This window comes from Paraferrimonas haliotis (assembly GCF_002282895.1).
Taxonomy (GTDB): Bacteria; Pseudomonadota; Gammaproteobacteria; order Enterobacterales; family Shewanellaceae; genus Paraferrimonas; species Paraferrimonas haliotis.
In genome coordinates, this window is the sequence record NZ_NRRB01000005.1 from 1 (window position 1) to 57671 (window position 57671).

Annotated in this window: 60 protein-coding genes (1 of these 60 running past the window's edge); 37 read left to right on the top strand and 23 right to left on the bottom strand. The window is 46.4% G+C overall.

The genetic code is table 11. From position 1 onward, the window contains the following. Window positions 1-491: 491 nt before the first annotated feature. The 3 genes from CLC91_RS10855 to CLC91_RS10865 form a co-directional block, all read right to left on the bottom strand. The gene (locus tag CLC91_RS10855) at window positions 492-1973 is read right to left on the bottom strand and encodes a lipid-binding SYLF domain-containing protein (RefSeq protein WP_143812010.1); all 1482 of its coding nucleotides are present in this window, start codon (window positions 1971-1973) and stop codon (window positions 492-494) included. A 120-nt stretch (window positions 1974-2093) separates the two neighbouring features. After that, complete coding sequence (locus CLC91_RS10860) at window positions 2094-3125, bottom strand: HlyD family secretion protein (RefSeq protein ID WP_095498792.1); 1032 nt, start codon at window positions 3123-3125, stop codon at window positions 2094-2096. Then, entirely contained in the window at window positions 3122-3433 is a 312-nt protein-coding gene (locus CLC91_RS10865) for an Mg2+ and Co2+ transporter (RefSeq protein ID WP_095498793.1), read from the bottom strand. Before CLC91_RS10865 ends, CLC91_RS10860 begins: the two co-directional genes overlap by 4 nt. Window positions 3434-3601: 168 nt before the next feature. Here CLC91_RS10865 and CLC91_RS10870 point away from each other — a divergent pair, with 168 nt between their 5' ends. The 4 genes from CLC91_RS10870 to CLC91_RS10885 all read left to right on the top strand — a co-directional run bounded on the left by CLC91_RS10870 (window position 3602) and on the right by CLC91_RS10885 (window position 7860). Then, a complete protein-coding gene (locus CLC91_RS10870; RefSeq protein ID WP_095498794.1) occupies window positions 3602-4540 on the top strand; it encodes a LysR family transcriptional regulator in 939 nt (312 codons plus the stop codon). A gap of 90 nt (window positions 4541-4630) precedes the next feature. Then, window positions 4631-4870, top strand: a complete 240-nt coding sequence (locus CLC91_RS10875; RefSeq protein WP_095498795.1) for an OadG family protein — start codon at window positions 4631-4633, stop codon at window positions 4868-4870. A gap of 44 nt (window positions 4871-4914) precedes the next feature. Continuing rightward, the gene (gene oadA, locus CLC91_RS10880; protein WP_095498796.1) at window positions 4915-6720 is read left to right on the top strand and encodes a sodium-extruding oxaloacetate decarboxylase subunit alpha; all 1806 of its coding nucleotides are present in this window, start codon (window positions 4915-4917) and stop codon (window positions 6718-6720) included. A gap of 9 nt (window positions 6721-6729) precedes the next feature. Further along, a complete protein-coding gene (locus CLC91_RS10885; RefSeq protein WP_095498797.1) occupies window positions 6730-7860 on the top strand; it encodes a sodium ion-translocating decarboxylase subunit beta in 1131 nt (376 codons plus the stop codon). A 3-nt stretch (window positions 7861-7863) separates the two neighbouring features. On the opposite strand, the gene CLC91_RS15040 is transcribed toward CLC91_RS10885, so the two are convergent. Then, window positions 7864-8031 (bottom strand): hypothetical protein, encoded by a 168-nt coding sequence (locus CLC91_RS15040; protein ID WP_179287559.1) that lies wholly within the window; start codon window positions 8029-8031, stop codon window positions 7864-7866. A 68-nt stretch (window positions 8032-8099) separates the two neighbouring features. Beyond that, window positions 8100-9380 (bottom strand): dicarboxylate/amino acid:cation symporter, encoded by a 1281-nt coding sequence (locus CLC91_RS10890; protein WP_095498798.1) that lies wholly within the window; start codon window positions 9378-9380, stop codon window positions 8100-8102. 297 nt (window positions 9381-9677) lie between these two features. On the opposite strand from CLC91_RS10890, the gene CLC91_RS10895 reads away from it, so the two are divergent. The 9 genes from CLC91_RS10895 to thiI all read left to right on the top strand — a co-directional run bounded on the left by CLC91_RS10895 (window position 9678) and on the right by thiI (window position 20805). Beyond that, window positions 9678-10106, top strand: a complete 429-nt coding sequence (locus tag CLC91_RS10895; RefSeq protein ID WP_095498799.1) for a YqaA family protein — start codon at window positions 9678-9680, stop codon at window positions 10104-10106. A 22-nt stretch (window positions 10107-10128) separates the two neighbouring features. After that, window positions 10129-12978 (top strand): M16 family metallopeptidase, encoded by a 2850-nt coding sequence (locus CLC91_RS10900; RefSeq protein WP_095498800.1) that lies wholly within the window; start codon window positions 10129-10131, stop codon window positions 12976-12978. Window positions 12979-13125: 147 nt separating this feature from the next. Next, window positions 13126-14703: a glutamate--cysteine ligase gene (gshA, locus tag CLC91_RS10905; RefSeq protein WP_095500441.1), complete on the top strand. Its 1578-nt coding sequence runs from the start codon at window positions 13126-13128 to the stop codon at window positions 14701-14703. A gap of 43 nt (window positions 14704-14746) precedes the next feature. Next, entirely contained in the window at window positions 14747-15142 is a 396-nt protein-coding gene (locus tag CLC91_RS10910; RefSeq protein ID WP_125828489.1) for a hypothetical protein, read from the top strand. A gap of 325 nt (window positions 15143-15467) precedes the next feature. Continuing rightward, window positions 15468-16088: a transglycosylase SLT domain-containing protein gene (locus tag CLC91_RS10915; RefSeq protein ID WP_095498803.1), complete on the top strand. Its 621-nt coding sequence runs from the start codon at window positions 15468-15470 to the stop codon at window positions 16086-16088. A 53-nt stretch (window positions 16089-16141) separates the two neighbouring features. After that, window positions 16142-16375: an exodeoxyribonuclease VII small subunit gene (gene xseB / locus CLC91_RS10920; protein ID WP_095498804.1), complete on the top strand. Its 234-nt coding sequence runs from the start codon at window positions 16142-16144 to the stop codon at window positions 16373-16375. Then, window positions 16375-17274 carry a (2E,6E)-farnesyl diphosphate synthase gene (gene ispA / locus CLC91_RS10925; protein ID WP_269844430.1) on the top strand — a complete coding sequence of 300 codons (900 nt, stop codon included), beginning with the start codon at window positions 16375-16377 and terminating at the stop codon, window positions 17272-17274. Before xseB ends, ispA begins: the two co-directional genes overlap by 1 nt. An 18-nt stretch (window positions 17275-17292) precedes the next feature. Then, window positions 17293-19158 carry a 1-deoxy-D-xylulose-5-phosphate synthase gene (dxs, locus tag CLC91_RS10930; protein ID WP_095498805.1) on the top strand — a complete coding sequence of 622 codons (1866 nt, stop codon included), beginning with the start codon at window positions 17293-17295 and terminating at the stop codon, window positions 19156-19158. 186 nt (window positions 19159-19344) lie between these two features. Beyond that, on the top strand, window positions 19345-20805 hold the full coding sequence (gene thiI, locus CLC91_RS10935) for a tRNA uracil 4-sulfurtransferase ThiI (protein ID WP_095498806.1): 1461 nt from the start codon (window positions 19345-19347) through the stop codon (window positions 20803-20805). Here thiI and CLC91_RS10940 read toward each other — a convergent pair. Further along, window positions 20802-21683: a ketopantoate reductase family protein gene (locus tag CLC91_RS10940; protein WP_095498807.1), complete on the bottom strand. Its 882-nt coding sequence runs from the start codon at window positions 21681-21683 to the stop codon at window positions 20802-20804. The genes thiI and CLC91_RS10940 overlap by 4 nt on opposite strands. 4 nt (window positions 21684-21687) lie before the next feature. Then, window positions 21688-22035: a VanZ family protein gene (locus tag CLC91_RS10945; RefSeq protein WP_095498808.1), complete on the bottom strand. Its 348-nt coding sequence runs from the start codon at window positions 22033-22035 to the stop codon at window positions 21688-21690. Window positions 22036-22182: 147 nt separating this feature from the next. Between CLC91_RS10945 and CLC91_RS10950 the strand changes: the two genes are divergently transcribed. Beyond that, window positions 22183-22665 (top strand): YajQ family cyclic di-GMP-binding protein, encoded by a 483-nt coding sequence (locus CLC91_RS10950; RefSeq protein WP_095498809.1) that lies wholly within the window; start codon window positions 22183-22185, stop codon window positions 22663-22665. A gap of 50 nt (window positions 22666-22715) precedes the next feature. Here CLC91_RS10950 and CLC91_RS10955 read toward each other — a convergent pair whose 3' ends face one another. The 5 genes from CLC91_RS10955 to CLC91_RS10975 all read right to left on the bottom strand — a co-directional run bounded on the left by CLC91_RS10955 (window position 22716) and on the right by CLC91_RS10975 (window position 26943). Then, on the bottom strand, window positions 22716-24083 hold the full coding sequence (locus CLC91_RS10955; protein WP_095498810.1) for an AmpG family muropeptide MFS transporter: 1368 nt from the start codon (window positions 24081-24083) through the stop codon (window positions 22716-22718). 46 nt (window positions 24084-24129) lie between these two features. Next, window positions 24130-24468, bottom strand: coding sequence for a hypothetical protein (locus tag CLC91_RS10960; protein WP_095498811.1), 339 nt, complete (start codon window positions 24466-24468; stop codon window positions 24130-24132). A gap of 164 nt (window positions 24469-24632) precedes the next feature. After that, window positions 24633-25229, bottom strand: a complete 597-nt coding sequence (locus CLC91_RS10965; RefSeq protein ID WP_095498812.1) for a peptidylprolyl isomerase — start codon at window positions 25227-25229, stop codon at window positions 24633-24635. 10 nt (window positions 25230-25239) lie between these two features. Beyond that, the gene (locus tag CLC91_RS10970; RefSeq protein ID WP_095498813.1) at window positions 25240-25803 is read right to left on the bottom strand and encodes a YajG family lipoprotein; all 564 of its coding nucleotides are present in this window, start codon (window positions 25801-25803) and stop codon (window positions 25240-25242) included. Between the two features lie 24 nt (window positions 25804-25827). Beyond that, the gene (locus tag CLC91_RS10975; protein WP_095498814.1) at window positions 25828-26943 is read right to left on the bottom strand and encodes a methyltransferase; all 1116 of its coding nucleotides are present in this window, start codon (window positions 26941-26943) and stop codon (window positions 25828-25830) included. Between the two features lie 67 nt (window positions 26944-27010). On the opposite strand from CLC91_RS10975, the gene CLC91_RS10980 reads away from it, so the two are divergent. The 18 genes from CLC91_RS10980 (at window position 27011) to CLC91_RS11065 (ending at window position 45219) form a co-directional block, all read left to right on the top strand. Then, a complete protein-coding gene (locus tag CLC91_RS10980; protein WP_158220731.1) occupies window positions 27011-27607 on the top strand; it encodes an alpha-ketoglutarate-dependent dioxygenase AlkB family protein in 597 nt (198 codons plus the stop codon). Between the two features lie 26 nt (window positions 27608-27633). After that, on the top strand, window positions 27634-27936 hold the full coding sequence (locus tag CLC91_RS10985; protein WP_095498816.1) for a BolA family protein: 303 nt from the start codon (window positions 27634-27636) through the stop codon (window positions 27934-27936). Window positions 27937-28106: 170 nt separating this feature from the next. Beyond that, complete coding sequence (gene gnd, locus CLC91_RS10990) at window positions 28107-29576, top strand: decarboxylating NADP(+)-dependent phosphogluconate dehydrogenase (protein WP_095498817.1); 1470 nt, start codon at window positions 28107-28109, stop codon at window positions 29574-29576. A gap of 120 nt (window positions 29577-29696) precedes the next feature. Next, entirely contained in the window at window positions 29697-30197 is a 501-nt protein-coding gene (locus CLC91_RS10995) for a TRAP transporter small permease subunit (RefSeq protein WP_233132616.1), read from the top strand. Next, entirely contained in the window at window positions 30197-31558 is a 1362-nt protein-coding gene (locus CLC91_RS11000; protein ID WP_095498818.1) for a TRAP transporter large permease, read from the top strand. Before CLC91_RS10995 ends, CLC91_RS11000 begins: the two co-directional genes overlap by 1 nt. Window positions 31559-31575: 17 nt before the next feature. Beyond that, on the top strand, window positions 31576-32664 hold the full coding sequence (locus CLC91_RS11005; RefSeq protein ID WP_095498819.1) for a TRAP transporter substrate-binding protein: 1089 nt from the start codon (window positions 31576-31578) through the stop codon (window positions 32662-32664). A 72-nt stretch (window positions 32665-32736) separates the two neighbouring features. Beyond that, window positions 32737-33246, top strand: coding sequence for an S-ribosylhomocysteine lyase (luxS, locus tag CLC91_RS11010; RefSeq protein WP_095498820.1), 510 nt, complete (start codon window positions 32737-32739; stop codon window positions 33244-33246). Between the two features lie 205 nt (window positions 33247-33451). Then, window positions 33452-35626: a TonB-dependent receptor family protein gene (locus CLC91_RS11015; protein ID WP_095498821.1), complete on the top strand. Its 2175-nt coding sequence runs from the start codon at window positions 33452-33454 to the stop codon at window positions 35624-35626. A gap of 351 nt (window positions 35627-35977) precedes the next feature. Beyond that, the gene (locus tag CLC91_RS11020) at window positions 35978-37318 is read left to right on the top strand and encodes a Na(+)-translocating NADH-quinone reductase subunit A (protein ID WP_095498822.1); all 1341 of its coding nucleotides are present in this window, start codon (window positions 35978-35980) and stop codon (window positions 37316-37318) included. After that, a complete protein-coding gene (locus tag CLC91_RS11025) occupies window positions 37318-38529 on the top strand; it encodes an NADH:ubiquinone reductase (Na(+)-transporting) subunit B (RefSeq protein WP_095498823.1) in 1212 nt (403 codons plus the stop codon). The genes CLC91_RS11020 and CLC91_RS11025 overlap by 1 nt, the downstream gene beginning before the upstream one ends. Further along, complete coding sequence (locus CLC91_RS11030; RefSeq protein WP_095498824.1) at window positions 38522-39292, top strand: Na(+)-translocating NADH-quinone reductase subunit C; 771 nt, start codon at window positions 38522-38524, stop codon at window positions 39290-39292. Before CLC91_RS11025 ends, CLC91_RS11030 begins: the two co-directional genes overlap by 8 nt. Continuing rightward, entirely contained in the window at window positions 39292-39912 is a 621-nt protein-coding gene (locus CLC91_RS11035) for an NADH:ubiquinone reductase (Na(+)-transporting) subunit D (RefSeq protein WP_095498825.1), read from the top strand. Before CLC91_RS11030 ends, CLC91_RS11035 begins: the two co-directional genes overlap by 1 nt. Window positions 39913-39918: 6 nt before the next feature. Next, the gene (gene nqrE / locus CLC91_RS11040) at window positions 39919-40527 is read left to right on the top strand and encodes an NADH:ubiquinone reductase (Na(+)-transporting) subunit E (RefSeq protein WP_095498826.1); all 609 of its coding nucleotides are present in this window, start codon (window positions 39919-39921) and stop codon (window positions 40525-40527) included. 58 nt (window positions 40528-40585) lie between these two features. Next, window positions 40586-41809 carry an NADH:ubiquinone reductase (Na(+)-transporting) subunit F gene (nqrF, locus tag CLC91_RS11045; protein WP_095498827.1) on the top strand — a complete coding sequence of 408 codons (1224 nt, stop codon included), beginning with the start codon at window positions 40586-40588 and terminating at the stop codon, window positions 41807-41809. 35 nt (window positions 41810-41844) lie between these two features. Beyond that, complete coding sequence (locus CLC91_RS11050) at window positions 41845-42864, top strand: FAD:protein FMN transferase (protein ID WP_233132617.1); 1020 nt, start codon at window positions 41845-41847, stop codon at window positions 42862-42864. A 10-nt stretch (window positions 42865-42874) separates the two neighbouring features. Continuing rightward, entirely contained in the window at window positions 42875-43096 is a 222-nt protein-coding gene (nqrM, locus tag CLC91_RS11055) for a (Na+)-NQR maturation NqrM (RefSeq protein WP_095498828.1), read from the top strand. 114 nt (window positions 43097-43210) lie between these two features. Continuing rightward, complete coding sequence (dinB, locus tag CLC91_RS11060; RefSeq protein ID WP_095498829.1) at window positions 43211-44260, top strand: DNA polymerase IV; 1050 nt, start codon at window positions 43211-43213, stop codon at window positions 44258-44260. Window positions 44261-44340: 80 nt separating this feature from the next. Further along, complete coding sequence (locus CLC91_RS11065) at window positions 44341-45219, top strand: LysR family transcriptional regulator (protein ID WP_095498830.1); 879 nt, start codon at window positions 44341-44343, stop codon at window positions 45217-45219. A 46-nt stretch (window positions 45220-45265) separates the two neighbouring features. Here the strand turns inward: CLC91_RS11065 and CLC91_RS11070 are convergent, their stop codons facing one another. The 3 genes from CLC91_RS11070 to ubiU form a co-directional block, all read right to left on the bottom strand. Beyond that, window positions 45266-45838: an outer membrane beta-barrel protein gene (locus CLC91_RS11070; RefSeq protein WP_095498831.1), complete on the bottom strand. Its 573-nt coding sequence runs from the start codon at window positions 45836-45838 to the stop codon at window positions 45266-45268. A 404-nt stretch (window positions 45839-46242) separates the two neighbouring features. Further along, on the bottom strand, window positions 46243-47121 hold the full coding sequence (locus CLC91_RS11075; RefSeq protein WP_158220732.1) for a U32 family peptidase: 879 nt from the start codon (window positions 47119-47121) through the stop codon (window positions 46243-46245). A gap of 13 nt (window positions 47122-47134) precedes the next feature. Continuing rightward, the gene (gene ubiU / locus CLC91_RS11080; protein ID WP_095498833.1) at window positions 47135-48130 is read right to left on the bottom strand and encodes a ubiquinone anaerobic biosynthesis protein UbiU; all 996 of its coding nucleotides are present in this window, start codon (window positions 48128-48130) and stop codon (window positions 47135-47137) included. 142 nt (window positions 48131-48272) lie between these two features. On the opposite strand from ubiU, the gene ubiT reads away from it, so the two are divergent. Then, on the top strand, window positions 48273-48776 hold the full coding sequence (ubiT, locus tag CLC91_RS11085; protein WP_095498834.1) for a ubiquinone anaerobic biosynthesis accessory factor UbiT: 504 nt from the start codon (window positions 48273-48275) through the stop codon (window positions 48774-48776). Window positions 48777-48785: 9 nt separating this feature from the next. Here ubiT and CLC91_RS11090 read toward each other — a convergent pair whose 3' ends face one another. The 3 genes from CLC91_RS11090 to CLC91_RS11100 all read right to left on the bottom strand — a co-directional run bounded on the left by CLC91_RS11090 (window position 48786) and on the right by CLC91_RS11100 (window position 50415). Further along, the gene (locus CLC91_RS11090) at window positions 48786-49037 is read right to left on the bottom strand and encodes a YfhL family 4Fe-4S dicluster ferredoxin (protein ID WP_095498835.1); all 252 of its coding nucleotides are present in this window, start codon (window positions 49035-49037) and stop codon (window positions 48786-48788) included. Between the two features lie 99 nt (window positions 49038-49136). Further along, window positions 49137-49661 (bottom strand): hypothetical protein, encoded by a 525-nt coding sequence (locus CLC91_RS11095; protein WP_125828490.1) that lies wholly within the window; start codon window positions 49659-49661, stop codon window positions 49137-49139. Then, entirely contained in the window at window positions 49654-50415 is a 762-nt protein-coding gene (locus tag CLC91_RS11100; protein ID WP_158220733.1) for a winged helix-turn-helix domain-containing protein, read from the bottom strand. The genes CLC91_RS11095 and CLC91_RS11100 overlap by 8 nt, the downstream gene beginning before the upstream one ends. A gap of 408 nt (window positions 50416-50823) precedes the next feature. Here CLC91_RS11100 and CLC91_RS11105 point away from each other — a divergent pair, with 408 nt between their 5' ends. Further along, a complete protein-coding gene (locus CLC91_RS11105) occupies window positions 50824-51633 on the top strand; it encodes a cytochrome C (protein WP_095498838.1) in 810 nt (269 codons plus the stop codon). Between the two features lie 15 nt (window positions 51634-51648). Next, entirely contained in the window at window positions 51649-52122 is a 474-nt protein-coding gene (locus CLC91_RS11110) for a hypothetical protein (RefSeq protein WP_095498839.1), read from the top strand. Window positions 52123-52291: 169 nt separating this feature from the next. Here the strand turns inward: CLC91_RS11110 and CLC91_RS11115 are convergent, their stop codons facing one another. From CLC91_RS11115 to queF, 4 genes are all read right to left on the bottom strand, one after another. Next, window positions 52292-53125, bottom strand: coding sequence for a hypothetical protein (locus CLC91_RS11115; RefSeq protein ID WP_095498840.1), 834 nt, complete (start codon window positions 53123-53125; stop codon window positions 52292-52294). A 199-nt stretch (window positions 53126-53324) separates the two neighbouring features. Further along, window positions 53325-54677 (bottom strand): prephenate-dependent tRNA uridine(34) hydroxylase TrhP, encoded by a 1353-nt coding sequence (gene trhP / locus CLC91_RS11120; protein WP_095498841.1) that lies wholly within the window; start codon window positions 54675-54677, stop codon window positions 53325-53327. 82 nt (window positions 54678-54759) lie between these two features. Further along, the gene (locus tag CLC91_RS11125; RefSeq protein WP_095498842.1) at window positions 54760-55329 is read right to left on the bottom strand and encodes a putative periplasmic lipoprotein; all 570 of its coding nucleotides are present in this window, start codon (window positions 55327-55329) and stop codon (window positions 54760-54762) included. A gap of 92 nt (window positions 55330-55421) precedes the next feature. Then, window positions 55422-56279: an NADPH-dependent 7-cyano-7-deazaguanine reductase QueF gene (gene queF / locus CLC91_RS11130; RefSeq protein WP_095498843.1), complete on the bottom strand. Its 858-nt coding sequence runs from the start codon at window positions 56277-56279 to the stop codon at window positions 55422-55424. Between the two features lie 62 nt (window positions 56280-56341). Here queF and syd point away from each other — a divergent pair, with 62 nt between their 5' ends. Next, a complete protein-coding gene (gene syd, locus CLC91_RS11135) occupies window positions 56342-56986 on the top strand; it encodes a SecY-interacting protein (RefSeq protein WP_095498844.1) in 645 nt (214 codons plus the stop codon). Here syd and CLC91_RS11140 read toward each other — a convergent pair. Then, window positions 56973-57293 (bottom strand): hypothetical protein, encoded by a 321-nt coding sequence (locus CLC91_RS11140; protein ID WP_095498845.1) that lies wholly within the window; start codon window positions 57291-57293, stop codon window positions 56973-56975. The two genes, syd and CLC91_RS11140, sit on opposite strands and share 14 nt — an antisense overlap. A gap of 183 nt (window positions 57294-57476) precedes the next feature. On the opposite strand from CLC91_RS11140, the gene CLC91_RS11145 reads away from it, so the two are divergent. Further along, a protein-coding gene (locus CLC91_RS11145) for a DUF3192 domain-containing protein (protein WP_095498846.1) crosses the window boundary here: on the top strand, window positions 57477-57671 show its 5' portion. The gene runs 171 nt beyond the window's last position; 195 of the gene's 366 nt are visible here — the first part of the coding sequence; the start codon lies at window positions 57477-57479; the stop codon falls past the right edge of the window.

The window sequence follows — 57671 nt, forward strand, 5'->3', positions numbered from 1 at the left end:
GCTGAAGGCGCTCCCCTGCTAAGGGAGTATAGGGTTTGTAGCCCTATCGAGGGTTCGAATCCCTCCTTCACCGCCATACAAATAAACCGTCCGTTAGGGCGGTTTTTTTGTATCGGTGATGGGATGAGAGCCCGAGAAGAGGGTCGACAAAAGGGCAGGAAAGCCCTTTTGAATCGCCGCAGGCGCCCGCAGGGGCAGCGACAGGACGTCGCTGAATCATCCCTCCTTCACCGCCATACAAATAAACCGTCCGTTAGGGCGGTTTTTTTGTATCGGTGATGGGATGAGAGCCCGAGAAGAGGGTCGACAAAAGGGCAGGAAAGCCCTTTTGAATCGCCGCAGGCGCCCGCAGGGGCAGCGACAGGACGTCGCTGAATCATCCCTCCTTCACCGCCATACAAATAAACCGTCCGTTAGGGCGGTTTTTTTGTATCGGTGATGGGATGAGAGCCCGAGAAGAGGGTCGACAAAAGGGCAGGAAAGCCCTTTAGTTAAAATCGATAATTAAGTGACGAGATAAATTGTTGTTTATCACTGCTCTTATAGCCGATTTCAGCGGATATCGACCACACTTTGTTGAAGTTATAATTCGCCCCTACTAGCATCATCCACTTATCGATATTTTCTTGTCGTATTTTATAGTCGATGTACTCGTTAGGCTCACCAACGGGTAAATAGTGTTTACCGATTAAAGTTAAGTCGCTGTCTAAGTAGCTGGCGCCAATATAGCCATCGATGCTGTGGCCGCGACTCCAGCTAAATTGCTTGCCAATACGAGCGGACGCATTTAAGACCAATTCTTGGGCATTAGCTTTGTCCATTTCTATGTAACTGAAAGATACTGGGACGGCGATAAAGAAGTCATTCCAACCTGCGGCTAATACGGTACCTAATGTGTAGTTATAACCATCAAGATCAACGTCAAGTGGTACATGAACCGATCCGTCTTTCAAAAAATCGTAAAGTTTTTGGCAAAGCGGTTGTGGTGGGAAGGGTTTGCACTCGAGTCCAATTTGATCAATTAAGTCATTACCATCGAGCTCAAATTCAATGTGAGCCGTACCTGATACTTTACCTACGCTGGCAAAAAGATTCATGAACGGAAATAGCCAGGCATCGACTTTTAGTTGCGGTGACCTCGAGTGGGACGAATTATTATCAAAGGTAACAAACATCATTGGAATGCGCCCACGGTCCCAAAAACTAAAGCCGGCTTCTAACTCGGTTATGGTCATCGTTTGTTTGGTCTCTGCATAGATCAAGCTAACGCCATAAGGGTTTGGCAGGTCATAGCCCTTATCAACAACATCTTGGGCGAAAAATGGCAATGCTCGGTGCCATTGCAGCGCTTCTCGCTCATTATCTTTGTTGACTTTATTGGCAACCCTCGCTTCCCCGACGGCGGTTTGTGTTAATTCTTTATTTATCGATAACGTTCGAAATTGATAGGTGCCAACGACCGCTTGGTCATCAACGTGATAAACATAGGTTTTATAAGGCCAGTCTCCGGTAATCTGGTAACTGCCCTCGCCAACTTCATCGTTATCTAGGCCATGGGTTTCGTTGGTAAAGCCTGCCTTATAGCCACCGTCAAGAAATTCCTGCAATTCCTGCTCGTTAGCAAACAATGTCAAGGCTTGGTAGTGGCCATAAGCAAGCCCAGCGCCTAAATCAAAGCGGTTAATGTTTACGTAGGTTGTGGTGTGGGTTTGATTATTATAGATAACGCCTATGCCTTTTCCTGCGCCAACGATTGGGGCTTTAAAGCGTGACATAAAGGTCGCTAAATAAGCGTAGGATTGAGCGGTTTGCTGTTGGATGTCGGGAACGTGTTGGGATAGGGATTGCTTGAGCTGGGTTACGTCGGCTGTGATATTTTGCCGAGCTTGGCTAGCCTCCTGTGGGGATAAGGTGCTGCTGCAACCGCTTACCATCATCGCGCTGATTACTATCCATATAAACCAAGTGCGCATAATTCCTCAATGCATCTCTATTGCTGCCTGTTTTACCCATGATGTTAATCAAAAGTTAGTTTCGCTGCAATGACAAAGAGGGGAAGATTGGCGCTGAAGCAGCGCCAATGTATTGATGGATTACAGAGCGTTGAGATAAGATTTAGCCGATGCCAGTCGAACCGTTGCTGCACCAATGATGTCGAGAAAACCCAAAGCGCTGTATGGTTTATCTGCGCTTATCCATGCGGAACCGGTTGCTCCGATTGGCAGCATGGCCATGGTCTGTTCGTCCAGTTCAAGGATAACTGTGCGTCCTAAACTTGGAGCACCTCGCTGAACGTGAGTCGAAACCGCTTGCTCTGTTGGGATTATGCTTCCTTGAGACTCACCGGTGGCATCGACAATAGAATGCACACGAGCTCTAAACACTTCACCAGGATACGCGTCTAGATAGAATTCCGAAAATTGCCCTTTATTGAGATTGCGGTATGCCTGATCGGGCATGCGCACTTCAACAAACTTAGCGTCGGTTTTCCAAAGGTGCAGTGAGCCTACTCTGGAACCATCAGCTATATAGATATGGGTTACCATGCCGTCGAAGGGCGCGGTTACGGTTAATCTATCCAATTCGAATTGCTGAGTTTGCTCTTTCGCCAAGAGACCATCGTATTTCGCTTTAAGTACTTCCAACTCAGCTTTAAAGATCTCAACGTCGTCTTGAGAGGCTTCGAGGTCTTGGATGCTGACGTGATCATCTAAGTTGGCGTTGCGTTTGTAATCACGCTTAGCTTGCGCAATTTCAACCTTTTTGGCTTCTATGCTTTTTTGAACTTCATTTTGAGCGGCTTTTATTTCAGCAATAGCACCGCTCACCTGGTCGTCTTTTAGGGTATAAAGCACATCTCCTTTCTTAACGACTTGGTTATGATCAACATACACGGTGTCGATGTGTTGACCAAAGGTCGGAGATAACACAGCATGGGGCGCTTTAACCGTGGTCGAGCCGGTGAGGTCAACCGGAGAATACAGACGATGCGCTGCAAATAACGAATACGCCAAAAATATCCCAATGCCCACCGTGGTGACATAGTTTTTTGGTGTCTTGGCTAACACACCAAAACGAAACAGTAACCAGCAAATAAGCACATAGGGCAGCATTATCTCTTTCATGCTTGCGCTCCTTTAATCCATTGTTGAATTTTGTCCCAGTCGGTCACTATGATGAGCACCGCGATAATCCATAAGGGTTTAACAAAAAGCCCCATGATACAGAGCCAAAAAACTAAGCTTGCCTGGCTCATGCCGCGCTCTTTAGCCAGCTTCTTAGGAATACTGTGCACCTGCCATAACTTAGCAATGCACCATATAACGATGCCGAGTGTGACTAGGATGACGAACCACATAAAACCGACGGAATCCAATAGCGGATACACCGAAGGTAATTGTTCAAACTCTAATGACGAAGGATGAATTTTCATGATGCTTAATACCGTCCTTTCGAAACGTGAAGGTTTAATTACCTACAACAGGTAACTTGTTGCCGCTGATAATACGGCAGCTATTGATATTAGTTAAATGAAGTTAGTAGATATTAGAAATTAATTTTATTAATATCATGATGAGTTAACTGAATAGATGAGCGACTCATGGCCCACCCAAATTTCGATTACAATTTATTGAAAGTACTCAGAGTGCTCATTGAAACCAAGAACACTCGCGCTGCGGCGGAGTTGCTGCATATCAGTCAGTCCGCAGTCAGTCATTCGTTAAAGCGTTTACGGGATGCGTTCGATGATCCCTTGTTTACTCGCCAACGTCATGGACTGATCCCTACCCAACGTTGCCTTGAAATATCACAGCAGCTGCCGCAACTTAAGTTGGTTCTCGATGGCTTGTTTAATCAACACGATAGATTTGATCCCAGAACCCTCACCACAGAAGTTAAAATCGGAATTACGTCGGCCTTATCACATGCCGTGGGTACCCCCTTGTTTAACCGCTTATTGATGCAGGCACCTAATGCCAGTTTTGAGCTAATGGATTGGAGTTGGCAGACAGAAAAAGCTTTGCTGACGGGTGAGTTACACGCGGCCATTGGCTTTGGGCCGTTAATGCTATCTAAGAGCGTGCGCCAGCACCAATTGCCTGAAAAGCCTTATTTAATCTGTGTAAGAGACAACCACCCTTTATTAGCGAAAGAGCAGGTTACCTTAAGGGACATCGCTCAATATCCATTGATTGGATTGCGCAGTCCAGATTGGCGCGCGAGTTTTCAAACGGCTGAAGATTTAATACTTCGTGAAGGGCTTGAACCGCAAGTGCTACTTAAATCAGACAGTATGTTGACCTGCTTTAGTGCATTGCGACAGTCCGATGGCTTTTTCCCCATCGTTTCTTTGAGCACACTACCGGATGGCATAAAAACCATAAACCTCAGCCCCGGTATGCCCTCAGATAACAAGCTTTTGTACTTGTTTTATTCCAACGAACTAACCGGAAGTGAGTACCACCAATGGCTTTTGTTTGAAATCATTGAATTTTTCAACGAAGACGAGGCGAACATTAAAATTGGTAATACCAATTGACAAATTCTTGGCATTTGTTTGCATCTTTGTTAACTTGTTGGCTAAAAATTGGGCGAGAACTCGACTAACAAGCCCCCACAAGGAGTTATTGTGAATGACATCTCAGAGCTATTAGCACAAGCGGGATCCTTGATGCTTTTAGGAATGGGCCTAGTGTTCATCTTTCTAAGCCTATTAATTGGCACGATAACGGTCATCGCTTGGAAGTTTGCACCGCAAAAACAACCCACTATTGAATCATCAGTATGCGTAAACCGTGAATTACAGCCTGGCGCTGATACCGTTGCGGCTATTACTGTTGCCATCGCGCATTACCGAAATCGCACTTAACCCAATCGCTTTTAAGAAAAACAAGAACAATGGAGTTGTTGTAAATGAATAAGCCATTAGCATTAACTGAGCTGGCCTTGCGCGACGCGCATCAGTCTTTACTCGCTACTCGATTACGAATCGAAGACATGTTACCCATTGCACCTACCATCGATAAAGTGGGATTTTGGTCTGCTGAGAGCTGGGGTGGCGCTACGTTTGACGCCTGTATTCGCTATTTAGGAGAAGATCCCTGGGAGCGCATTCGTGAACTGAAAAAAGCCATGCCTAACACGCCTCAACAAATGTTATTAAGAGGCCAGAATTTATTGGGTTATCGTCACTATGCTGATGACTTGGTTCATAAATTTGTCGAGCGAGCGTTTGACAATGGCGTTGAGGTATTTCGAGTCTTTGATGCCATGAATGACGTTCGCAATCTGCAACAGGCGCTTGCAGCGGTTAAAGAGGTTGGTGGTCATGCACAAGGCACCATTTCCTACACCACATCACCGGTTCACAATTTAGACGCTTGGCTAGACATGGGCAAGCGCTTGCAAGACTTAGGTTGTGACTCTATTTGTATTAAAGACATGGCAGGCCTATTAAAGCCGTTTGACGCGTATGAACTCATCAGCCAGTTAAAAGCGCAAACGGGATTAACTTTGGCGCTGCACTGCCACGCTACCACAGGCTTAAGCGGTCCTACCTATCAAAAAGCGATTGAGGCGGGTGTCGATGTCTTGGACGGGGCCATCAGCTCAATGAGTCAAACCTATGGTCACTCCGCCACTGAAACCATGGTCGCGATTGTGGAAGGTACCGAGCGAGATACTGGCTACGACATGGCCTTGTTGGAAGAAATTGCCGCCTATTTTCGCAAAGTTCGACAAAAATACGCCCAATTTGAAGGTGGGTTGAAGGGGATCGACGCACGAATATTAACCGCTCAGGTACCCGGTGGAATGCTCACCAATATGGAAAATCAACTGCGAGAGCAAGGGGCAGCCGACAAACTGGACGCCGTGTTGGCTGAAATACCCAGTGTGCGAAAGGATTTGGGCTATATCCCATTGGTGACACCGACTTCTCAGATTGTGGGCACTCAAGCGGTGTTAAACGTATTAACGGGTGAACGTTATAAGTCGGTCACCAAAGAAACGGAAGGTGTATTAAAAGGTGAGTATGGCGCTACCCCAGCGCCGGTAGATGCCGCTTTGCAACAGCGAGTTCTAAAAGGTGAACAAGCCATTAGCTATCGACCTGCTGACCGATTATCGCCGGAATTTGAATCGTTAACCGCCGAGCTCACTGAAAAAGCAAGCGCTCAAGGCATACGACTATCGGATAATCCAGAAGACGATACTTTGACCTACGCACTGTTTCCACAAATCGGGTTAAAGTTCTTAGCCAATCGCGATAATCCAGAGGCGTTCGAGCCCGCTCCGGTCAACAGCACACCAGCTTCCAATGTCAATCAAGCGGCCACAACACAAGGCCCTGAAACCTATGATGTGGTGGTTAATGGTCAAACATATTCGGTGAGTGTTGGACCCGAGGGAAGCTTAGCGGACATTCAACCCATAGTGGCACCGACTGTGAATGCGCCTGTAGCAACCGCCCCTGCACAAACCGCGACTCCGGCCGCTGCTCAAAATGCGACCACCATGGCCGCGCCTTTGGCAGGAAACATTTTTAAGGTGTTGGTTAAGGCTGGACAACAGGTCGAGCAGGGTGATTTGGTCATCATTATGGAAGCCATGAAAATGGAGACTGAGATTCGCGCTGAGCGTTCTGGAGAGGTGGCTCAAGTCATCACTAAAGAAGGTGATGCGGTTAAAGTGGGCGATGCCCTGTTAAACATTGGATAGGTGACAGGCATGGAAGGATTAGCGGCTTTTTGGGCCGAAACGGGTATTGCGCATTTTGAGCTAGGGCAAATTTTCATGATAGCCATTGGCTGTGGTTTGCTTTTCTTAGCCATTGTTAAAGGCTTTGAACCCTTATTACTGTTGCCCATGGGCTTTGGTGCGATTTTAGCCAATATACCTAATGCCGGCTTTACCGATCCCGGAGGCGTGCTGTATTACATCTATCATGTGGGGGTTGAAACTGGGGTATTTCCGCTGCTGATATTTATGGGTGTTGGTGCCATGACCGACTTTGGTGCGCTCATTGCCAATCCAAGAATGTTGTTGTTAGGAGCGGCGGCTCAATTTGGTATCTTCGCGACCTTGCTTGGTGCCATTGGCTTGAACTTGGTTCCTGGTTTCGAGTTCAGTCTGCAAGATGCTGCAGCCATTGCCATCATTGGCGGTGCTGACGGCCCAACCGCCATCTTTTTGGCATCGCGGCTGAGTCCTGACTTACTTGGGGCCATAGCGGTTGCAGCATATAGCTACATGGCGTTGGTGCCCATCATACAACCCCCAATTATGAAGGCGCTTACCAATGAAAAAGAACGCCAAATTAAAATGGAGCAACTGCGAGAAGTCTCGAAAACTGAAAAGATCTTGTTTCCGTTAGCCGTGTTGTTGGCCACCATTTTGTTTTTACCAGCAGCAACTCCATTGGTTGGCATGTTCTGTTTGGGTAACCTAATGCGAGAATCTGGTGTGGTGGAGCGCCTGTCGCAAACCGCTCAAAACGAACTGATTAATATCGTTACCATCTTTTTAGGGCTTGGGGTAGGCTCTAAGCTGTCTGCCGATAAGTTTTTGAACATCGAAACCTTAGGTATTTTAGGTTTAGGTGCGGTTGCGTTCGCCATTGGTACCGCCTCTGGGGTATTGATGGCTAAGTTAATGAGCCGCTTAAGTGGCGGCAAAATTAATCCTTTATTAGGCGCAGCCGGGGTGTCGGCAGTGCCCATGGCGGCGCGAGTGGTTAATAAAGTTGGGCTGGAAGCCAATCCACAGAATTTCTTGTTGATGCACGCAATGGGACCCAACGTCGCTGGTGTGTTAGGCTCTGCGGTAGCAGCGGGGATCTTACTTGCTGTTCTTGGGTAAACGCTACTTCGTTAACCACAGCAGCAAGGTAAAGAAAGCGACAAAGAAGGCCGTTGCAATGGCAATGTAACGGTACCCTTTTAACCCTTGCTTTAAGTTCCAACCGTTAGCCAAAAGATACAAGGTCCAAAGTAGGGCAATGGCTAACGGAATTAAAAACAGTCTCGACACGTATCACCTCAAAAACTTAAAAGGCCCCTGCGTTGGGGCCTTTTCCAACCATTGTTTTAGCTTAACGATTATGCCTGCGGTTGTGAATGGGTTTGCTTAATATCACCCTGTCCATCTTGGTTGAGCAGGTCGCCGTTAAATACATCAACATCGACCAATCCCTCGGATTTTCCTACAACCACAGCGGTCATCATGTCACCGGTTACGTTAGTGGCAGTACGTATCATATCGATAATACGATCGATGGCGGCAATAAAGGCGATGCCTTCTAACGGCAGTCCTACTGCATTTAAGGTAACGGTGAGCATTACCATGGCTGAGCCAGGGACGCCCGCAGTGCCGATGCTGGCAACCGTGGCGGTAACCATAATAAGCAAATATTCTGTCCACGCTAAATCGATGCCATATAACTGGGCGATAAAAATTGCGGCAATGGCAGGGTAAATACCTCCGCAACCGTCCATATTCATGGTGGCGCCCAGCGGCAGTACGAAGCTTGAATATTGCTTAGATACGCCCATGCCTTCGGTTACGCACTTATTGGACATTGGCAAGGTGCCATAGCTTGAGGCCGTCGTAAACGCCACAATTTGAGCCGGAAACGCTTTCTTGAAAAACGTAATCGGATTAAGTTTTGCCACGAATTTAACCAAGCCGCCGTAGACAAACAGAATGTGAATGAGACAGGCTAAATAAATGGCGCCAATGAACTTCGCTAACGGCAGCAGTGTTTCTAAGCCATAAGCACCCACAACCCAGGCCATCAAACCAAATACGCCAATCGGGGTAAGCTTTAACACGTATCGAGTGATTTGATACATGACTTCGGCGCCAGATTGAATGAAACGCTTCATAGGTTCGCCTTTTTCACCAATGGCGTTTACTGAAAGTCCCACGAAAATAGCGAACACAATGATTTGGAGTACCTTGCCTTCAGCTAATGCGGCAATGGGATTAACCGGAATCATATCGATAATGATTTGACTGAAGCTGGGGATAATACGCTCATTTACTTGCGCGGCTTCTAATTGCATGGTGGAGCCAAGATCAAGCCAAGTGCCGAGGCTCAATCCAATGACTGACGCCACGGTTGCCGTAAACATAAACATTAATACGGTTTTAAACCCCAAGCGTTTTATGTCGCTGCCATTAGACAAATTAGTGAAGCTTACTGCGATGGCAAAAAACACCAAAGGCGCTACTAACATTTTGATGAGTGCGATAAAGCCATCACCTAATGGTTTCAGAGCGGTTGCTTGCTCGCCAAAGATTACGCCAGCGCTCACACCGAGGGCAAAACCGAGCAATACTTTTTGCCAAAATGGCAACTTCCAAATCTTTTCAAACATTAATGTCATCTTTTTATATTATCGAACCAATATGAATACCGTTAAGGCGAGCCAGTTTATCCGTCTATCTCAACCGAAACCATCTGAAAACCTTATAACATATACCGTTTTGATGGAACCTATTAATAGTATGTTAATCTTCCTGACAGCTATTGCTGTATTGTGGTTAGGTGTCGGTTAATAGGCGGAGAAAGGCTTTGATTTGTTACAGTTTGCGATGAACTCTTAATTAGGAAACATGAGGTTACAATTGAAACTTTTATTCGATGAGGTTCTTTAGCAGTGTTACGGGACTTAATGAGCGTTGAGGCATGGTTAATGTTCAGCGCGGCATTCACGGCGGCGACCATATTACCGGGTGGTTCGGAAGCGGTGTTGATTGGTTTATTGAGCCGAGTGCCGGATATGGCGCTGTTGCTGTTGCTGGTGGCCAGCCTTGGTAACACTTTAGGCTCGATGACCAGCTATTTATTGGGCCGACTTGGGCGCATGAAAATAACGCCGGAGCAATTACAACAAGCAAAATATCAACGGGGTGTTCGTTGGCTGCAACAGTATGGTGTCTGGGCGTTGTTAATGTCATGGGCTCCTGTTATTGGTGACGTACTGTGCATTTTAGCGGGTTGGCTAAAACTGCCTGTTGCACTAAGCTCCATTATGATATTAATCGGTAAAACAATTCGTTACAGCATAATTGTGGCGCTAACGCTGCATTGGTTTGGTTGATTGAAAGAGGTTTAGACCTGTTATGAAACTATGGATAGCGGCCGCCTTTATAGGCGCAGCAGTGAGCGGGTGCTCAGGCAATAACAATTCAGCGAACGCTGATGTAAGCAATTTGCCCGAGGGTATAACGTTAATTGAAAGCGTTAACAGTAACCCAGGTGGATTGGTGATTCCTTATGAAAAGTATCAGTTAGACAATGGCCTAACTGTTATTTTAGCAGCAGACAATTCCGACCCCTTGGTGCATGTAGATGTTACCTACCACGTTGGCTCGGCTCGTGAACAAGCTGGTCGCTCAGGTTTTGCTCATTTATTTGAGCACATGATGTTTCAAGGCTCAAAGCATGTGGGTGACGATCAGCACTTTAAGATCGTGACAGAAGCGGGTGGCACCATGAACGGTACCACCAATTCCGATCGCACCAACTACTTTGAAACCGTACCCAAAAACCAATTGGAAAAAATGCTGTGGCTGGAATCGGATCGAATGGGATTCTTATTACCGGCAATCACTTCAGAAAAATTCGAGGTTCAGCGAGAAACGGTCAAAAATGAGCGGGACCAGCGCATTGATAATCGCCCTTACGGAAGAATGGGAGAACGCACGGCGGCCGCATTGTATCCAGAAGGTCACCCTTATTCCTGGCCCGTCATTGGCTGGCCTGCGGATTTAGATGCCGCACAAGTTGACGATGTACGTCAGTTTTTTGCCCGTTGGTATGGTCCTAATAACGCCACGTTAACCATTGGTGGCGACTTTGAACGCGCGCAAGCGCTGGCTTGGGTCAGCAAGTATTTTGGCTCAATTCCAAGAGGGCCAGAAGTTAATGCCCAGCCCAAAACCATGGTAACGCTGGATGCTGATCGTTATATCTCAATGGAAGACAAGGTTCACTTGCCGTTATTAATGATCAATATGCCAACCGTGTACGCTCAGCATGAAGATGAGGCGGCGCTGGATTTATTAGCAGGCATTATAGGCGGCGGTAAAACCTCGCTCTTGTATAAAAACTTGGTTAAGTCGGGTGCGGCGGTGCAAGCGGCTGCGAATCACCCGTGTCGAGAGTTGGCCTGTACCTTTACTTTTTACGCCTTGGCGAATCCAGCAGTTTCACCCAAGCTCGCCGACATGGAAACGGCCATTAGAAACTCCATCAAAGAGTTTGAACAACGGGGTGTGAGCGACGATGACCTGTTAAAAGCGAAAGTGCAGTTTCGTTCCAGTACAATTTTTGGTTTGCAAAGTGTTTCGGGTAAAGTGTCTAAGCTTGCCTATAACCAAACCTTCTTTGATAACCCCAACCTCATTCAAACTGAGCTAGACCGCTACGATAGCGTTACCAAACAAGACGTGATGCGTGTATTCGAGAAATACATCAAAGATAAGCCTATGGTGCTGATGAGCGTGGTGCCCGAGGGAGCCACCAGTTTGGTGGCCAAAGCGGATAACTTCGAAATACCACAGCCGTTAGTAGCGACTGGCGCCCATGCTAAACCGGTCGCTCAAGCCGATATCAAAGATAACTTTGACCGCTCGATTATGCCTCCGGCTGGCGACAACCCTCAGTTAACCGTGCCAAGCCTGTGGAGCAGCAAGCTCGATAACGGTATCGACGTTATGGGTACCCAATCTTCTGAGACGCCGACTACTGAAATTTTGGTTTACTTTGAAGGTGGGCACCGTCTTGAAAGCCTGGAACAAGCTGGCGTTGCTAGCTTAACAGCGGCCATGCTATCCGAAGATTCGCAACAGCGCACAGCTGAAGAGCTTACTTTAGCGTTGGAGAAACTTGGCTCGTCTGTAAGTTTTTCTGCAGGAACCACTAACAGCACGTTGCGGGTATCCAGTTTAACTGAAAATCTCGATGCAACCCTTGCCATTGTGCAAGAGCGCTTGTACCAACCTAGGTTTGCGAAAGACGACTTTGCTCGCTTGCAGCAACAAACACTGCAAGGGTTGCAACACAATCAAACCGATCCAAATTGGATGGCAAGAACCGCCGAGGCGCGCATTTTCTATGGTGACAATAACATCATGGGCATACCGTCCTCAGGCACCATGGACACCGTGAGCAAAATGACGGTTAAGCAGGTGCAGCAGTTTTATGCGGAACAGTATCAAGCGGCTAAAGCTAAAGTGGTGATTGTTTCTGATCTTTCCCAAGCAGCTATTGCGCCGAAACTTAAGTTTTTAAATGACTGGCAGGGCGGAGAGCCGGTTCAACTAACCCCAATGACCTTGCCTAAACTGGCGGGTGGTACCCTCTATTTAGTCGATAAACCGGGTGCGACTCAGTCGGTTGTCAGCCTATTCAAACGAGCCATGCCCTTTGATGCAACCGGAGAGTATTTTAAAGCGCGCTTAATGAACTATCCATTAGGCGGCGCCTTTAACAGTCGTATCAATATGAACTTGCGTGAGGATAAGGGCTACACCTACGGCGCGCGTTCTGGGTTTGCAGGTAACCAAGAGGTAGGCAAATTCTCTGCAGGCGCATCGGTAAGAACGGAGACCACTGCTGCGTCTATCACCGAGTTTGTCAATGAAATCCGTGGATTTTATGATGCTGGCATTCAACCGGATGAGTTATCCTTTATGCGCTCATCCATAGCGCAAGGGCAGGCTTTACGATATGAAACCGCTTATCAAAAAGCCGGCTTTATCCGCCAAATTCAAAAGTATCAACTGCCGTTAGATTATATTGATCAGCAAGCCAACATTATTGCCAATATATCCAAATTAGAGATTGATGCATTGGCGAAAGAACAGCTTAATGTGGATGACATGGTCATTATTGTGGTGGGCGATAAATCGGTGATTCAAGAAAGCCTGCAACCCTTAGGTTTCACGATTAAGGAAATGCAGCTGTAACCAACCAGTGCTCACTTGCACAGCCGTTATTCGGGTTCATTTGGCGACAAATGAACCCGTTTCATTATCACGTTTCGGTTTTTCTTGGGAGACTGATGGAAAACTGATAAAGTGAGCTCGAGCCTAACTTAGAAGAGATTTAGCCATTTGAATTCCTTGCAACAAACACTGTCACACTTGACCCGCCATCCTGCAGGTAAGTCCCTCACTGTATTGAGCCGTGGTATTGAGCGAGAAGCCTTACGAGTCGATAAACACGGCTTATTGGCAATGGATGAACACCCTAAAGCACTCGGCTCTGCGTTAACTCATAGCTCGATAACCACAGATTACAGCGAAGCCCTTTTAGAATTCATTACTCCGGTTACCCAATCGGTTAATGAACTGATAGAACGTTTAGGGGACATTCACAAGTTTACCGTGTCAAAACTTGATGAGCAGTATTTGTGGCCACTGAGCATGCCTTGCCAAGTAAAAGACGTGGATAAAATTCCATTGGCTTACTATGGCGAAAGTCACGCCGGTAAAATGAAAACTTTGTATCGACAGGGGCTTACCCATAGATACGGCGCACCAATGCAAGTCATTTCAGGCGTTCATTTTAACTTCTCTATTAGCGATGATCTGTGGCAAGCACTTCATGACATGCAAGGCAGCGATCTAACCCTTGAGCAATTTCGCTCAAAAGGTTATTTCGACATGATCCGAAATTATCGCCGCTGGGTGTGGGTGTTACCCTATTTATTTGGAGCGTCTCCTGCGCTTTGTGCCAGCTTTTTAGGTGATAAAGGCAGTGATATTGAGTTTAGTCGCATCGGCACCGGTACCTTGTATTTGCCCCACGCCACCAGTTTGCGAATGAGTGACTTAGGCTATACCAATAAAGAGCAATATGAATTAGGTATTAGCTACAACAGCTTAGAACATTATTTAGAGACGGTTTCTCGTGCCATACGAAAGCCTTCCAAAGAGTTTGCCAAGATAGGTGTGAAGGTTGATGGCGAGTACCGTCAACTTAACGACAATGTCTTACAAATTGAAAACGAATTATACGCACCGGTACGACCCAAACGAGTCGCGAAGGGCAGCGAAACACCTTCACAAGCGTTAGCGCGCGCTGGCGTTGAATACATAGAAGTTAGAGCATTAGACGTTAACCCATTTACACCTTTGGGTATTTCTAAAGAGCAAGTACGGTTACTGGATTTGTTTTTATTAACCGCCTTGTTAACTCCTTCCGATGCGATTGATGCGAGTGAAGAACAGGAAATTCAGGCGAATTTGCAAAAGGTCATTAGCCATGGACGAGATCCGCAATTAACGCTGGCTCGCGACGGTCAGGCCATTGGCTTATCACAGTATCTCGCCCAGTTGTTTGATAAATTCGCTGAGGTGGGAGAATGGTTGGACAGTCACAACGACCGTCAACCCTACCAAGATGCTTTAGCTCGTTGGCGTCCGTGTGTTAGCGACCCAGCTCAAACACTATCGGGTCAACTATTAAGTCAGTTGCAGCAAGCGGATGCACCGCAAAGCCATTGGGCTATGGCGCTTTCTAAGCAGTATAATCAACGCTTTGAAGCCTACCGTTACCGACGCTATACCGAGCAAGAATTTACGGAAGCGTCAAAACAATCCATCGAACAGCAGTTGCTCAAAGAACAGCAAGATCACGGCAGTTTTGATGAGTTTTTAAAGGACTATTTCAAAAAGGCACTGGGTTAATACTAGGATGAGGTTTGGCATTTTTCTTAGCATTGCGTTGACAATGCTTAGTGGTTGTAGCGCCGTCTCGGAGCATAATAATTGCGGTATCATTGCGGCTTATCAAACGCCAGAAATGTCAAACAACCACTATCGAGTGTTGGTGACCGCTATTAATGGTAAACCGGTTATGTCGCGGCCAATGTATCAGCTACCACCGGGCAAGGTATCGTTGCAGTTGGTTGAGTTGATTGATAGTGATGCGTTGACCTTGCAAGCTAAAGATCGACAGTTCATCAATTTTGAATTGGATATTCAGGCCAATATTCGTTATCACCTAGTGGCGCAATTCCCGCCGACCGAAGCGGCTCAAAGTTATTGGGAGCCGGTCGTGGTTGAAAGAGAAGTCTTTCATTGCTCACAAGAGCAACCCTTTGTACGGCAACAGCCCACTCCCTAACCGTTTGCAAGACTGATAGTTGGCAAAAAAAGGGCGACTCACTGAGTCGCCTTGGTACCGATAATTCTGGTTAAACGCGGAGCTTTTATGTTCCGCAAGGGGAGGATAATGATGAACGAAAATTCGGTTCACTTACTAAGACTAAGGTTATTATTGAAAGTTCCACAAGGCTGTTAAAATTTTTTCATTTCCGTTTCAAGGTGTTGATATCTTCAAGCAATAGCGCCGCTTAACTCACACGGATGAGTCCATACGCTTTACAGCTTGAACCCTTCAAGGCATGCTTTAGCTAACACCAATACTCCGATAATAATACGAAATCCCTATGTCGAAAGTTAAATCTTTAGTTGCCGCGATGTTGGTGACCGTTTGTTTAGGTGGGTGCGCCACTCCCCCGCCAGCAGAGCCTGAAAATGTATGCGCCATTTTCAAAGAAAATCGCAGCTGGTATAAAGCGGCTAAAAATACCCGCGAGAAATGGGGTGCTCCCGAGCACATAACCATGGCCATCATGTATCAAGAGAGCAGCTTTAAACACAATGCTGCGCCACCCATGCAGTATTTTTTGGGCTTTATTCCAATCGGCCGAGCCAGTAGCGCTTACGGTTATGCTCAGGCAAAAACCATCACTTGGGACGATTACGTCAAAGAAACCGGTAATTCGTGGAGTAGCCGCAGTAACTTTTCTGATGCCATGGATTTTATGGGTTGGTACATCTATAAAACCAATGCCGTTAATAAAGTCTCTAAGTGGGATGCTTACGCCCAATACCTTAACTACCATGAGGGTTGGGGGGGCTACCGTCGCGGCACCTATAACTCCAAAGCATGGCTGGTGAATGTGTCAAAGCGCGTTGACCGTCGTGCTAATCAGTATGCACAACAGCTGCAAGGATGCCGTAAAGACTTGGATCGTGGCTGGCTGTATCGCTTGTTCTTTGGTTGACCGCTAGTCGACCTTAGGATACCTTTTGAGCCAATCCCTAAAAGGAGTTGAGTGTGACCGAAAGCAAAGACGAAATAAAGTTTGAACAAGCGCTATCTGAATTAGAAACCATAGTGCAAAATCTCGAGCAAGGAAATATTCCGCTGGATGAAGCGCTGCAGCAATTTGAACAAGGCATTGCGCTGTTAAGAACTTCGCAAATGCGTCTCGAACAAGCGCAACAAAAAGTATCAATATTGATGGGTGATGATGCCCAACTGACCGATTTCGATAAAGAGGGGCTTTAGTGACTATCGGCGCCAGCGAGCTCAAGCAACAAATAGCTTCGACGCAGCAGCACATTAATACCCTACTGGCCAACACCATCGATAATTTGGTTGCGTTGCCTACGCCCTTAAGAGATGCGATGCGCCATGGTGTGTTGCTGGGTGGAAAGCGTGTTCGACCGTTTTTGGTGTATGCCGTTGGTGAGGCGCTGAATGTGCCTAAATCCGCTTTAGATAAGGCGGCAATGGCCGTTGAATGCATTCATGCTTATTCGCTCATTCATGACGATTTACCCGCGATGGACGACGATGAGCTACGCCGTGGTCAACCCACTGTACACATAGCCTATGACGAAGCAACGGCTATTTTAGCGGGCGATGCACTGCAATCGTTAGCGTTTGAGTTGATCAGCGAACCCCACCCACACATGCAAGCACAGCAGCAACTGGCGTTGGTGCAATGTTTAGCAAAAGCCGCAGGCTATGGCGGCATGTGTGGCGGACAAGCGATGGACATAGCCGCGACTGGAAAGGCCATCGATCTCGATACCTTAATGACCCTGCACAAACTCAAAACCGGAGCGTTGATTGAATGCGCGGTTGAGATGGCGGTTATCATGGCGAACGTAAACGCAGACACGCAAGCGCAATTTAGGAAATACAGTGCCAATATTGGTCTGGCGTTTCAGGTTCATGACGATATTTTGGATATTATTGGTGATACCGAGCAATTGGGGAAACCGCAAGGTTCTGATCTAAAATCCGACAAAAGTACGTATCCTCAATTACTAGGACTTGATCAAGCGCAACAAACTGCCCAAAAGCTGGTGGAACAAGCACTAACATCTGTTCGAGATTTGCCGTACAATTGCGACATTCTTGAAGCGTTCGCTATGTACATCATCGAACGAAAGCAATAGCACACAAGCAGCCATTTTATGAGCCAAACAAAGTCAGATTTTCCATTGCTCGATTGCGCCCACTCTCCTCAAGAGTTACGCCAACTATCGAGCGAGCAACTTCCGCAAGTAGCCGATGAGCTTCGAGCCTGTCTTTTGTCGTCGGTGAGTCAGTCCTCTGGGCACTTTGCGTCCGGCTTGGGCACCGTTGAACTCACTGTTGCGTTGCATTACGTCTATAACACGCCGTTCGATAAAATCGTTTGGGATGTTGGCCATCAAGCGTACCCCCACAAGATATTGACCGAGCGCAGAGCGCAAATCACTACCATACGCCAAAAGGATGGTTTACATCCGTTTCCGTGGCCTCCTGAAAGTGAATACGACACCTTTGCAGTAGGCCACTCCAGCACCTCGATAAGCGCCGCTTTGGCGATGGCCATTGCCGCTGATAAAGAGGGCAAAGAGCGCAAAACCGTCGCCGTCATCGGTGATGGCGCATTGACCGGCGGCATGGCATTTGAAGCCTTGAATCACGCCGGCGATTTGCACAAAGACATGCTGGTTATCATTAACGACAACGAGATGTCGATCAGCGAGAACGTGGGGGCGTTAAACAACCACATGGCTCGATTGATGTCAGGGCAGCTGTACACCAGCATTCGCGAGAGCGGTAAAAAAGTGCTGCAAGGCTTGCCCACCATCAAAGAAATGGCCCGTCGAACCGAAGAACACCTGAAAGGTATGGTGGTTCCAGGAACCTTGTTTGAGGAACTTGGCTTTAATTACATAGGCCCTATTGACGGTCACGACGTTAACGGTTTAGTGGATACCCTGCGCAACATGCGCCAACTAAAGGGGCCTCAAATTCTGCACGTGATGACCAAGAAAGGTAAAGGTTATGCCCCTGCAGAAGCGGATCCAATCGGTTGGCATGCGGTACCTAAATTTAATCCGTCGGAGATGAAAAAGCCGGCGGCGGCAAAGTCGTTACCCACCTATTCACAAGTGTTTGGCCAGTGGTTATGCGATGTGGCCGAAAAGGATCCTAAGCTGATGGCCATTACTCCGGCCATGCGTGAAGGCTCAGGCATGGTTGAGTTTTCTCGTCGTTTTCCAACCCAATACTTCGACGCTGCCATTGCCGAGCAGCATGCGGTTGCATTGGGGGCGGGGATGGCCAGTTGCGGTTACCCAACAGTGGTGGCTATTTACTCGACCTTCTTACAGCGTGGCTATGATCAGCTGATTCACGATGTTGCGTTGCAGGAACTACCTGTGCTGTTTGCCATTGATCGCGCCGGCATTGTAGGGGAAGACGGCCCGACTCACCAAGGGGCGTTTGATATCAGCTATTTGCGCTGTATACCGAACATGACCATCATGACCCCAAGTGATGAAAAAGAATGCCGCAACATGCTTTACACGGGCTATAAGTTAGGTAAGCCAGCGGCGGTGCGTTATCCCCGAGGCAGCGGCACCGGAGCCTCTCATAGCGACGACATGGAAGAATTAACCGTAGGTAAAGGTCGCTTACTTCGAGAAGGCAATGACTACGCGATTTTGAACTTCGGTCACCTGTTGAGTAAAGCGCAGACGGTTGCCGATAAACTGGATTTAAGCTTGGCGGACATGCGCTTTGTTAAGCCGTTGGATTTGGAATTAATCGAGTCATTAGCGCGCTCACACAAAGGTCTAATAACCATTGAAGAAAATGCCATTGCTGGCGGTGCAGGCTCGGCGGTGTTAGAAGCCTTGCAACAGCTTGGAATCAACTTACCAGTGCTCACCATTGGATTGCCTGATGAGTTCATCAAGCACGGTGCTACTAACTTGGTACAGGCTGAGTTGCAAATTGATGAAGCGGGCATTGAACAGCGAATTCATAACTACTTTAAAGGTTAAGCGGCGGCTCTAAAAAAGCACGTTTTAAGCCGTTAATGTGATATTTGGCCCAGACTAACGTGAGTTAATCTGGGCCTTTTTGCACTCACGCGACACATAACTATACTCATTTTAAAGGCTTTTGATATAATCCGCCCACTTTGACCCCTATGTCCGGGTGTCGTTATTTTTGAAAGAGTTAACCCCGTGAAATTCATTATTAAGCTTTACCCAGAGATAACCATTAAGAGTAAGTCGGTTCGGTTGCGCTTTATTAAGTTGCTGGAAACCAACATTCGCAACGTCTTGAAAAAAGTCGACGACGATGTGCGCGTGTTGAAGCAGTGGGACTCTATCATAGTGAATTTACGCAACGATGATGCTGAGGTGAGAACCAAGATCATCGACCGCTTGGGGTGTATTCCGGGCATTCAAAGCTTTATCGAGGTAGGGGAATACCCCTTTGAAAGCGTTGATGATATTTATCAGGTTGCGCAAAAGCAATTTGCAGACTCGCTGGCGGGCAAAACCTTTTGCGTCAGGGTAAAACGTAAAGGTAAGCACGATTTTACCTCCATCGAAGTTGAGCGTTACGTCGGCGGTGGCCTTAATCAACATTCTGACGCCTTAGGCGTGCGTCTTAAGAATCCTGACATTGAAGTAAAAATTGAGATTGATCGGGATAAAGTCTACTTGGTCAAAGCTCAGCACCCTGGGCTTGGCGGTTTTCCAATTGCAACCCAAGAAGACGTGCTGTCACTGATGTCCGGTGGCTTTGATTCCGGCGTTTCAAGTTATCAGATGATTAAAAAGGGCTGTCGCACCCATTACTGCTTCTTTAATTTAGGCGGTGCCGCCCATGAAGTCGGGGTACAGGAGGTTTCATATTACCTTTGGCAAAAATACGGTGAGTCCCATAAAGTTCGCTTTATCAGCATTCCGTTCGAACCGGTTGTTGAGGAGATTTTAGAGCGAATCGATTCTGGACAAATGGGGGTTGTGCTCAAGCGGATGATGATGCGCACAGCGGCGAAAGTTGCCGAACGATTTGGCATTCAATCTCTAGTCACCGGCGAAAGCTTAGGGCAGGTGTCGAGTCAAACGCTGACCAACCTGAACGTGATTGATCGCTCTACCGATACCTTAATCTTACGCCCGTTAGCGGCGATGGATAAGCAAGATATTATCGATATTGCTAAGCAAATTGGCACAGAGCAGTTTGCCAAGGTGATGCCAGAATACTGTGGTGTTATTTCTAAAAAGCCAACGGTTAAGGCGGTATTGTCTAAAATAGAAGCGGAAGAGCAAAAATTTTCTGACGACCTAATCGAACGAGTCTTAGAGCAGGCAAAAGTCATGGATATTAGAGAAATAGGCAAGGCGGCTGAAACTCAAGCTAAAGTATTAGACGCTGAAACCATCACGCAGGTGGATGACAATAGCGTGGTACTGGACATTCGCGCGCCAGAAGAGCAAGAAGAAGCGCCATTGCAGCTCGATGGGGTGGCGGTGAAAGTGCTGCCGTTTTATAAGCTTGGCAGTCAATTTGAAAGCTTGGATCAAAGCAAAAGCTATTTGTTGTATTGCGATCGCGGCGTTATGAGCAAGCTGCAAGCTCTATACCTAACAGAGCAAGGCTTTGATAACGTAAAAGTGTATCGACCTTAACGAGTCGCGTTGACGACCCATTGCACCATTTTGTCATTATTAGGGGTAGTTACCCCTAATAATGTCCCTCTTTGACAAACATAACCGTTTATCGCGCTAATTTCAGTCGGTCGACCTGCGATTACGTCCTGCGCCATTGAACTGGTGTTGGACGCCGTAGCTGTGATGACTTGGTACACCTTTTCAAGTGAGGCTTGCGGGTCGAGCGTAATACCATCGGCCCGGGCAACTTGGCAAACCTCGGCAACAATGGCGGCTATGTCAGCGTTAAAGCGCTTATCAAGTAGCTCACCATTAGCCACTCGATGAATCGCGGTTAACGGGTTGATGGCGCAATTGATCACCAGCTTTTGCCAAACCGCGGATAACACGTCGTCGGTTAAGCGCTCGGCGCCAAATCCTGCTAAGAGCTGGCGTTCAAGTAAGGGGGCAAGCGGTGACCCACTTATCTGACCGAGCTTGGTGGTGCCAAGGCCGCTATGAATAACCTGAGTTGAGCTTTTTGTCAGCGCGCCATGAGTTGTGGTGGCAAGCAATAAACTCTGTTCGGCACCCAATAACTCACAGACCTCGATATGAGGGCCTAAACCGTTGTGACACAGCACAATGCTTGAGGATGAGGGTAGTTGCTCTATCAAAGGTTTTAGCGCATCAACGACTTGATAGGCCTTCGTGCAGACGATAAGACAATCGATGGACGGGATATGGGCCGGTTTCACATGAGCGCTGTGGTGGACACCGTTGGTATCGATCAGCTCATAGGTGTTAGGTAGCGCTTGTTGCGCTTTGGCAATGACGCTCACATTAAGCTTAGCTCGTTGAAACTGCCAATGAAGCAGCTTTCCAATGGCGCCAAAACCTAGAATCGCGAATTGCATGGAGCTAGGCCTGCCTTACACGGCGATAAAGCCACAGCGAGGCATAAAATAATACCACCCCAAACATGTCGGCAATAAAGTCGGCCACTTCAGCGCTGCGATAGGGCAGCTTAGATTGAATGACTTCGATAAACACGGCGTAACTGGCCATGGCACCCACTAACGCTGGCCAGCGCCAATGAAAGCTGGCATAGGTTAACCAGCTCAATAGCCAAAATGCACCAATGTGGCCATATTTATCAAAGTGATTTATATCGAGCTCTGGATAGTTAGGCTTGGAAAACACCAAAAAAGAGATGGATAAAAACGCCAATACCAATGCAGTTTGATAGACACGAGGATGATAAATCAATGAAAACGCTTCCTAGATAACGACTGCCCACTATCATAACCACGGGACTGAGCCTTGTCACGGTCTGGCGGGTTAATCTGGACATCAAATTCATCTAGCGCTAGTCTTGCCAAGTAGTAATTTGAAATCCATTAATAAGGAACCTCTATGCCATCGTTTGACATAGTTTCAGAGCTCGACCTAGTAGAGCTTAAGAACGCGGTTGATAACGCCAATCGAGAATTGGATACGCGTTTTGATTTCAGAGGGGTTGACGCCAGTTTTACCCTCAATAAAGAGCAAGTAGCGATGAAAGCCAACGAGGATTTTCAATGTCGACAAATGATCGATATGCTGCGCAATCAAATGACTAAGCGTAAAGTGGATCCTCGCTCTATGGAAACCGGCACTGCGGTGTTATCGGGCAAAACGGCGACCATCACCGCCAGCTTTAAGCAAGGTATTGACCAACCCACTGCTAAGAAAATCGTTAAGCTGTTAAAAGAAGCCAAATTAAAGGTGCAAGCTTCCATTCAAGGCGACTCTGTGCGCGTAACCGGTAAAAAGCGTGATGACTTGCAAGCGGCCATGGCGCTGGTAAAAGACGGTGAGTTTAACCAGCCGTTTCAATTCAATAACTTCCGCGACTAATGCCGTGATGACGCTCTAGCACAAAAGCCAAAGCTTATGCTTTGGCTTTTTTAATGCTCTTTGGTGTGATTGGCGTACTTGTCGACTAAGGTCACCAAAGTCAGCACCGGAAGGCCTATTAAACCCGCCCCTAAGAAGAACCAAGTATAGCCAAAGGCATCCACAAACATCCCAGAAAAACCGGCGATAAACTTAGGGAATAACAGCATGATTGACGACAACAGCGCATACTGAGTTGCGGTATAGCCAGCGCTGGTTAACGACGACAGGTAAGCAATAAAGGCGGCGGTGGCGATGCCGGCGCTGAAGTTATCCACTGAGATACAAAACGTCAGTAAAGGTACGTTGTATCCCACTTGGGCTTGTACGGCAAACAGCAGGTTGGTTAAGGCTACTAACAGTGCCCCTAAGTAAAGGATCTTAATGGTGCCGTATCGCATTAGCAGCGCACCGCCCGCAACCCCGCCAAGTAAGGTCATAATAAGTCCATACACTTTTGAGATAGCGGCGATTTCTTGTTTGGCAAAGCCCATATCGACGTAGAAAACATTGGCCATTATGCCCATCACAATATCGGAAATGCGATAGCAGGAAATCAGCAACAGTACTAACAGCGCTGGTTTACCAAAGCGGCTAAAGAAATCTTTAAAGGGCATAACCACTGAGTGATACAGCCAAGCAGTTAATCGCGCCAGCTTGGCCGGCAGCTTTTGTTGCAGTGTGAGCTCGGTGGCCCGTTGAGCGCTATCGATATCAACCGCGGCGGTTTGCGGCTCTTTAGCTAACAAGGTGGTGATGACACCCACGCCAACCAGCAGCGCCATCAGATAATACGCCGCTTGCCAGGCGGATAGCAGGTAGCTGTCGTCGCTTGGTGAAAGCATGGCGGCAAAGGTTAGGGCGCCGGCGCCTGCGACAATCATGGCGCTGCGATAACCGGCTTGGTAGGCCGCCGCCAGCGCACCTTGCATTTTCTCCGGTGCCGATTCTATACGAAAAGCGTCTATAACAATGTCTTGAGTGGCAGAGGCAAAGGCAACCGCTAAGGTGAACCAAGCCAGCTGGACTAAGTTGTTTTGCGGATCGGAGTTAGCCATACCAACAAGCCCAGCAATGAGCGACAGCTGCGCAAGCAGCATCCAGCTGCGTCGCCGTCCCAGTAATCGACTCAACAGCGGAATCGATAACCTATCCACTATCGGAGACCACACCCATTTAAAGGCATAAATGATGGCTATCCAACTGAAGTATCCAATGGTGGTTCTATCAACGCCGGCTTCACGAAGCCAAAACGACAAGGTGCCAAACACCAGCACTAAGGGTAAGCCGGCGGAAAAGCCGAGCAACAGCAGAATGAATACGCGTTTATGTCCATAAACGGACAGGCTGGGGAAGGTGTTAACGAGCCAGTTTTGCATTGGGACCTAAGCTTTGGGCATCAGTCCCAACAAACTAACCGCTTCTTTAGCAATTAACAACCTCTGGCCGCACGCCAATGCAACCACTGGGTAATTGTTGAGCACCGCAGAGGTAGCTGCAACAATCCAGCAGATGATGTTTAGTGTCTTGGCAAAGGTGTTCCAACTCATGTTCCAATTGATGCAATTCGAATAATAGGTGCCAAAACACCCGTTCAAACTGAGAATTGGTTTGACCTGTATATTGATGCTGTGCCCACTCACTGAGAGTGTCCCACAAATACTGCTGCAGTTCAGATTCTGGTAACAGCTTTTCTAAAGCCGCTTGACCATAAAATGCAAGTTGCGGGGCTTTGGCTTGAATGAAATCCTCGGGATTCATCATCGTCCGTGCCCTTATTATTCTATCGTTTTTTTTGTATAGATGGCTGTTGGCAAAAGACCGTTGAGCCAATCGGAATAGCTACTCTATAGCAGCCCATTGTGATTGGCTATACCCGAAAAGTAATACTTTAGTAGAATGGTTGGTTAAGTACTTGATCTCTCCATTTAATATTCCACTAATACGGCTTTATTAAGCATGATGGTGGTTAGCGGGAAATTATCCCAACCGACCTGGCCATTGTGCCCGGTAGGGACCTTGGCCATGGCTTCAATAACTTCTTGGCCTTCGGTGACTTCGCCAAATACCGTGTAGCCCCAGCGAGAGGCTTTGGGGTCAAGCTTGTAATTGTCCGCCAAATTGAAAAAGAACTGGCTGTTGGCCGAGTGCGGATCATCCATTCGGGCCATGGCGACGGTCATGATCTCATTACTCAAACCGTTACCGCTTTCATTGACAATGGCTGGATCTAAGGGCTTTTCGTTCAAGTCGACTCCATAGCCACCGCCTTGAACCACAAACCCCGGAATAATGCGATGGAAAATGGTGTTGTCGTAGTGGCCTTTAACGACGTAGCTCAGAAAGTTATTCACCGTGATTGGACTGCGATTGCGATCCATTTCTATCACGATTGTACCCATGCTGGTCTCTAGGCGAACTTCGGGAAACGGGTTGTCCGGTTGCAATTGTTCGATTGAAACAGGCTGTGCCGATAACGAGTTGCTGGTTATCAACAGTAATCCGGCCAACAATACTTTCCACATAATCAAATCCTTAATTGGCAATGAAGCTGTGCAGTTCAGGGTCGTCGACAATCTCTTGCAATACCTTGGTAATCAGTTGGTTTATTTCCAACTCTAATGTGGCGGGATCCGCTGACAAGGGCGCACTGCGCTGGGCATTACCACGATAGGTTTTAGTGAGCGTTTGATTGCCATTGTCGGCAACTAAAGTCAGTTCAATATTGGTATTCGCTTGGTATTTGTAAAACTTCTGCTCCACCACCGATTTAAGGTCAACTAAATTGAGTTGTACGTTAACCGGTGCCTGCGCTTGAATTCGATAGCCTTGTTTGGCAAAGGCGTCACTGAGCAATTGTTGAATTTGCAGGCGAGGTGGCTGAGTGGGCGCAATCAATTGAGCCGCATCGTCGGATTTTTTTATCTTGGCTATGTAGTTAGCGCTGCGAAGATCTTGGCTAGAAAAGCTCAGTTGACCGGTGTGGCGTTGGTTAATTTGTGGCGCTGACGGATCGAGCGCGACTTGTGGATAGGTGGTTGTACAACCACTTAAACCTAGGGTTGCCAATACGAAAACCGGTATAAGCAGTTTCTTCATCTATTTTTTCCTTTACAAATTTAGTTATTTTTTACTTTGTAAGATTACGAATTTGGGGTCCGATGCGATGGTTGAAACTTCACCAAAAACCCTTTGCATTTTAATGTGATAGCCTAAGTGTCTATTGCCAACAAGTAATAATATTCCGCCCGGCTTTAGAACACGCTTAGCATCATTTAACATTTGCCAAGCAATGTGATCCGTTAGAGCGTCGCCTTGATGAAACGGTGGGTTGCATAATACTAACTCGGCACCCAGTTGAGTAAGGCCACTTAAACAGTCATTCCAATGGAAGCTGGCACGGTTGTCTTGCCCAGAAAAGTTGTTTTGCCAATTGCGAAACGCACTGTCTACGGCGGCTTTTGATTCGTCGACAAAATGGATTTGGGCCTTGCTGTTCAGTTGTGCAGCACGCAACCCAAGAACCCCATTGCCGCAGCCTAGATCAACGATGTCGCCACTGATGTTATTGGGTATGTGTTGAAGCATAAGCCGGGCACCAATGTCTAAACTGTTGCCCGCAAATACATTGGGTAAATTATCAATGTTCAGGTTATATTCTGGTATTGGCCAACTGCGAAGTGGGGTCGTTGGGCGCACTTTTCCATCGAATATACAGTCAATCACTCGGGTATTTTTCCATGCAAGACTGGGTGTTGCTTGACCAATATGTTTGGCACAGCGCTCAACGATATTGCGATTAATGTTTTTGGCCTTGCCTGCAATAAGTATGCGAGTACCTTTAGTTAATGTTTGGCTTAGCTTTATCAATTGGCTATCTAATTGATTGAGGTTTCTTGGCAGTTTCATTAATACTAAGTCGATGTCTTTTGGCCATTCTTGTTGTAAATGGATCCAAGTAATCGAGGTGTCGATGCCATTGAGGGCTATGTTTTTTTGGCAGCCCAATTGAGCCACTTTGGAATCGGTATGGGCCAACACTCTGGTGGCATTGAGCCCACAAGCGAGTGCGCCGAAGCTATCATTAATTAACAAACAGTGTTGAGTATTTAGATGTGCCTCATTAACAACCTTAAGCAAGTGGTGATCAGCGGCATCCCACGCTTGTAAATTGTTGTTGGTCACTGGATAGCGTTTTAACGTCAGTTGTTGGCCAGCCAATTCGGTTTCTAAAGGCATTTCGTTGGTCGGTTATTAATGATAATTGTCGGTATTATGACAGCATTTGCGCGGAGGAAGAAAGGGATTGACAAAACAACAGCATTTTATTTTTGCCGATGGCGCTGTCTCTATCGTCCGCAACTGGCTATCTTTAGAGACTCTGCAGAGGTTACAAGCAGAAGCCGTTGATTACCCATGGCAGCAGCCTAGCATTCAACTCTTCGGCAAATCTCATAGAATTCCTCGACAGCAGGTTTGGTTTGCCCACAACAATGCCGGCTACCGATATTCCGGCAAAATTTTCTATGGGGAAGATTACCCAGAGTGCTTGCTAGACGTTCAATCGAGACTCAATAGAGTATTTAAGTTGAAGTTTAATTCAGTCTTAGCCAATCATTATCGAACCGGTATGGACAGTATGGGATGGCACAGTGATGATGAGCCAGAACTGATTGCTAGCCATCCAATCGGGTCATTGACCATTGGTGCTAGCCGTGACTTTTGCCTGCGCAATAAACACACTCGAGAGACAGTAAAGTTTGAGCTTCAAAGTGGCGACTTGGTTATTATGTGGCCACCGATGCAAGCGCATTGGCAGCATGCCGTGCCCAAACGAAGTAAGGTGTCTGATGCTCGACTAAACTTCACCTTCAGAGCGATAAATGATAGCTTTCATCGCTGACTAGAAATCTAATTTGTTTGGAGTCGTTGCTAATGCAGCAAACTATTGAAAATAAACTTAACCAGGCATTCTCCCCAAGTCACTTACAAGTGATCAATGAAAGTCATATGCATCGCAGCTCTGCCGATGGTCACAGTCATTTTAAAGCCATTATCGTCAGCGACCATTTCGAAGGTAAGCGACTGTTAGCAAGACATCGAGAAGTTAACGCGGTTTTGGCTGATGAGTTGGCTACGAGCTTGCACGCGCTTGCGTTACACACTTATACCAGTGAAGAATGGCTTAAGCTTGCACAACAGGCACCGCGTTCGCCTTCGTGCACCGGCTAATAACGCCATTTTGAACCCAGGCTGGGTTGCAGTAATGATGAGCAAGCTTCGTTTTGTTAAATGTTAAAAATAACGTATGTTAGCTATCATTAAATGCAGATTGTTAACAATTGGTCACTGGCATGGCTGCTCAGCTGAGCCGGGATAGTTTCAGTACTTAAGGATATGAAATGAAAGATAAGTCAGATATTGGTTTAGTAGGCCTGGCGGTAATGGGGGAAAACCTCATTCTCAATATGGAGTCTAAAGGCTTCACCGTTACTGCGTTTAATCGCAGTTACGCAAAGGTCGAAAAATTTATTAATGGCCGAGCTCAAGGGAAAAATATCCGAGGTGCTGCGACCATCGAAGCGTTTGTTGAGTCGCTTGCGACACCAAGAAAGGTGATGCTGATGGTGAAAGCCGGCCAAGCGGTGGACGACTTTATCGAAAAATTATTACCCCTGCTCGATAAAGGGGACATCATCATCGACGGTGGTAACAGCCATTTTCCAGATTCTAATCGTCGTACTGAATACCTAGCCAGTAAAGGCATTCACTTCATTGGCAGCGGTGTGTCAGGTGGTGAGGAAGGGGCGTTAACAGGCCCTTCAATTATGCCGGGGGGTGCTAAGGCAGCGTGGCCTTTTGTTAAAGACATCTTTCAATCCATTTCAGCGAAAGTCGCTAATGAACAGGGTGAGATGGTGGTTCCCTGTTGCGATTGGGTAGGGGATGCCGGTGCCGGTCATTTCGTTAAAATGGTCCACAACGGCATTGAATACGGCGATATGCAGTTGATTTGCGAGGCTTATCAGCTAATGAAAGTGGTGTTAGGTCTTTCCTCTGACGACATTCAAAAAGTGTTTGCTCATTGGAACACCACGGAATTAGATAGTTACCTTATCGATATTACCAAAGACATTTTTGCCTACAAGGATGAAGATGGCGAGGTGCTGGTAGAGAAGATTTTAGACACTGCCGGGCAAAAGGGCACCGGTAAGTGGACGGGCGTTACCGCTTTGGATCTTGGTGTTCCACTTACTTTGATTGCCGACTCCGTATTCGCCCGTTGCATTTCGGCTAAAAAAGACCAACGCGTACAAGCATCTAAACTTATCAGCGGCCCAGAAATTAACTTTACGGGCGACAAACAAGCCTTTATTGAAGATCTTCGTCAAGCGGTGTTGGCCGCCAAAATTGTCTCTTATGCTCAAGGCTATATGCTGATGCGAGAGGCAGCTAAAGAATATGGCTGGGATCTCAACTACGGAGCCATCGCTCTCATGTGGCGTGGAGGCTGCATCATTCGTTCAGGATTCTTAGGAAAAATTAACGAAGCTTACGTGCGTCAACCGGATTTAGATAATTTATTGTTCGCGCCTTACTTCAAGGATACGGTATCCAGTGCTCAACAAGGCTGGCGTAACGTGGTTGCGGTCGCGGTAGCTAATGGTATTGCCATTCCATGCCTCAGCTCAGCACTCACTTACTTCGATGGTTTTAGAACGGCGCGATTGCCCGCTAACCTGTTACAAGCACAACGGGACTTTTTCGGCGCTCACACCTACGAGCGACTGGACAGACCTCGAGGTGAGTTCTTTCATACCAATTGGACCGGTCGCGGTGGTGACACGGCTTCCACCACCTATGATGTTTAATTAACCCATCAAGACTCAAGCCAGCTTTTCTGATAAATGATTAGGTTCATTAGAAAAGGCTGGCTTTTTACCTGATTTTTCTGTTATCAAAGTGTTAAATGCATTTATTAAGATTTCGTTTTGCACTTTATTATTCAACGCATTAATCGCTTTTCTGAGTTGTTAGGTCACTTGCTGGCGTGGCTTACCTTGGTCATGGCACTGCTGTTATTAACGGTCGTGGCATTGCGTTATGTGTTTGAGATAGGCTCTATCGCCTTGCAAGAGAGCGTACTTTATCTGCACGGCGCCATATTATTGCTTGGGGCAGGCTTTACCCTTAAACACGACGCTCATGTGCGCGTCGATGTCTTTTATCGAGGGTTTTCGAAACACCAGCAAGCTTGGGTTAACCTATTGGGCAACTTGTTATTTTTACTGCCGGTTACTGTATTTATTGGTGCTGTCAGTTGGGAATATGTCTGGGTTTCTTGGCAACGACTTGAAGGATCCGCTGAAGCCGGTGGTTTACCTTTAGTATTCATTCAAAAATCACTTATTTTAGCCTTTGTCGTCACCTTTACTTTGCAAGCCATCGCTCAGCTTATGATCAGCATTGGCGCAATCAAGGGAGATGATTAATGGCCATCGCTCTCTTTATTGCCGTGTGCGTGCTGTTGATGTTTGGCTATCCGGTGGCACTGACATTAGCCGGAACCGCCTTGATGTTTGCCGCTGGCGCTTCGTTATTTGGCTTGTTCGATTGGAGCTTTTTACAAGCGATGCCCAGTCGTTTGTTTGGCATCATTAATAATCAAACCTTACTCGCTGTACCCTTGTTTGTTTTGATGGGGGTGGTGTTAGAAAAGTCTCGAATTGCTGAAGATTTACTAGACAGTATGGCCAAACTGTTTGGCCGTTTTCGCGGTGGTTTGGTTGTGTCGGTTATTGTGGTGGGCATGTTGTTAGCAGCAAGCACCGGCATCGTTGGGGCAACGGTGGTGACTATGGGGTTGATGTCACTGCCGGCTATGATGAAGCGAGGCTACCATCCAGGTTTTGCAGCCGGTGCAATATGTGCCACTGGAACCTTGGGGCAAATAATACCGCCCTCTATAACCTTAGTGTTATTAGGAGACGTGCTATCTTCAGCCTACCAGCAAGCTCAAATTCAAATGGGATCGTTTTCCCCTAAAACGGTATCGGTTGGGGACTTGTTTGCGGGCGCACTCATTCCCGGATTGTTGTTAGTGTCTATGTACATCGGCTATGCCTTAATTGTGCTAAAGGCAAAGCCACAATGGTTTCCTGCGGAGGAAAATGAGCGTGCCGATGACCCGGTTTTCAGCCTGTTGATGCGTTCATTGTTGCCGCCAATTATTTTAATTTTGTTGGTGCTGGGCTCCATTTTATTGGGTCTTGCAACCCCTACCGAAGCGTCTGCAGTAGGCGCTTGTGGCGCCATCGTATTGGCATTACTGCGTCGCAGTTTAAGTGTGAGCACTATGCGAGCAGTGTTGCTCAGTACTGTGAAAGTTAATGCCATGGTGTTTTTGATTTTAATTGGGGCGTCGCTATTTTCCTTGGTGTTTCGTGGTCTGGGTGGTGAAGAGCTGATCCATGGCGTTTTAACAGAGCTGCCCGGCGGTGTGTTTGGGGCGACGCTGGTGGTCATGTTGGTCATTTTTCTACTAGGGTTTATTTTAGATTTTATTGAAATCACGTTTGTAGTGGTGCCCATTGTTGCACCGGTACTGTTAATGATGGGGCTGGATCCGGTTTGGCTTGGGATTATGATTGCCGTGAATCTTCAAACTTCGTTTTTAACCCCACCTTTTGGTTTTGCCTTGTTCTATTTGCGCGGCGTTGCACCAGCGCAACTAACCAGCTCAAGTTTGTACTGGGGGGTAATGCCGTTTATTGGAATTCAATTGTTGCTTATTGTACTCATGGCCATTTGGCCAAGCATAGCAACCTGGCTTCCTAAACTTATTTACGGATAGACAAAACGGAGTTCACTATGAAGCGACTTATCGCTATCGGCTTATGGGTTGTATTGGGGATAGTGGGTTGTTCGAAACCTGCACAACAGCAAACCACTGCGTCAGCACAAGCCCAGCAAAGCTACCAATGGAAGCTGGTTACTACCTGGCCCAAAAACTTCCCTGGACTGGGCACAGCACCGGAAAACTTTGCCAACATGGTAACGGAAATGTCCGGTGGACGTTTAACCGTGAAAGTCTATGGCGCTGGTGAGCTGGTACCGGCGTTCGAAGTGTTTGATACGGTCAGTCAAGGCACCGCACAAATGGGTCATGGTGCGGCTTACTATTGGAAAGGCAAGATGCCAGCAGCGCAGTTTTTTGCAGCGGTTCCATTTGGCATGAATGCGCAGCAGATGAATGGTTGGCTGCACTATGGCGGCGGTCTTGAGCTTTGGCAGCAGTTGTACGCCGATTATGGGGTAGTGCCTATGGCCGGTGGCAATACCGGAACCCAAATGGGTGGCTGGTTTAACAAGGAAATTAAGTCGGTTGACGATTTAAAAGGTCTTAAAATGCGCTTGCCAGGCTTGGGTGGTGAAGTGCTGACCCGGCTTGGTGGTGTGGCGGTTACTTTGCCGGGTGGCGAGTTGTTTACGGCACTTGAAACCGGCGCTATCGATGCTACCGAATGGGTTGGACCTTATAATGACTTAGCCTTTGGTCTGTACAAAGCGGCAAACTATTACTACTACCCCGGTTGGCATGAGCCCGGTACAACACTAGAGTTTTTAGTCAACCAGCAGGCGTTAGCGCAACTGCCGACCGACTTACAAGCGATTGTTAAGGCCGCCGCACGTGCGGTTAACCAGGATATGCTTGACGAATACACCGCCAGAAACGCCGGCGCTTTAACCACCTTGGTTGAGGAACATGGCGTGCAAATTCGACAGTTTCCAGACGACGTAGTGGCGGCATTAAAAAAAGAAACCGCTGCATTAATTGAAGAACAAGTGGCTCAAGATGAACAAATGAAAGCCGTTTATCAATCGTACCAGTCGTTCAATGACGCGGTGAATCAGTATCACGCCATTGCTGAAGATGCGTATTCCGACGCTCGAAACTGAATTAGTCCTTGACCTATGGCGTCTAAGCGGTAAGGTAGGCGCCATAAATAGACCACGATTTGAGGTGCTTACATGCCTTTACTAGACAGCTTTACTGTTGACCATACTCGAATGGACGCCCCGGCCGTACGAGTCGCTAAAACCATGAAAACCCCAAGCGGGGATACCATTACCGTATTTGACTTGAGATTTTGCGTGCCTAATAAGGACATACTTTCTGAGAAGGGCATACATACCTTAGAACATTTGTTTGCAGGCTTTATGCGAGATCATTTAAATCAAGGTGAGCAAGAGATTATTGATTTGTCGCCAATGGGCTGTCGCACCGGTTTTTACATGAGTTTAATTGGCACACCAGCGGAGCAAGAAGTGGCCGACGCATGGCGTGCATCGATGCAAGACGTGCTTAATGTAGCCAGTCAAAATGACATTCCTGAACTCAACGAATATCAATGTGGCACTTATGAAATGCACTCGCTTGAAGAAGCCAAAGGCATTGCCTCAGATATTCTTGCAGCGGGCATCGAGGTAAACCGCAACAGCGATCTCGCCTTGTCAGACGAGATCCTTAATAAGCTATAAAGCCAAGTCTTCTAGCATAAAAAAAGCGGCAAATTTGCCGCTTTTTTTGTGGCCGATTTTCGGCTAACTGTAAAGCCGGGGTTACAAAGTGTGATCTAGGTATCATTATTTTTCTAAGTTAATGTTGTTTATTTGTTAACGTTAATGCAAACTATTCTCATTCGTAAAATCATATTCAGAATAATAACCGTTATTAAGGATAGTAATGAAATCACGTCAATTCCCATTAGCACTTTGTACGCTTGCGGTAAGCGGCGCTTTATCAATGACGGCGCTAGCCGATGATCAGAAAAGCGTCATGGAAACCATTTCCATTGTCGGCTCTAAAACTCCGGTTAATGAAATTCCTGGGTCGGTCAATGTCATCACTCAGCAAGATTTAGAAGCGTTCGATTACAGCGATGTGATGCGCGTATTGCAACAAGTACCTGGCGTATACGTTATGGAAGAAGACGGCTACGGTTTGCGCCCTAACATAGGTATGCGCGGCACTGGCTCTAGCCGCTCTGAAAAAATTACTGTTTTAGAAGATGGCGTGTTGGTAGCGCCAGCGCCATTAGCGGCACCAGCGGCCTACTATTTCCCAACGATGGGACGCATGACTGGGCTTGAGGTATTAAAAGGCAGCTCGGCGGTTCGACACGGCCCACGCACAACCGGTGGCGTTATAAACATGATTTCACGCCAAGTACCAACTAATGGTACAGAAGGCTTTGCCGATTTAGCATTAGGCGAAGACGGCTACGGAAAATTGCACGCGGCGGCAGGCACCAGTGGCGAGCAGTTTGGTGGTTTGTTAGAAGTGTATCGCTATCAAGCTGATGGCTTTAAAGAGCTGCCAGTAAACCAAGATACTGGCTTTGTTAAAAACGACGTCATGCTCAAGCTTAAAGCCATGAGTCAAGATAGCGCATCTTTTTACCAGGAGGCGGAATTTAAGTACAAATACAGCGATGAAGTGTCTGACGAAACCTACATGGGTCTTACCGATGACGACTTTGCTAATAACCCGTTCTATCGTTATTCAGCGTCGCAAGAAGACGAAATGAAGACGGACCATCACAACGCTCAGATCAACCATTATATCGACTTTAAGAATGGCTTTGATTTGTCGTCACAGGTGTATTTCAATAAGTTTCACCGTAACTGGTATAAAGCCTACCGAGTGGGTGGTGATAGCTTAGGCTCCGGCGGTATCGATAAGGCGTCGGCGTTTGATAAGAACCCGACCGCTGCAGGATTGGAAGTGGGGGTTAAAGCCAATAACCGTGATTACCAATCCTATGGCATTCAAACGGAAGGCTCGATGATGCTCGGTGAGCACACCTTGATTGTGGGTGGTCGCTATCACGAAGATGAAATGGATCGCTTCCAATGGGTAGATACCTACCAGCTCAATCAAGATCTTTCCATGACACTAACCAACGCAGGCATTCCTGGTACTGACTCTAACCGCATTGACAGTGGTACCAGTGCCGCCGGTTATGCTTTAGTTGAACTGAATTGGGGTAGCTTGCACGTAAACACCGGCGCGCGCTATCAGTGGGTAGAAGTACGTCGTAAAGATTGGGGTAAGACGGATCCAGGCCGCGAAAACGAACCTGATAAAAACGTAAGCAACACAGTGTCTGCCGTGCTACCGGCATTAGGTGCGACTTATAACCTTACCGAAAATTGGGTGGTGTTGGCTGGCGTTCAAAAAGGCTTTGCGCCACCGGCACCCGGTAATGACTCTGCTGAAGCGGAAGAGAGCTACAACTACGAAGCTGGGGTTCGTTATTCCCGCAATGACGTCGGTATGGAAGCCATCGCATTTTTGTCTGACTACTCGAACATGCACGGTAACTGTACCGCCGCTCAAGGTTGTGATGAAGATAAAATCGACAATCAATACAACGCCGGTGAAGTTAAGATTAATGGCCTTGAGCTGAGCGGTAGCTACGAGCCCGCTGTTGGTGAGTTAACCTTGCCAATGCGTGTTGCCTACACCTACACCAACAGTGAGTTCCAAAACGACTTTGAGTCGGATTTGGATACTTGGGGTAGCGTTAAAAAAGGTGATGCTATGCCGTATTTGGCTGAACACCAGTTCTATTTGAAAGCGGGTGTGGCAGGGGACAACTGGGCCTTTAACGTTAATGGTCGTTACATCAGTGACATGCGTACTCGAGCCGGTCAAGGCACCATTGCTGCCGATGAGCTAATTGCGAGTCACTGGGTGATGGATTTGGGCGCCTATTATGAGTTCGATAAGCACCAAAAAGTCTACCTAAATGTCGATAACGTGTTGGACAAAACCTATGCCGCTACCCGAGTCCATGGTTCTATTCAACCAGGTAAGCCACGCACGGCCATGCTCGGATATCGTTACCAGTTCTAACTAAACTTAAGTTTGATTAAAAAAGGCAGCTTTGGCTGCCTTTTTTATTTTTATGGTATCTGCTGAAGATAACTTATTGAATTTTAGCAGATATTTAATGCGGTTTTTTCTTAATAGTGGAGTTGATTTGTCTGATATTTCTTCGTTTCGTATATAAATTCAACGGTTTGAGGCGACATTGCTGACAAGGTATGACTAAAGTGTTGTGATTTTCATGGCGAAGGTTAATTAATTACGTTAGAATGCGCGCGAGTCAGTGTGATTTCGCTCTCACTTTGTGGGGATATTTATAACTGGCTCACCAAAATAATAAGCGGCGTAACACCTTCATTTAAACGTAGTGCTATTAATATGATTACAATAAAGAAAGGCTTGGATTTGCCCATTAGTGGCGGCCCGCAACAAGTAATCCATGAAGGCCCAGCTATTACTCGAGTCGCAACATTAGGCGAAGAGTATGTAGGCATGCGGCCCACCATGAAAGTCAAAGTTGGCGACGTGGTGCAGCAAGGACAGGTTCTGTTTGAAGACAAAAAGAACCCAGGAGTAAAACACACGGCTTTAGCCAGTGGTGAAGTAGTAGAAATCAATCGCGGAGCAAAACGCGTTTTGCAATCGGTTGTGATTGAAGTCAGTCAAGAAGACGGGCTTGAATTCGATAGCTACTCAGTTGAACAATTGTCGCAACTGACCACGGCCCAAGTTCGCAGCAACTTGATAGCCTCAGGGTTATGGACCGCGTTTCGCACGCGTCCTTATTCTAAAGTACCAGCTATTGACGCGGATCCTGCCGCGATTTTCATTACCGCCATAGATTCTCAACCGTTAGCAGCTGACCCAGACGTGGTAATTGCCGCAGACAGTGACGCATTTAAGCAAGGACAAACGGTATTGCGTCAATTGACCAATCAACCCATCTTCCTTTGCGTTAAAGGTGGCTCAGAGGTGTTGGCAAGCGACGGTATCGATAAGCAAGAATTCACCGGACCGCACCCAAGTGGTTTGGTGGGTACTCATATTCATCACCTAATGCCGGCGTCATCAAGTCGCAGCGTTTGGAGCCTTAATTACCAAGACGTTATTGCTATCGGCAAACTGTTTGTTAGCGGTAAGCTTAATAACCAGCGCGTAATTGCACTTGCAGGCCCTCAAGCGAGTAACCCGCGTTTAGTGCGCTGTCCTTTAGGTGCCGATTTAACCCAATTGGCTTCTGGTGAAAGCAAAGGTGATGGCAGCACAGACCGCATCATCTCTGGCTCGGTTCTTAACGGAACCAATGCATCCGGCCCGCACGCCTTTTTGGGGCGCTATCATCAGCAGGTGAGCCTGTTGCATGAGGGAACAGAAAAAGAACTATTCGGATGGTTAGCGCCAGGCACTAACAAGTACTCAATTACACGTGCATTCTTAGGACACCTATCCAACAAGATGTTTGACATGACCACCTCTACCGGTGGCTCTGACCGCGCCATGGTGCCCATTGGCAACTATGAGCGAGTAATGCCTTTGGATATTCTACCAACCATGCTACTGCGTGATCTCATTGCTAAAGATACCGACAATGCACAGTTGTTAGGTTGTTTGGAGTTGGACGAAGAAGATTTGGCATTGTGTACCTTCGTATGTCCTGGAAAGTATGATTACGGCGCCCACCTGCGCGAGTGCTTAGAAATCATCGAGAGGGAAGGCTAATGAGTTTAAAAGACTTTCTAGAGAAGATTGAGCCCGATTTCGAAAAAGGCGGTAAGTACGAAAAGTTCTACGCCTTATACGAAGCGGCTGCAACCATCTTTTACACCCCAGGTAAAACGAACAAAGGCAAGACCCACGTTCGTGATAACCTAGACCTTAAACGGATGATGATTACCGTTTGGGCTTGTACGTTTCCAGCCATGTTTGTTGGTATGTATAACGTGGGCTTGCAAGCTCAAGACGTACTAGCGGCCGGTGGAACGCTACCAGACGTTTGGCAAGTGAGCTTATTTGGGCTCTTCGGCACCGAACTTACCGCTAATTCCGGTATACCAGCACTCATGTGGTACGGGGCCTGCTTCTTTATTCCCATCTATGCGGTAACCTTTGCCGTGGGTGGCTTTTGGGAAGTATTGTTTGCCAGCGTGCGCGGTCACGAAGTTAACGAAGGCTTTTTCGTAACTTCAGTGCTGTTTGCGTTAACGCTTCCAGCCACCATTCCACTGTGGATGGTCGCATTGGGTATTACCTTCGGTGTGGTTGTCGCTAAAGAAATTTTTGGTGGAACCGGGCGTAACTTCCTAAATCCAGCCCTTGCTGGCCGAGCGTTTTTGTTCTTCTCTTATCCGCTCAATATGTCTGGCGATACAACCTGGATTGCCGCCAATGCCGCTGATGGCTTCTCTGGCGCCACGGCGTTATCGCAAGCGGCGGCTGGAACCTTAGAGTATGGGCTTACGCAAGACTGGTGGGCAAGTTTCTGGGGATTGATTCCAGGCTCTGTTGGTGAGACGTCCACTGCAGCGATTTTATTAGGTGGCTTAATCATTATCTATACCCGCATTGCATCTTGGCGAATTGTGGGCGGTGTTATGGTGGGCATGATTGCTGTATCAACCCTACTTAATGCCTTGGGCAGTGATAGCAACCCAATGTTCTCGATGCCTTGGTATTGGCATCTAGTCACCGGTGGGTTTGCGTTCGGCATGATGTTCATGGCCACCGACCCAGTGTCGGCAAGCTTTACCAACAAAGCAAAATGGGCATACGGTATTTTGATTGGTGCTATGGCGGTGTTCATCCGGGTGCTCAACCCAGCCTTCCCAGAAGGCATGATGCTGGCCATCTTGTTTGCCAACCTATTTGCACCACTGTTTGACCACGTGGTAGTTCAAGCGAATATTAAACGGAGGCTTGCTCGACATGGCTAAAAGCAACGATTCCTTTGGAAAAACGCTGTTTGTGGTAATTGGTCTGTGTCTGATTTGCTCGGTTATCGTATCGAGCGCAGCCATCGCCCTTAAACCACTGCAGGTCGCGAATGCGAAACTGGATAAACAAAAATACATTCTGGCGGCTGCCGGTTATCAGGTAACTGATAAAGCGGAGATAACCCAGTTGTATAATCGCTTTATTGAAGCGCGTGTTGTGAACTTGGCCAGCGGTGAATACACGGACATTGACGGTGACAACTACGATCAACGTAAAGCCGCTCGTGAAAGCGCCACCTCGACTAAGCCTAAAAACGACATTGCTAACGTCAAACGTTATGCTAATGACGCCTTAGTTTACTTGGTAAAAGATGGCCAAGGTCAGGTTAGCAACGTTATTTTGCCCATTCATGGCGCAGGATTGTGGTCTACCATGTACGCGTTTGTGGCACTTGAGTCGGATTTGAATACGGTTAAAAACCTTGTTTACTACGAGCAAAAAGAAACCGCAGGGCTAGGCTCTGAAGTTCAAAATCCCGACTGGCAAGCGTTGTGGCAAGGTAAAAAGCTATTTGACGACAATGGCGACATTGCCATTCAAGTGAGCAAAGTACCTGCAATCACCAGCAGCGACTACGGTGTTGATGCTCTGTCAGGTGCAACCTTAACGTCAAACGGTGTTGAGTACAGTTTGCATTTCTGGCTTGGTGAAGAAGGATTCGGTCCTTATCTCGCTAAAGTTCGCCAAGGAGGATTAGGATAATGGCTGAAGCAAGATCCCTAAAAGAGGCGCTGTTTAGCCCAGTATTTTCTAATAACCCGATTACCTTACAGGTACTTGGTGTTTGTTCGGCGCTAGCGGTTACCAGTAAAATGGAAGTAGCCTTGGTGATGTCCATTGCATTAACCGCAGTAACGGCATTTTCCAATCTGTTCATTTCCATTATTCGCCATCACATTCCGAGCAGTGTGCGAATCATTGTGCAAATGACCATCATTGCATCACTGGTGATATTGGTTGACTTGATTCTGCAAGCTTACGCTTATGATATTTCAAAGCAATTAACGGTATTTGTCGGCTTAATCATTACCAACTGTATCGTTATGGGTAGAGCCGAGGCCTTTGCTATGAAGAGCCCGCCAATGGAAAGCTTCCTAGACGGCATCGGTAACGGTTTCGGATACGCAGCAGTACTAATGACGGTTGGCTTTATCCGTGAGCTGTTCGGTTCAGGTACTTTGTTTGGCGTGGAAATCTTAGCCAGTGATTGGTATCAAGCGAATGGCCTGTTGTTACTACCACCAAGCTCCTTCTTTATTATTGGTTTCATGATTTGGGCGGTTCGCGTCTGGAAACCAGAACAAGTTGAGCCTAAGGAGTAAGCGCGCATGGAACATTACATTAGCATTTTAATTCGTTCCATCTTCATCGAGAACATGGCATTGGCCTTCTTCTTGGGGATGTGTACTTTCTTAGCGGTCTCTAAAAAAGTAGCAACGGCTTCAGGTTTGGGTGTCGCGGTAATTGTGGTGCTGACCATTGCAACACCGGTTAACCAACTTATCTTTACCAACATTCTAGCGCCAGGCGCGTTGGCTTGGGCAGGACTACCGGACGCTGATTTAAGCTTTTTGAAGTTTATTACCTTTATCGGCGTGATTGCGGCATTGGTGCAAATTTTGGAAATGACTTTAGATAAGTATTTCCCACCTTTGTACAACGCATTGGGTATTTTCTTGCCGTTGATTACCGTGAACTGCGCCATTTTTGGTGGTGTGTCTTTCATGGAACAACGCGGATATAACTTAACCGAAAGCATCGTGTTTGGCTTTGGTTCTGGCTTGGGGTGGGCGATTGCCATTACCTTGCTGGCGGGTATCCGAGAGAAGCTAAAATACGCGGATGTTCCAGATGGACTGCGTGGCCTAGGTATTACCTTTATTTCGGTTGGCCTTATGGCTTTGGGTTTCATGTCGTTCTCGGGCGTGTCGTTATAATAACAGCGCTGGGTGAAAGCCCAGCCAAAAGCTGTACAGAAGTACAAAGGAAGAGTCGATGGAAATTATTCTCGGCGTAGGTATGTTTACCGCCATTGTGACCGTATTGGTTTTGATCATCTTATTCGCTAAGAGTCGGTTAGTACCGTCAGGCGATGTAACTATTGCCATTAACGATGATCCGGATAAAGCGATTAACAGTGCCGCTGGTAACAAGTTACTGGGTGCACTGGCCGATAACGGCATATTTGTATCATCCGCCTGTGGTGGCGGTGGCTCATGCGGTCAATGTCGTGTCAAAGTAAAATCCGGTGGTGGTGATATTCTCCCAACCGAATTGGATCACATCACCAAACGGGAAGCTCGCGAAGGCTGTCGTTTGTCGTGTCAGGTTAATGTTAAGCAAGATATGGACATTGAGCTGGATGAAGAGATCTTTGGTATTAAGAAGTGGGAATGCGAAGTTATTTCGAACGACAACAAAGCCACCTTTATTAAAGAGCTTAAGTTGCGCATTCCAGACGGCGAATCTGTGCCGTTTAGAGCCGGTGGTTATATTCAAATTGAAGCACCTGCTCACCACGTTAAATATAAAGATTTCGATATCCCAGAAGAGTATCGTGGTGATTGGGAACACTTCGGCTTCTTTGATGTGGAGTCAAAGGTAGACGAAGAAACCATTCGCGCTTACTCAATGGCAAACTATCCGGAAGAAGAAGGCATTATTATGCTGAACGTTCGAATTGCAACGCCGCCGCCGCGCAATTTGTCTCTTCCAGCGGGTAAAATGTCCTCTTACATTTGGAGCCTTAAAGAAGGCGATAAGGTAACCATTTCTGGGCCATTTGGTGAGTTCTTCGCAAAAGAAACCGATGCTGAAATGGTGTTCATTGGTGGTGGTGCCGGTATGGCTCCTATGCGTTCTCATATCTTTGACCAATTGCGTCGTTTGGCCTCTAAACGCAAGATTACCTTCTGGTATGGTGCTCGTTCAGAGCGCGAAATGTTCTATAAAGAAGATTTCGACAAACTGGCTGCTGAGAACGAGAACTTTACATGGCATGTGGCTTTGTCTGACCCGCAACCAGAGGACAACTGGACCGGTATGACTGGCTTCATTCATAACGTATTGTATGAGAACTACCTAAAGGATCATGATGCTCCAGAAGATTGTGAGTTCTATATGTGTGGTCCACCGATGATGAATGCTGCGGTAATTGGCATGTTGAAGGATCTCGGTGTCGAAGACGAAAACATCATGTTGGATGACTTTGGCGGTTAGCCATAAAGGTTCAACGAATACTTGGAGCAATCCATTTGTATAGTAGTACCAAGCATTGGCTAACCCTTTTAGGGTTAGCCTTTATATTAACAGGCTGTGCAAAGCCTGACCCAATACTGTCGCTTTCGGGCAGTACAATGGGCACCACTTACCACATTAAAGTGGTGGACAACGGCCAATTGCCAGAATCTTTATTGCTGCAAAACCAAATCGATATCGAATTGGAAGCGGTGAATAACCAGATGTCGACCTATCGGCCTAAGAGTGAAATATCGCGTTTTAATCAAATGCCGATTGGCAGCCTTAAAGTGTCTAAGGATTTGGTGACCGTGCTTAACGAAGGGCTGCGTTTGTACGAGGCTACCGATGGTGCTTTGGATATCAGCATAGGCCCTTTGATTAACCTATGGGGCTTTGGGCCTGATAAGCGTCCAACCATCATTCCTACCGATGATGAAATTGCTTTAGTCAAACAACGCTCAGGCATCCATAACGTTCAGGTAGAAGGGTTGCGACTGATAAAGCAGTCCAACGATTTGTATCTTGACCTGTCTTCAATAGCAAAGGGTTTTGGGGTTGATAAAGTTGCAGAGTTACTGCGTAAACACGGTGCAACAAGCTTTTTGGTAGAAATTGGTGGAGAAGTCAGGACTCAAGGGATTAAGCCCGACGATACGCCTTGGAGAATCGCGATTGAGAAGCCTAACGGTCAGGGTGATATCGAAAAAATCATAGCGCTGGGTGACCACGCAGTGGCGACTTCTGGCGACTACCGTAATTACTACGAAGACGCTGGTAAGCGGTTGTCGCACATTATCGATCCGCGAACCGGTAAGCCTATTGATCATAGGTTAACCTCGGTGACCGTAATCCATGACAGCACCATGACCGCCGATGGCTATGCCACCGCGCTGTTAGTATTGGGCACAGAACAAGGGTTAAAAATCGCCAATGAACAGAAATTAGCGGCAATGTTTATCGATAAAAGTGACGATGGCTTCGTAACCCACTATAGTGAAGCTTTTAAGCCTTATCTAACCACAATAACTAACTAGGAATTATGCAATGGGTACCGTAATAGCAACCTTTGTGATTATGCTCAGCGTCGTATTGATGATGTCATTGGGTTATTTGATAAAGCGTAAAAGTATTAGTGGCAGTTGTGGCGGCATTGGTGCCATAGGCATGGATAAAGTTTGTGATTGCCCTGAGCCTTGTGATAAACGCAAAGCCAAAATGGCGGCGGAAGCCAAAATGAAAGCCTTACAAGAAAATCGAATCATCTAATTCACTGTTCGGTTAGCGCATACTAAAGCCATCGATGTCGATGGCTTTTTTATTTGGCTCTTGTTAGTTGATACTGGTTATATATCCAGTATAATATCTTGCCAAGAGGAGCCTATGCGCAAGATCATTCACGTAGATATGGATTGTTTCTATGCCGCTGTAGAAATGCGGGACAATCCAGAATTAGCCGACAAAGCCATTGCCGTAGGCGGCAGTGCTGAGCGTCGCGGCGTTATCAGTACTTGTAACTACGCCGCAAGAAAATTTGGTGTGCGCTCGGCGATGGCCACGGCTCACGCGTTGAGGCTGTGCCCAGACTTGGTATTAGTGCCAGGTAGAATGCTGGTGTACCAAAGTGTAAGCAAACAGATTCGAGCAGTATTTCATGAATATACTGACATCATTGAGCCGTTATCCCTTGATGAAGCCTATCTCGACGTAAGCGACTGTCGCAGCTGCCAAGGCTCCGCTACTTTAATAGCAAAGGACATTCGCCGTCGCATTTTCGAAGAAACAGGACTGACAGCATCCGCTGGTATCGCACCCGTAAAATTCTTAGCGAAAGTTGCATCCGATTTAAATAAGCCAAATGGCCAAGCGGTCATCACACCTAATCAAGTAGACGCCTTCGTAAAAACGCTGCCGCTGCGCAACATTCCTGGAGTAGGCAAAGTGACCGCCACCAAGTTGTCGGAAATGGGATTGGAAACCTGTGGCGATATGCAACGCGTTGAGCTGCAAACCTTGATTCAACGCTTTGGAAAGTTTGGTGGGGTGTTGTATGAGCGTTGTCGCGGCATTGACGAGCGTCCCATTCAGCACAAAAGGGAGCGCAAATCCATTGGGGTGGAAAGTACCTTCTCGGTTGATTTGAGTAACTGTCAGCAAGGAATAGAGCGCCTATCTGAGTTGTTTGAGCAGTTACAGCGTCGATACCAGCGTTGCAACAATCCCAGTATTGCGAAACTCGGTGTAAAGATAAAGTTTCAGGATTTTCAGCAAACCACCATTGAGCAGCAACATCACTCGTTGGATAAAGATTTATTAGAGCAACTTTTGAAAAAAGCCTGGGCGCGAGGTGAGGGCAAGTCGGTGCGCTTAATTGGTTTGTCGGTAGGCATAAAACAAACCGAGAAACTGGCACAAATGCAGTTGGATTTATGACGATAAAAACTAAGTTAGCCTCATATCCCAGCAGGTTTTAAGGTAAGCTAGGGCTATATGATTAAGACGAAAGGACGGTCATGATCAATTTTAACATCAACCAACTGGAAGCTTTTTGCGCCGTGGCGAAACACTTGTCGTTTTCTAAAGCGGCTGCCAGTTTGGGAATTTCTCAGGCAGCGGTCAGTAATCGCATTGCCAACTTAGAAATCGATTTTGGCTGCGATTTGTTTGAACGCGACAGGCATTCCACAAAGCTCAGTTACGAAGGGCAAACTCTATTAGAAGAAGCGAAATTTATTCTTGCACGCTGCCAAGATCTGCAACGTACGGCCCTAGGCTTCAGCCAGAATCGCGAAAGCAAATTACGCATTGGTTACTCGCCTTTAGTGGCATTGCCGAATGACGATGTTATGCAACAGGCGATTTTGACTGAGTACCCTGAACTGGATTTCGAGCTTCATGACCAGTCATCTCTTAAATGTTACGACGAAGTGCGCGGCGGTGTACTCGATTTCGCCGTTGTTAATTTAGTGAAGGAACAGCTGGTTGGATTGGACTACTTAACCATGGATGCGGTGGACTTTGTTTTCGTATGCCACAAATCTCATCCGTTAGCGGAGTTACCGGCTCCCACGAAACTGGACTTAGCAAAGCATCGTCAATTGCTGTTGAAGTCTAACGCCAGCGAAGCCGAGTTGTTGCCGCGGATTGCTCCAAAAGCTACCGTATCGAACAGTTTAATAGGGATTCTAGATTATCTACAGGCACAAATGGGCTGGAGCATTATTCCAAAAATTATGTTTGAACGATATGGCGATATGCATGAACTGGTGACCCTATCATTGGATGTTGACCAAGCAGAAACTCGAATGCAAGCCGTATTAATTTGGTCTAAGACCAAACCGTTAGGACCAATAGGACAAGGCATTGTCCGTATTATGAGAAAGCCACAATAAAAAATAGCCCGCTCAGTAGCGGGCTATGGTAAGTGTATAAACGTGCTTAGAACTTGAACGAAGCACCTAGGTTGATGCGTTGGTCGTTAGCAAAACGAATTTCGTCTTTTTTACCGGTGTGACGCAAGTATTGGTAGCCCAACTCCATTTCGAAGTTCTTACCAAGGTCAAACTTGAAACCGGTTTGAGCGCCATAAGCAAAGTTGTTAACAGCGTCGTCGGTATTCTTCTTAGAAGAATAAAGTTCTGGGCCTACGCGCTCAGAGATGCGAGTAACACCAGCTGTCGCACCTACGAACCAGTTAATGGTGTTCGCTTGGTTCAAGCCAACAAGGTAATCGGCAGATACCAATAGGCTGCGAGATTTAATGTGATCGCCTTTTTTGCCATCTTGCTCACCACGGTAAGTAATGTAAGTACGTACTTGATCTTGGTCGCCAAAGTATTTACCAGCCTTGATGCCAAACTCAGCGCGGCGGTCGTCTTTAGTTGCGCCTTTTTTAAGTGCATCGGTGCTCACACCCGCTTCTGCACCAATGAACCATTGGTTGTTGTCTGCAGCCATAGCAGGTGCGGTTAGTACAGATACGGCTAGTAGGGCTAAGATTTGCTTTTTCATGGGATTCTCCAAATTGTTACATCATCATCTAAAAGTATTTGAATTAACGTTAAAGTCTTTGTCGCTTTAAGTTGATGGCAAGTTTACGGAGATATTGGCGTTTTCAAATTTCACGGTGATAACCAAATATTATAACCGGAGACGACTATTTCTTTTGAGATAGGATCTTGACTTCCTGTACCTAATATTGGATAGTCGTTATAAATCAAATGTTTATAATTTTCTTGAGGGTCGGTTTTGTCTGTTTAGACTGAATTATTGGCTTCTTCATAGCTTAAAAAAATTTTTTTATAATATTTAAAATTTATATCGGTTAAGCAAAGGTTCAGCAAAAAAAAGCGTTCGAAACAATAAAGCCGCTCGTAATAAGCGGCTTTGCAAGATGAAACTAAGGGGAATCGAGCTTAATCGACTCGACTCATGCCCGCCTGACCATTCCAATAACCATTACAGTCGTTCGGGCCCAGTTCAAGATTGTTTAAGGTTAGGATAGAATGCTGCATCTTCTCTACTTTCTCGGGTACTAAAGCTTGAGTTGGATTGATGCTTAAGTCTTCGACTCCAAGTTGTGCTAGTGAGTCCATGTCGGCAAATAAGTTTTGGTTATGCGCTGACTGGGTTTGAATGCCATTTAAACGCAACAATGGTTGCCCGTCTTGGGTTTGACAAAGTTTACCATTGCTGTCTTTAGCGCAAATGGTGTCGCAGTGATCTTTGCTTAGGTTATGCTGTCGTGCGGTAAAACAGCGAGCGGAGTAAGCAAGGGGTAAATAGCCCCAAGCATGAACCTGTAACTCAAACTTATCACGGATGCCTTCTTGTTCAGCTTGCTGCATTAAGATCATGAGCTCTTGTTGTGACAACTCAACTGGCGGTTGATACACCTCCATGCCCCATTCAACCAATTGCTTAAGGCTAGATAAGTTATAACAGTTAATAGCAGAGCCCACGTGAAACTTGAGGCCACGAGAGCGGAAAAGGGCAGCGCTGCCTAAATCATTCGCTTGAAGACTGAAATTATTGTTGTCTAATAGCTTTTCCACCATTTTAAAGTCGTTGTCAGACTCAATTAATGCCAGGCTTGTGAGCACCACTTTTTTATCGTGGTCCTGCAGCATTCTTGCAAGTTCGAGATAATCTGCATTTTTCATTAAGCGACGGCGACTGCACACTTGCTCACCAATATAGAAGGTACTGATGCCAGTAGTGGCCATGGACTGGTAATAGCTAAATACCTTTTGCTTGGACCAACAGTAACTTAATGCGGATAAACTGAGTTTCATTACTGACACCTTTTTACTGCCAACTGCGTTCATAGGGGCCAAGTGTTGCGATTTGGCCTTCTGATAGCTTGGTAAGAATTTGATTCCAACGAGGAGTTTCGACAAATTGTTCCGGGCTAAGTTTAACCTGATCAATGGCCTCGCGCCAGACGCGAGTGACTTGCTCTACGTAGGCTGGGCTGCGTTGTCGACCTTCGATCTTAACTGCGGCAACGCCGGATAGATAAAGCTCAGGCAATAAACTCAAGGTATTGAGGCTCGTAGGTGACTCAAGTGTATGAGAAATTTCATCGTCGCACTGATAACGCCCTTTACAAACCACAGGGTAGCCCGATGCAGCGTCTTGTTCGTTTCGATCCAACAGCACGCCATTTAAATGGGTATCCCGAACGCCGTCGTGCTCGCTCCAGCGTACGTGTTGACTTGGAGAGCAAGCCCCCCCCGTGTTAGGCGAATGACCGGTCACATATGAAGAGAGATGGCAGCGACCTTCAGACATAATGCACAAGCTGCCATAGGCGAATACTTCTAATTCAATGGGGCTTTTTTTGGCTAGGCGCATAACCTGCTTTATGTCCAGCACCCGAGGTAAAACGGCGCGAGTGACATTAAAGTCATTTTGATACATGCTCAACGCCGCAAGGGAAGTAGCAGAAGCTTGAACCGATAGGTGCAACTCTATCTCAGGGTAGTGTGTTTTCGCATAATGCAACAAACCGATATCAGCCATGATTAATGCGTCTACTCGAGCGTCTGCGGCTAGGCTAATGGCTTGATGCCAGCGTGCTTCTTCTCCAGGAGAAGGAAAGGTGTTAATGGCTACGTATAATTTGCAACCGGCGGCTTTAGTGTACTCAGCCGCTTGCTTCAACTTTTTAGCGGTGAAATTCAAACCGGCAAAATGACGGGCGTTAGTATCGTCTTTTAGACCTATGTATACCGCATCAGCACCAGATTTTACCGCACTTTTTAGTGAGGCCATGTTACCAGCGGGACAGAGTAATTCCATGTGATTATTATGAGTATTGGATAAATGACGCGAATTCTATCGGATTTATTTGTGTTTGACCTTGACGTGGCGCAAGTTTATTTCTTTGCTAAGTCGTTACAATGGCCCGTTTGTTAGTTTTTCATTCAAGTTCGGAGCATGCATGTCCAGTCTTTTATCCCAGCGCTTTGCCCAGCAAGCTGTTAACGCCATTCCTAAAATCGTTACCCCGCCGATACAGCTTGTGCCGTTTCGCTTTCAAGCGCGCCTGATTGAATCCATGTTGTCGTTAGTATTGAAAGAGCAAATGGATGACGATGAATTGGAGTTCATCGAGGGACATTGGGTTGGAATTAAAATCACTGATTTGAGCCTTGCGTTTGATGTCAGCATTCTTGATAAACAATGGCAAGTGCGCCAACACCAAAGTGATGTCGATGTGTGCTTTAGTGCCGATGGCCAATCCTTAGTGTTAATTGCCGCCATGGAAGAAGATCCGGACACACTCTTTTTTCAACGAAAGCTTTGCATTGAAGGCGATACCGAGCTAGGGCTTGAAGTAAAGAATTTACTGATGGAAGTAGAGTTCGACAAAATGCCTGCGGCGGTTCGTCATGCCATCAGCCAATTGGCGGGGTTGATTAAAGCCGCTAATCAAACCCCTTAAGCATTTCTATTAGCGATTGGCCTGGATGAGGGCGTATTTTTCAAGAAGCTCTTCTTGAGTTTCTTGATGATTGGGATCTGGGTCAATGCAATCAATTGGGCATACGCTTACGCAGGTGGGTTTGTCGTAGTGACCAACGCACTCGGTGCATAAGTTCGGATCAATCTCATACACTTCTTCTCCCATACTAATGGCCATGTTTGGGCATTCGGGATCACACATGTCGCAATTGATGCAGCTGTCTTGAATGATTAACGCCATTTCTTCACTCGGCTAGTCTCATTGTTTGTCATATCCACTAAAGCAACATTCTACACTCAACTGTATTGCATGATGAAATTAAAAGTGGGATCTTCGAGCTTAAGTTTGACTCAGTGAGCAAATGCACAAATTGGTACTTGGTAGAAAGTGCAACAAAACTTGGTTTTTGCCCAGCGCTTTAACCAATTGAATGGTTAAACTGTGCGCGCCGTTATTATTAATATTGCGGTTGGAGAATTCTGCCAGATGAAGAGCATGTAAGGGTTGTTCTGTATGATTTTGGTAGTTTTGAATATCGCTATCGGTCAGACTTAGAACGTAGGTACCGGTACCGTGATTGGCACTTTTTATTTTACCTCGCATGGACAGGGTCACAAGCGGTTGCCCGGTTAAGCTGTAATAGCGATAACTGATTCGGGCGCTGCGACCTTGCAATGAAAAGTTGGCTACCATGGCGTATTTATGTAAAGCGCCATCGTCAGGGTTAGCCTCCAGTACAGAGTTTCGGCAAGACAGCTCTATGTTGCTGTGGCTGTTCTTTATATGCAGTGCTGACAACACTATGACGATTAGCCCCGCTACTATCCAAATAACCGACGATGCTTTTCCCAAAAAACTACTCACAAAGGTTAACCTCGTCTATCCAGTTTGGCGATAAAAACAGTGGTTGTGCCGAAAAGTCACTATTCTTAATATTCTTGACCACCATTTCCTGAAGCGGTGTTTTGCCCACTAATGATAAGTTGAAGACTTGAGCATCGGCGGAAAAGGTTAAGTAAACATGGTTCCAAATCATAGGTTCGCAAGTACTCAGGCGTTGCATAAGACGTTGTTGTACTTGGCGCTTTATGGGGGCAGCGTGAGCTGGGTAGGGCAGCCAATGTAGGGTTAGCGTTTGCTCATTTGAGAGCGTCAGTATTTGCTTGTCAAGATTGGGTGCTTGAGGTACATCAAACCAAATGTACTTGTGCATGATGGCGATACTGGCCAATAAAGCAATGACTATACTTGGCACGAAACAAAACTGGAGTAGATGAGAGTGCCTAGGCTTAAAAGAAGTATCGGGCATTTCAATATTTAATCGATACCCTTTACGTGGAATGGTTTCAATTATAATTGCATCGTGATCATCGAGATACTTTCGCAAGGTAAAAACGGCTTTAACCACTGCGGAGTCACTCATTATCGGCTCAAGTCCTCCAGCACAAGCCAGCTGTTGCTTATTAAATACTTGATTGGGGTGCTCACACAGGAATGTCATCACTTGGTACTCGGTTGGAGTTAGTGAATGCTTGGTGCCAGTCTCACGATTAACGACCCCATTTGCGCTTGGGTCAAAGGTGAATTGATTGATGTCCACGTTGATATCGTTATGCATCTGCATTGTTCGATTTATGTAATATTATAATAACGTAATTTGAGTGCTATCTCTGTAAAGTGCCTCACATTCTCTGAGGGACTCACAGTGTTCTCTCGCATCTGTGATTCTCCTCAACTTTTCAAATCAATAATCAGCATTGTAATGACATGTAATCAGTATTACATACCAACAGCAGTAAGTATTTTGAATTAATATTCTAAAAAAAGGTTTATTTGACTCATTTTGTGTCAAAGGGCTTCAAGGTAAGTCATTACAGGAACAGGCCCAATATTACTCGGATCTTGCTCACACAGTGCTTGCGGTCGATGTCCTATAGTGGCGCAGTCAAATTTACTAAGGCCTATAGCACCCAAGTCACAACGATAGATGGTATAGAGCTGAGACTTATATTATTGGAGAACAAAAATGACAGAAATGAATCGCAGACAAGCATTGGGAAAAATTATTGGTGTGAGCTCAGCGGTTGCTGGAGGAGCGCTTCTTGCGAGCCCAGTTATTGCGGCCGCAACCAACAGTGAAGGCGATTGGAAGTTGCAAGTTGGCGAGCGCCTAGCGTACGCAAAGTTGGACCCTATGGCGGTTGCAAAGCGAGCTTATGAAACTCGTAATGGCTGTATGTTTCAAGTATTCGATAGCATTATCCAATCTCTGGCGGAATCGGATTCGCCGGATGCCGCTAAATTTGCTCAACTCCCAACCGCGTTGGCTCATTTTGGCTACGCCGGTATGTTAGGTGAAGGGGCCGTATGCGGCAACATTAACGCTACTGCAATGCTTGCAAACTTGCTGTCTATTAATGGCAACAGTGCTAACGCCTTCTTTAGTCAGATAAATCGTTACTATGAGCGTACAGCTCTGCCTTTGCAAACGCCTGAATTTATCGCCGGCATTGGTGAAGACATGGAAGTAACCAAAGATAAAGTTGGTACACCAACTGCTGCGAATTCTATTTTATGTCACTCATCGATAAGCCTATGGGCTAAAGAAAATAATAAGAGTTTTGCCGACAAAGGTATGCGCTGCTTCCAGCTATCGGCGTCGATTGCTTATGAGTTAGTTTCTATGCTTAACCGTGCTCTTGATGGCGAAATGGTTGACGATCACCCGGTAAGTGACGAAGTGCAAAACTGTCAAACTTGCCATACTCCAAGTTCGACTTTTGCGACCAGTGTGAAAACCGATATGTCGTGTAACACCTGCCATGGCGGGCACTAAGCCAAGGAGTATAGAATGAATAACACGATTAAACTTTGTTTGACTGCTGCCGGGTTACTTGCGTTGAGTGGTTGTGGAGGTTCTGACAACGAGACGCCTGAAGTTCCTCAACCGGATGACAGTATCTCCATCAATGAAACAAGCACTTTAACAGCTCAACTGATGTCGATTGATGGTTTTCAAGGTACCGCGACAATCAATTTGCTAGGCGATAACGAGTTACCTGTAACCGATGCCCAATCAATGAAGCTGATCTTAATGGCGTATCCAGATGGAGCGACCTCAACCAAATACAAGCTTGGGTGGCACCAGTATTCCTTATTGGATTGTTTAGAAGCTTCCTGTGAAGCCGGAGTCAGCGAGGTCGACACTGGTCAGTATCAGATTGATTTTGGCAGTGTGGATTGGCGCAGTGAAGTTAACGACTTTAAATTAGCCTTGGAAGTATCGGGTTCACAGGTGCATTTGCCTTTAGCGTTTGTTGACTAGGTAGACTCACCTAAGTAATTATCTGGTATCAGTAAAAACAGCACCAATAGGTGCTGTTTTTTGCTTCGATACTTAACCTTTTCGCAAGAGAATTTTGATATTGCAAACATAATTCTCGTTAAAGACAAAATTAGAGTAACGAAAGCTTGTTTAATATCGAAAATTCACTCTAATGGGCTTGTGTTCGAATGGTGCAATGTACGCCTCCAGATGCGTTCATCCTGCAATCCATCGAAAATGGGTCTGAACCATTGACGATAACTACGACACCAAGCCTAGCTGCAGCTTCTATAAATTTTTGAACACCAGACATTCCCTGTTGAGCTAATCTATACTTTTGAGCGACCATTAGGCTGTCGACAGTTAAAGGTATCTCGTTGTTATCAGCGTCAATCGCTAAAATTAACTTTAAAGGAAGAGGTGCACCGATAGTAGGAGTTACTTCAAAAAACGCTTTAGACTGATCTTCAAATTTCACTTCCATGATATATGTATGCTGGGATAGTTTGCCATCTAACTTTAAAACTGAATGAGCGAACTCTGCTAATTTATCCTTAAAGTTTAAAGAGTTTACAATGTAATCGCTAACATCATTTCTAGTGCTACTAGAACCGACTAAATCATATGCAGAGCTCGCAATCTCTTTAGGTACCTCATCATCAGCTGCTCGCGACAACGACTCTGTTGCAGAAATTATTGAGGTAAATTCAAAACTCTCATATTCGCTTGGAAATCTTTGAATGACCTCAAAATAGCTCGCTACTTCAGGTTCAAATGAGCGAATATAGATTACTTGATATTTTTTAAGCTCTTTAGACTTATAATTTCCGATTAGAATATAGTTGTTTGACTCACCCGTTTGTGTCGCCTCATCTTCGGCGATAATTTCATAGTCATAGTCGGATGTACAATAATCGCATTTGACAAATCGGTTTGCAGACATAGCATTAAAGCTAAATAATATGGTTATTGCAGTAACTGTTATAACGCGCATTAAACTCATCAGTATTTCCTTTCACGTTTAATTAGTGATTACTGTTAGACGTTCATTGACGTTCATTGATGTTTAACTAGGTTATTTTGCTACTTCTTTTATGAAGCTATCATCAGTGACATTGAGCTTCACCTACTTTGTTTTCGTCAGTATCCCTTAAGCTGTCTTGCTTCAATATTATTCGTCTTACTAGTACATTTTTCGCTTGTTAAGCTTTCGCGTGAGGGTTGCGAGTGGTTTCATCGAGACCTAAATTACGCATGAGTATGGCTTTAGTGAGATCATGTTCAGCACCTAGGTCCATATAAACCGTGTGTCCTGAACCTAGTCCCGCTTCAACCGCTTCACCTTTATGATTAACCAGTGCGTTGACGGTAAGGTTCTGGTTGCCATTTGGGGTCATAATCTCAACGCTGTCGCCAAGACTGAATTTATTTTTCACGATGATCTCAGCCCAACCGTCGCTGTTACGGGCGCCGGTTAATTCGCCCACAAACTGCTGTTTGTCGGATATGGAATAGCCGTACTCGTAGTTTTGATACTCATCGTGGGTATGGCGACGCAAAAAGCCTTCGGTGTAGCCACGGCTGGCCAGGTTATCGAGACGATACATTAAGCCTGGGTTAAACGGGCGCCCTGCGGCGGCATCTTCAATGGCTTGACGATAAATTTGGGCGGTACGGGCAACGTAATAGAATGACTTAGTACGGCCTTCGATTTTTAAGCTGTCGACGCCAATCTTAGCGAGTCTCTCAACGTGCTGAATGGCCCTTAAGTCTTTCGAGTTCATTATGTATGTGCCATGCTCATCTTCGAACGCTGGCATGTACTCTCCAGGACGGTTGCCTTCTTGCAGCAATACCACTTGATCCGTTGGTTGGCCTTCGCCCAAGGTCGGTTGCGCCGGCTCAATGGCCACAATATCGCCGCTTTCGGTTTCTTTGGCCTCGTGCACATCGTATTTCCAACGACAAGAGTTCGTGCAGGTACCTTGGTTAGGATCGCGCTTATTGATGTAGCCAGACAGCAAGCAGCGTCCGGAGTACGCCATACACAATGCGCCGTGAACAAACACTTCCAGCTCAATGTCTGGGCATTTTTGACGAATCTCTTCAATCTCATCAAGGGACAATTCACGGGATAAAATAACCCGTTTGATGCCCTGGCTTTCCCAGAACTTCACCGATGCCCAATTGATGGCGTTCGCTTGTACCGATAAGTGAACTTCTTGCTCAGGGAAGGCTTCGCGCATCATCATGATTAAACCTGGATCAGACATAATGATGGCATCTGGATTCATGTCCACCACAGGTTTCATGTCTTTTATGTAGGTTTTTAATTTACTGTTGTGCGGCGAGATATTGGAGACAACGTAGAGTTTTTTACCCAGCTCGTGGGCTTCATTAATACCCTGAGCAAGATTGTCTAAATTGAAATCATTGTTTCTTACACGCAAACTGTAGCGTGGTTGGCCTGCGTATACGGCATCTGCACCGTAAGCGAATGCATAACGCATGTTTTTGATGGTACCTGCCGGAGACAAGAGTTCTGGTTTAAACATTGGACCTTAATTACCTTAAGCTTGGGCATAAATTCGCCGACATTATAGAGACTCGTCATCTCTAAGTATATCGGCTTTTTCGTTAGAGGCGTTTTTGCTCAAAGGCAAACTGCATTTCTTGGTTATTAATATCTACCTTCATTAATACGATAGGGGTCATGTTATTGAACTCCACCGTGCTATCAACCCGAACAATGGCAGCAAAGGTTTGTCCTGGAGCAACCTGGGTGTCAGCTAAGGCTAATTGAGACACCTTAGCTTTATCGGTTTGTCCAACTAGTTTAATTAAATCGGTAAGTAACGTTTGATATTCATTTTGAGCTTGCTCGGCGATTTCCAGCTGGTTTGGCGAAACAACAGAGTAGCTGTTGCCGTTGATTTCGGCGCTGACTTGTGAGGCAGACAAGTTAATGGTTTGTGAGCCTGTATTTTTTAGTACGATGGCGAAATCCAGTGGCACGTCGTCCTTTTGCAACACTTGGGTGGGTTGCATGGCCAACGTAAACTCAGGCTCACCTTGCATAATAAGTGGACGATTACCTTCAAACACCACTTGCTGCGTATCGTGAGTCATGGGGATGTACTGAAAATGTTGAGAAGCGCAGCCGCTTAAGCTGACAGCCAATACTAGTCCTAACATAAATACACGCATAACTTATCCTTTTTACTGGTTGTTAGATAATTATTGTAGAGCGTTTAGGTTGTAAGGTTGTGTTTATATTCACTTATCTTGTGTCGCCGAGTTTATTGCCGGGCTAAGCGGCAAGTGTTTGGAATCGCCTCAAAGTTACTGCGAAATGGGTTGATGTCAAGACCGCCACGACGAGTATAACGAGCATAAACCGTCAGTTTCTCGCAACCACAATAGCGACTTAAATCGGTAAAGATACGCTCCACACATTGCTCATGAAACTCATTGTGTTCGCGAAAACTGATCAGGTAGCGAAGCAGCTTTTCTTGGTTGATGCGAGGTCCTCGATAATGGATTTGCACACTGCCCCAGTCCGGTTGCGAGGTGATTAAGCAATTGGACTTGAGTAAATCTGAGGTGAGTTTCTCTTGAACAATCTCATGTTCATTAGTGCTGTTTAGCAAGTGGTCGGGGTTAAAGAGATAATCATCAATACTGATGTCTTGCTCGTCAATGCTGTCACCCTCAAGCTTAGTAATCGTCTCGCTGGCAAATTGATCGGCCTTAATTATTGATAGCGTAACCGGTTTACCAGCACAGGCTGAAAGGTCGTTTAAAAGAACCGTTTGCAAGGCTTCTACTGAACTAAATCGGGTTTGATTCAGGGTGTTGAGATACAGTTTAAACGACTTTGACTCGATCAGGTTCGGGCTGTTACAGGGCACGCTTACTTGCAGGATAGCCACTTGCGGTAACCCTTTGTTGGTCAGCCAAGACAGTTCGTAACCGGTCCAAAGGTCGGTGCCAGTAAACGGCATCTCGCCGCTTAAATTGATCGCATCTCTATTAAGACTTCTAGGAACACCTTGCAAGACACTGGCGTCGTACGTGTTCTTGTATTCTGTTTGTTGGCCAAGCGTAAGCGAAGTGAGCTCGCTCGCGTTGTCATAAGGGCTAGGCTTTTGTGTCATTGCAGCATGATTCCATAGTAAACTCTGCGTCAGTATAAACAATTCTTTAAGGAAGCTCATTGATGGCAACGCCAAATTCTGCACAAAGCTGGGATCAGTGGCTCGATAACTATGTTAACCGTTACCAAGAACAACTGGGTCAGTTGCCGCAATTTTATTGCGGCGCGGAGAATACACCGTGCCAAGTAGGCGCTGCTAACCAAGGCTTTATTGCCTGGAAGCCATCAAAACGAGAGGTGGATAACGACTTAGTGGATATAGAAACGGCATTAGAAGATGCTTTTCACCCAGATATTCACTGGTTTTACGGGCGCTACTATTGTCCGCCGCTAAAATTTAACAGCGCCTTTGGCAGCGGCGAACTGCTGCAAACCTACAATCAGGAAGACTTCGATTTTCTGAAGAAAAACTTGGTGGGCCATGTGTTAATGAAACGCAAACTCAAGCAAGCGCCGACTTTGTTTATTGGTGTACTTGATGATTCAGACCTGATGTTGAGTCAGAAGTGTGAAGATGGCAGCGTGTGGTTAGAACAAGCCGGGCAAGAGCCTCAACAAAAACTCGCCGATAGTATCGAAGGGTTGCTGGCTCAGTTAACGCCTCGAATAGCGCCTGCAGAAAAACCGCCTCAAGACGAATTGCTTCCTCATGAGGGCTTTTGGGCTCGGATTGGACGAATGATGCGCAGCTTGTTTAATCGGCCTTAAGTTGAGTTTGGATTTGTTCTAGCATCGCGACTAGTGCTTTATTGTCTTGTTCGAGTTTTTGAACCCGTTGCTCTAACGCCGCTATTTGCTGGTCTGTTGTCGCGGCTTTTAGCTGTTGGTCTTTAGCTGGCGCGCTATGTGGCTCAGCGTTCAATCGAGTGCCATTTTGAAAACGCTTAATGCCTTCAATCATTGCTGGTAAGCTCACCTTGAAAGGAAGCTGCGACTTTACGGTTGCAGTTGTTACTTTTTTGCCTTGTGCTTCTAGTGAGGTGGCCGCAGTGACGACTTGTTCGATTTCATTCATTTTTGAGTTATTTGCCCACTATTTAGTTAATCCAATTAAGCCGATCTCATCAGTAACTGCAGATACTTAATAAAAACAATAGGATAGAGAAATGGCATCGCTTTTGCTTTTTACTCGACAGTTCGTAATCTTCGATTTGAGATCAGCGACTACCTATAATACGGATTATGTTTAGGAGTAAAAATGAAAAAATGGTTTATGTTAGCCCCAGCCGCACTTTTGGTAGCAACCTTGGCAGGGTGCTCAGTTCACGTGGCTTCCGATAAAAACAGTAACTACGATTCCAACTGGCAAAAAGCGCAAAAGGAAAATCGGAAGAACCTGAGCGCATTGGAGATTGGCATGAGTAAAGATCAAGTGCAAACCATTATGGGGTAC

Excerpts from the sequence above, each read along its gene's own strand:
- CLC91_RS10855 (WP_143812010.1), bottom strand. The coding sequence starts at position 1,973 with ATGCGCACTTGGTTTATATGGATAGTAATCAGCGCGATGATGGTAAGC.
- CLC91_RS10860 (WP_095498792.1), bottom strand. The coding sequence starts at position 3,125 with ATGAAAGAGATAATGCTGCCCTATGTGCTTATTTGCTGGTTACTGTTT.
- CLC91_RS10865 (WP_095498793.1), bottom strand. The coding sequence starts at position 3,433 with ATGAAAATTCATCCTTCGTCATTAGAGTTTGAACAATTACCTTCGGTG.
- CLC91_RS10870 (WP_095498794.1), top strand. The coding sequence starts at position 3,602 with ATGGCCCACCCAAATTTCGATTACAATTTATTGAAAGTACTCAGAGTG.
- oadA (WP_095498796.1), top strand. The coding sequence starts at position 4,915 with ATGAATAAGCCATTAGCATTAACTGAGCTGGCCTTGCGCGACGCGCAT.
- CLC91_RS10885 (WP_095498797.1), top strand. The coding sequence starts at position 6,730 with ATGGAAGGATTAGCGGCTTTTTGGGCCGAAACGGGTATTGCGCATTTT.
- CLC91_RS10890 (WP_095498798.1), bottom strand. The coding sequence starts at position 9,380 with ATGTTTGAAAAGATTTGGAAGTTGCCATTTTGGCAAAAAGTATTGCTC.
- CLC91_RS10895 (WP_095498799.1), top strand. The coding sequence starts at position 9,678 with ATGAGCGTTGAGGCATGGTTAATGTTCAGCGCGGCATTCACGGCGGCG.
- CLC91_RS10900 (WP_095498800.1), top strand. The coding sequence starts at position 10,129 with ATGAAACTATGGATAGCGGCCGCCTTTATAGGCGCAGCAGTGAGCGGG.
- CLC91_RS10910 (WP_125828489.1), top strand. The coding sequence starts at position 14,747 with ATGCTTAGTGGTTGTAGCGCCGTCTCGGAGCATAATAATTGCGGTATC.
- CLC91_RS10915 (WP_095498803.1), top strand. The coding sequence starts at position 15,468 with ATGTCGAAAGTTAAATCTTTAGTTGCCGCGATGTTGGTGACCGTTTGT.
- dxs (WP_095498805.1), top strand. The coding sequence starts at position 17,293 with ATGAGCCAAACAAAGTCAGATTTTCCATTGCTCGATTGCGCCCACTCT.
- CLC91_RS10940 (WP_095498807.1), bottom strand. The coding sequence starts at position 21,683 with ATGCAATTCGCGATTCTAGGTTTTGGCGCCATTGGAAAGCTGCTTCAT.
- CLC91_RS10950 (WP_095498809.1), top strand. The coding sequence starts at position 22,183 with ATGCCATCGTTTGACATAGTTTCAGAGCTCGACCTAGTAGAGCTTAAG.
- CLC91_RS10955 (WP_095498810.1), bottom strand. The coding sequence starts at position 24,083 with ATGCAAAACTGGCTCGTTAACACCTTCCCCAGCCTGTCCGTTTATGGA.
- CLC91_RS10960 (WP_095498811.1), bottom strand. The coding sequence starts at position 24,468 with ATGATGAATCCCGAGGATTTCATTCAAGCCAAAGCCCCGCAACTTGCA.
- CLC91_RS10965 (WP_095498812.1), bottom strand. The coding sequence starts at position 25,229 with ATGTGGAAAGTATTGTTGGCCGGATTACTGTTGATAACCAGCAACTCG.
- CLC91_RS10970 (WP_095498813.1), bottom strand. The coding sequence starts at position 25,803 with ATGAAGAAACTGCTTATACCGGTTTTCGTATTGGCAACCCTAGGTTTA.
- CLC91_RS10975 (WP_095498814.1), bottom strand. The coding sequence starts at position 26,943 with ATGCCTTTAGAAACCGAATTGGCTGGCCAACAACTGACGTTAAAACGC.
- gnd (WP_095498817.1), top strand. The coding sequence starts at position 28,107 with ATGAAAGATAAGTCAGATATTGGTTTAGTAGGCCTGGCGGTAATGGGG.
- CLC91_RS11000 (WP_095498818.1), top strand. The coding sequence starts at position 30,197 with ATGGCCATCGCTCTCTTTATTGCCGTGTGCGTGCTGTTGATGTTTGGC.
- CLC91_RS11005 (WP_095498819.1), top strand. The coding sequence starts at position 31,576 with ATGAAGCGACTTATCGCTATCGGCTTATGGGTTGTATTGGGGATAGTG.
- luxS (WP_095498820.1), top strand. The coding sequence starts at position 32,737 with ATGCCTTTACTAGACAGCTTTACTGTTGACCATACTCGAATGGACGCC.
- CLC91_RS11015 (WP_095498821.1), top strand. The coding sequence starts at position 33,452 with ATGAAATCACGTCAATTCCCATTAGCACTTTGTACGCTTGCGGTAAGC.
- CLC91_RS11020 (WP_095498822.1), top strand. The coding sequence starts at position 35,978 with ATGATTACAATAAAGAAAGGCTTGGATTTGCCCATTAGTGGCGGCCCG.
- CLC91_RS11025 (WP_095498823.1), top strand. The coding sequence starts at position 37,318 with ATGAGTTTAAAAGACTTTCTAGAGAAGATTGAGCCCGATTTCGAAAAA.
- CLC91_RS11030 (WP_095498824.1), top strand. The coding sequence starts at position 38,522 with ATGGCTAAAAGCAACGATTCCTTTGGAAAAACGCTGTTTGTGGTAATT.
- CLC91_RS11035 (WP_095498825.1), top strand. The coding sequence starts at position 39,292 with ATGGCTGAAGCAAGATCCCTAAAAGAGGCGCTGTTTAGCCCAGTATTT.
- nqrE (WP_095498826.1), top strand. The coding sequence starts at position 39,919 with ATGGAACATTACATTAGCATTTTAATTCGTTCCATCTTCATCGAGAAC.
- nqrF (WP_095498827.1), top strand. The coding sequence starts at position 40,586 with ATGGAAATTATTCTCGGCGTAGGTATGTTTACCGCCATTGTGACCGTA.
- nqrM (WP_095498828.1), top strand. The coding sequence starts at position 42,875 with ATGGGTACCGTAATAGCAACCTTTGTGATTATGCTCAGCGTCGTATTG.
- dinB (WP_095498829.1), top strand. The coding sequence starts at position 43,211 with ATGCGCAAGATCATTCACGTAGATATGGATTGTTTCTATGCCGCTGTA.
- CLC91_RS11065 (WP_095498830.1), top strand. The coding sequence starts at position 44,341 with ATGATCAATTTTAACATCAACCAACTGGAAGCTTTTTGCGCCGTGGCG.
- CLC91_RS11070 (WP_095498831.1), bottom strand. The coding sequence starts at position 45,838 with ATGAAAAAGCAAATCTTAGCCCTACTAGCCGTATCTGTACTAACCGCA.
- CLC91_RS11075 (WP_158220732.1), bottom strand. The coding sequence starts at position 47,121 with ATGAAACTCAGTTTATCCGCATTAAGTTACTGTTGGTCCAAGCAAAAG.
- ubiU (WP_095498833.1), bottom strand. The coding sequence starts at position 48,130 with ATGGAATTACTCTGTCCCGCTGGTAACATGGCCTCACTAAAAAGTGCG.
- ubiT (WP_095498834.1), top strand. The coding sequence starts at position 48,273 with ATGTCCAGTCTTTTATCCCAGCGCTTTGCCCAGCAAGCTGTTAACGCC.
- CLC91_RS11090 (WP_095498835.1), bottom strand. The coding sequence starts at position 49,037 with ATGGCGTTAATCATTCAAGACAGCTGCATCAATTGCGACATGTGTGAT.
- CLC91_RS11100 (WP_158220733.1), bottom strand. The coding sequence starts at position 50,415 with ATGCATAACGATATCAACGTGGACATCAATCAATTCACCTTTGACCCA.
- CLC91_RS11105 (WP_095498838.1), top strand. The coding sequence starts at position 50,824 with ATGACAGAAATGAATCGCAGACAAGCATTGGGAAAAATTATTGGTGTG.
- CLC91_RS11110 (WP_095498839.1), top strand. The coding sequence starts at position 51,649 with ATGAATAACACGATTAAACTTTGTTTGACTGCTGCCGGGTTACTTGCG.
- CLC91_RS11115 (WP_095498840.1), bottom strand. The coding sequence starts at position 53,125 with ATGAGTTTAATGCGCGTTATAACAGTTACTGCAATAACCATATTATTT.
- trhP (WP_095498841.1), bottom strand. The coding sequence starts at position 54,677 with ATGTTTAAACCAGAACTCTTGTCTCCGGCAGGTACCATCAAAAACATG.
- CLC91_RS11125 (WP_095498842.1), bottom strand. The coding sequence starts at position 55,329 with ATGCGTGTATTTATGTTAGGACTAGTATTGGCTGTCAGCTTAAGCGGC.
- queF (WP_095498843.1), bottom strand. The coding sequence starts at position 56,279 with ATGACACAAAAGCCTAGCCCTTATGACAACGCGAGCGAGCTCACTTCG.
- syd (WP_095498844.1), top strand. The coding sequence starts at position 56,342 with ATGGCAACGCCAAATTCTGCACAAAGCTGGGATCAGTGGCTCGATAAC.
- CLC91_RS11140 (WP_095498845.1), bottom strand. The coding sequence starts at position 57,293 with ATGAATGAAATCGAACAAGTCGTCACTGCGGCCACCTCACTAGAAGCA.